55 protein-coding genes and 1 tRNA gene are annotated in these 55,720 nt (G+C 67.3%); 35 read left to right on the top strand and 21 right to left on the bottom strand.

The window, feature by feature from the left end; translation table 11 throughout:
- Positions 1 to 238 (top strand): HNH endonuclease signature motif containing protein (locus ACLQ3C_RS11325; RefSeq protein WP_425705152.1); only part of this gene is annotated, 238 nt, incomplete at its 5' end.
- Positions 239 to 282: 44 nt separating this feature from the next.
- Here ACLQ3C_RS11325 and ACLQ3C_RS11320 read toward each other — a convergent pair.
- Positions 283 to 359 (bottom strand) — tRNA-Leu (locus ACLQ3C_RS11320).
- Positions 360 to 535: 176 nt separating this feature from the next.
- Here ACLQ3C_RS11320 and ACLQ3C_RS11315 point away from each other — a divergent pair.
- From ACLQ3C_RS11315 to ACLQ3C_RS11305, 3 genes are all read left to right on the top strand, one after another.
- Positions 536 to 2,893: an MMPL family transporter gene (locus ACLQ3C_RS11315; protein ID WP_425705151.1), complete on the top strand. Its 2,358-nt coding sequence runs from the start codon at positions 536 to 538 to the stop codon at positions 2,891 to 2,893.
- Positions 2,847 to 3,527, top strand: a complete 681-nt coding sequence (locus ACLQ3C_RS11310) for a TetR/AcrR family transcriptional regulator (RefSeq protein ID WP_425705150.1) — start codon at positions 2,847 to 2,849, stop codon at positions 3,525 to 3,527. Before ACLQ3C_RS11315 ends, ACLQ3C_RS11310 begins: the two co-directional genes overlap by 47 nt.
- Before the next feature lie 159 nt (positions 3,528 to 3,686).
- On the top strand, positions 3,687 to 4,550 hold the full coding sequence (locus tag ACLQ3C_RS11305; protein WP_425705149.1) for a Bax inhibitor-1/YccA family protein: 864 nt from the start codon (positions 3,687 to 3,689) through the stop codon (positions 4,548 to 4,550).
- Positions 4,551 to 4,627: 77 nt separating this feature from the next.
- Here ACLQ3C_RS11305 and ACLQ3C_RS11300 read toward each other — a convergent pair whose 3' ends face one another.
- Both ACLQ3C_RS11300 and ACLQ3C_RS11295 read right to left on the bottom strand, forming a co-directional pair.
- Positions 4,628 to 5,851 (bottom strand): acetyl-CoA C-acetyltransferase, encoded by a 1,224-nt coding sequence (locus ACLQ3C_RS11300; RefSeq protein ID WP_425705148.1) that lies wholly within the window; start codon positions 5,849 to 5,851, stop codon positions 4,628 to 4,630.
- Between the two features lie 10 nt (positions 5,852 to 5,861).
- Complete coding sequence (locus tag ACLQ3C_RS11295; RefSeq protein ID WP_425705147.1) at positions 5,862 to 6,497, bottom strand: TetR/AcrR family transcriptional regulator; 636 nt, start codon at positions 6,495 to 6,497, stop codon at positions 5,862 to 5,864.
- Positions 6,498 to 6,583: 86 nt separating this feature from the next.
- Here ACLQ3C_RS11295 and ACLQ3C_RS11290 point away from each other — a divergent pair, with 86 nt between their 5' ends.
- Positions 6,584 to 7,969, top strand: a complete 1,386-nt coding sequence (locus tag ACLQ3C_RS11290) for an MDR family MFS transporter (RefSeq protein ID WP_425705146.1) — start codon at positions 6,584 to 6,586, stop codon at positions 7,967 to 7,969.
- A 31-nt stretch (positions 7,970 to 8,000) separates the two neighbouring features.
- On the opposite strand, the gene ACLQ3C_RS11285 is transcribed toward ACLQ3C_RS11290, so the two are convergent.
- Positions 8,001 to 8,939, bottom strand: a complete 939-nt coding sequence (locus ACLQ3C_RS11285; protein ID WP_425705145.1) for an SGNH/GDSL hydrolase family protein — start codon at positions 8,937 to 8,939, stop codon at positions 8,001 to 8,003.
- 129 nt (positions 8,940 to 9,068) lie between these two features.
- On the opposite strand from ACLQ3C_RS11285, the gene ACLQ3C_RS11280 reads away from it, so the two are divergent.
- From ACLQ3C_RS11280 to ilvA, 3 genes are read left to right on the top strand one after another with little or no spacing between them, the layout of a single operon-like run.
- Entirely contained in the window at positions 9,069 to 10,469 is a 1,401-nt protein-coding gene (locus tag ACLQ3C_RS11280) for a cystathionine beta-synthase (RefSeq protein ID WP_425705144.1), read from the top strand.
- 37 nt (positions 10,470 to 10,506) lie between these two features.
- On the top strand, positions 10,507 to 11,661 hold the full coding sequence (locus tag ACLQ3C_RS11275; RefSeq protein ID WP_425705143.1) for a cystathionine gamma-synthase: 1,155 nt from the start codon (positions 10,507 to 10,509) through the stop codon (positions 11,659 to 11,661).
- Positions 11,662 to 11,714: 53 nt separating this feature from the next.
- On the top strand, positions 11,715 to 12,914 hold the full coding sequence (ilvA, locus tag ACLQ3C_RS11270; RefSeq protein WP_425705142.1) for a threonine ammonia-lyase: 1,200 nt from the start codon (positions 11,715 to 11,717) through the stop codon (positions 12,912 to 12,914).
- Between the two features lie 29 nt (positions 12,915 to 12,943).
- Here ilvA and ACLQ3C_RS11265 read toward each other — a convergent pair whose 3' ends face one another.
- Positions 12,944 to 13,459 carry an SRPBCC family protein gene (locus ACLQ3C_RS11265; RefSeq protein ID WP_425705141.1) on the bottom strand — a complete coding sequence of 172 codons (516 nt, stop codon included), beginning with the start codon at positions 13,457 to 13,459 and terminating at the stop codon, positions 12,944 to 12,946.
- Positions 13,460 to 13,539: 80 nt separating this feature from the next.
- Between ACLQ3C_RS11265 and ACLQ3C_RS11260 the strand changes: the two genes are divergently transcribed.
- Positions 13,540 to 16,854, top strand: a complete 3,315-nt coding sequence (locus tag ACLQ3C_RS11260) for a BTAD domain-containing putative transcriptional regulator (RefSeq protein ID WP_425705140.1) — start codon at positions 13,540 to 13,542, stop codon at positions 16,852 to 16,854.
- Here the strand turns inward: ACLQ3C_RS11260 and ACLQ3C_RS11255 are convergent.
- The 3 genes from ACLQ3C_RS11255 to ACLQ3C_RS11245 all read right to left on the bottom strand — a co-directional run bounded on the left by ACLQ3C_RS11255 (position 16,836) and on the right by ACLQ3C_RS11245 (position 19,134).
- Positions 16,836 to 17,669, bottom strand: coding sequence for an ABC transporter permease (locus tag ACLQ3C_RS11255; protein ID WP_425705139.1), 834 nt, complete (start codon positions 17,667 to 17,669; stop codon positions 16,836 to 16,838). The genes ACLQ3C_RS11260 and ACLQ3C_RS11255 overlap by 19 nt on opposite strands.
- Positions 17,666 to 18,712 (bottom strand): ATP-binding cassette domain-containing protein, encoded by a 1,047-nt coding sequence (locus ACLQ3C_RS11250; RefSeq protein ID WP_425705138.1) that lies wholly within the window; start codon positions 18,710 to 18,712, stop codon positions 17,666 to 17,668. Before ACLQ3C_RS11250 ends, ACLQ3C_RS11255 begins: the two co-directional genes overlap by 4 nt.
- Positions 18,713 to 18,825: 113 nt before the next feature.
- Complete coding sequence (locus tag ACLQ3C_RS11245) at positions 18,826 to 19,134, bottom strand: hypothetical protein (protein ID WP_425705165.1); 309 nt, start codon at positions 19,132 to 19,134, stop codon at positions 18,826 to 18,828.
- A gap of 372 nt (positions 19,135 to 19,506) precedes the next feature.
- Here ACLQ3C_RS11245 and ACLQ3C_RS11240 point away from each other — a divergent pair, with 372 nt between their 5' ends.
- From ACLQ3C_RS11240 to ACLQ3C_RS11230, 3 genes are all read left to right on the top strand, one after another.
- Positions 19,507 to 20,292: a hypothetical protein gene (locus ACLQ3C_RS11240; RefSeq protein ID WP_425705137.1), complete on the top strand. Its 786-nt coding sequence runs from the start codon at positions 19,507 to 19,509 to the stop codon at positions 20,290 to 20,292.
- A gap of 121 nt (positions 20,293 to 20,413) precedes the next feature.
- Positions 20,414 to 21,184 carry a DUF4352 domain-containing protein gene (locus ACLQ3C_RS11235; RefSeq protein ID WP_425705136.1) on the top strand — a complete coding sequence of 257 codons (771 nt, stop codon included), beginning with the start codon at positions 20,414 to 20,416 and terminating at the stop codon, positions 21,182 to 21,184.
- Between the two features lie 89 nt (positions 21,185 to 21,273).
- Positions 21,274 to 22,188 carry a hypothetical protein gene (locus ACLQ3C_RS11230; protein WP_425705135.1) on the top strand — a complete coding sequence of 305 codons (915 nt, stop codon included), beginning with the start codon at positions 21,274 to 21,276 and terminating at the stop codon, positions 22,186 to 22,188.
- Between the two features lie 52 nt (positions 22,189 to 22,240).
- Here ACLQ3C_RS11230 and ACLQ3C_RS11225 read toward each other — a convergent pair whose 3' ends face one another.
- The 4 genes from ACLQ3C_RS11225 to ACLQ3C_RS11210 all read right to left on the bottom strand — a co-directional run bounded on the left by ACLQ3C_RS11225 (position 22,241) and on the right by ACLQ3C_RS11210 (position 25,106).
- Positions 22,241 to 23,065 (bottom strand): SGNH/GDSL hydrolase family protein, encoded by an 825-nt coding sequence (locus tag ACLQ3C_RS11225; RefSeq protein ID WP_425705164.1) that lies wholly within the window; start codon positions 23,063 to 23,065, stop codon positions 22,241 to 22,243.
- 175 nt (positions 23,066 to 23,240) lie between these two features.
- Positions 23,241 to 23,732, bottom strand: a complete 492-nt coding sequence (gene greA / locus ACLQ3C_RS11220) for a transcription elongation factor GreA (protein WP_425705134.1) — start codon at positions 23,730 to 23,732, stop codon at positions 23,241 to 23,243.
- Positions 23,733 to 23,868: 136 nt separating this feature from the next.
- Entirely contained in the window at positions 23,869 to 24,621 is a 753-nt protein-coding gene (locus ACLQ3C_RS11215; RefSeq protein ID WP_425705133.1) for a queuosine precursor transporter, read from the bottom strand.
- Positions 24,618 to 25,106: a DUF4307 domain-containing protein gene (locus ACLQ3C_RS11210; protein WP_425705132.1), complete on the bottom strand. Its 489-nt coding sequence runs from the start codon at positions 25,104 to 25,106 to the stop codon at positions 24,618 to 24,620. Before ACLQ3C_RS11210 ends, ACLQ3C_RS11215 begins: the two co-directional genes overlap by 4 nt.
- A gap of 141 nt (positions 25,107 to 25,247) precedes the next feature.
- Between ACLQ3C_RS11210 and mca the strand changes: the two genes are divergently transcribed.
- The 6 genes from mca to ACLQ3C_RS11180 all read left to right on the top strand — a co-directional run bounded on the left by mca (position 25,248) and on the right by ACLQ3C_RS11180 (position 32,530).
- The gene (mca, locus tag ACLQ3C_RS11205; RefSeq protein WP_425705163.1) at positions 25,248 to 26,114 is read left to right on the top strand and encodes a mycothiol conjugate amidase Mca; all 867 of its coding nucleotides are present in this window, start codon (positions 25,248 to 25,250) and stop codon (positions 26,112 to 26,114) included.
- The gene (locus ACLQ3C_RS11200; RefSeq protein ID WP_425705131.1) at positions 26,111 to 26,416 is read left to right on the top strand and encodes a hypothetical protein; all 306 of its coding nucleotides are present in this window, start codon (positions 26,111 to 26,113) and stop codon (positions 26,414 to 26,416) included. The genes mca and ACLQ3C_RS11200 overlap by 4 nt, the downstream gene beginning before the upstream one ends.
- A 61-nt stretch (positions 26,417 to 26,477) precedes the next feature.
- Positions 26,478 to 28,742, top strand: coding sequence for a 2OG-Fe(II) oxygenase (locus ACLQ3C_RS11195; RefSeq protein WP_425705130.1), 2,265 nt, complete (start codon positions 26,478 to 26,480; stop codon positions 28,740 to 28,742).
- A 52-nt stretch (positions 28,743 to 28,794) separates the two neighbouring features.
- Positions 28,795 to 29,556, top strand: a complete 762-nt coding sequence (locus ACLQ3C_RS11190; RefSeq protein WP_425705129.1) for a helix-turn-helix transcriptional regulator — start codon at positions 28,795 to 28,797, stop codon at positions 29,554 to 29,556.
- A complete protein-coding gene (locus ACLQ3C_RS11185; protein WP_425705128.1) occupies positions 29,553 to 30,386 on the top strand; it encodes a hypothetical protein in 834 nt (277 codons plus the stop codon). Before ACLQ3C_RS11190 ends, ACLQ3C_RS11185 begins: the two co-directional genes overlap by 4 nt.
- Positions 30,387 to 30,532: 146 nt before the next feature.
- Entirely contained in the window at positions 30,533 to 32,530 is a 1,998-nt protein-coding gene (locus ACLQ3C_RS11180) for a thioredoxin domain-containing protein (protein ID WP_425705127.1), read from the top strand.
- A gap of 5 nt (positions 32,531 to 32,535) precedes the next feature.
- Here the strand turns inward: ACLQ3C_RS11180 and ACLQ3C_RS11175 are convergent, their stop codons facing one another.
- Complete coding sequence (locus ACLQ3C_RS11175) at positions 32,536 to 33,138, bottom strand: TetR/AcrR family transcriptional regulator (RefSeq protein WP_425705126.1); 603 nt, start codon at positions 33,136 to 33,138, stop codon at positions 32,536 to 32,538.
- A gap of 80 nt (positions 33,139 to 33,218) precedes the next feature.
- On the opposite strand from ACLQ3C_RS11175, the gene ACLQ3C_RS11170 reads away from it, so the two are divergent.
- Positions 33,219 to 33,617: a DUF4345 domain-containing protein gene (locus ACLQ3C_RS11170; protein WP_425705125.1), complete on the top strand. Its 399-nt coding sequence runs from the start codon at positions 33,219 to 33,221 to the stop codon at positions 33,615 to 33,617.
- A 54-nt stretch (positions 33,618 to 33,671) separates the two neighbouring features.
- Here ACLQ3C_RS11170 and ACLQ3C_RS11165 read toward each other — a convergent pair whose 3' ends face one another.
- Positions 33,672 to 34,295: a histidine phosphatase family protein gene (locus ACLQ3C_RS11165; protein WP_425705124.1), complete on the bottom strand. Its 624-nt coding sequence runs from the start codon at positions 34,293 to 34,295 to the stop codon at positions 33,672 to 33,674.
- Positions 34,296 to 34,473: 178 nt separating this feature from the next.
- On the opposite strand from ACLQ3C_RS11165, the gene ACLQ3C_RS11160 reads away from it, so the two are divergent.
- The 4 genes from ACLQ3C_RS11160 to ACLQ3C_RS11145 all read left to right on the top strand — a co-directional run bounded on the left by ACLQ3C_RS11160 (position 34,474) and on the right by ACLQ3C_RS11145 (position 37,830).
- On the top strand, positions 34,474 to 35,508 hold the full coding sequence (locus ACLQ3C_RS11160; RefSeq protein WP_425705123.1) for an alpha/beta hydrolase: 1,035 nt from the start codon (positions 34,474 to 34,476) through the stop codon (positions 35,506 to 35,508).
- A gap of 31 nt (positions 35,509 to 35,539) precedes the next feature.
- Positions 35,540 to 36,016, top strand: a complete 477-nt coding sequence (locus ACLQ3C_RS11155; RefSeq protein WP_425705122.1) for a DUF732 domain-containing protein — start codon at positions 35,540 to 35,542, stop codon at positions 36,014 to 36,016.
- A 267-nt stretch (positions 36,017 to 36,283) separates the two neighbouring features.
- Positions 36,284 to 37,384, top strand: a complete 1,101-nt coding sequence (locus ACLQ3C_RS11150) for a 3-deoxy-7-phosphoheptulonate synthase (RefSeq protein ID WP_425705121.1) — start codon at positions 36,284 to 36,286, stop codon at positions 37,382 to 37,384.
- A gap of 62 nt (positions 37,385 to 37,446) precedes the next feature.
- The gene (locus tag ACLQ3C_RS11145) at positions 37,447 to 37,830 is read left to right on the top strand and encodes a helix-turn-helix domain-containing protein (RefSeq protein WP_425705120.1); all 384 of its coding nucleotides are present in this window, start codon (positions 37,447 to 37,449) and stop codon (positions 37,828 to 37,830) included.
- 19 nt (positions 37,831 to 37,849) lie between these two features.
- Here the strand turns inward: ACLQ3C_RS11145 and ACLQ3C_RS11140 are convergent, their stop codons facing one another.
- The 4 genes from ACLQ3C_RS11140 to ACLQ3C_RS11125 all read right to left on the bottom strand — a co-directional run bounded on the left by ACLQ3C_RS11140 (position 37,850) and on the right by ACLQ3C_RS11125 (position 40,370).
- Positions 37,850 to 38,455 (bottom strand): ClpP family protease, encoded by a 606-nt coding sequence (locus ACLQ3C_RS11140; RefSeq protein WP_425705119.1) that lies wholly within the window; start codon positions 38,453 to 38,455, stop codon positions 37,850 to 37,852.
- Positions 38,452 to 39,066 (bottom strand): ClpP family protease, encoded by a 615-nt coding sequence (locus ACLQ3C_RS11135; protein WP_425705118.1) that lies wholly within the window; start codon positions 39,064 to 39,066, stop codon positions 38,452 to 38,454. Before ACLQ3C_RS11135 ends, ACLQ3C_RS11140 begins: the two co-directional genes overlap by 4 nt.
- A gap of 108 nt (positions 39,067 to 39,174) precedes the next feature.
- On the bottom strand, positions 39,175 to 39,843 hold the full coding sequence (trhA, locus tag ACLQ3C_RS11130; RefSeq protein WP_425705117.1) for a PAQR family membrane homeostasis protein TrhA: 669 nt from the start codon (positions 39,841 to 39,843) through the stop codon (positions 39,175 to 39,177).
- 77 nt (positions 39,844 to 39,920) lie between these two features.
- Positions 39,921 to 40,370, bottom strand: coding sequence for a MarR family winged helix-turn-helix transcriptional regulator (locus ACLQ3C_RS11125; protein WP_425705116.1), 450 nt, complete (start codon positions 40,368 to 40,370; stop codon positions 39,921 to 39,923).
- Between the two features lie 65 nt (positions 40,371 to 40,435).
- Here ACLQ3C_RS11125 and ACLQ3C_RS11120 point away from each other — a divergent pair, with 65 nt between their 5' ends.
- The 3 genes from ACLQ3C_RS11120 (at position 40,436) to ACLQ3C_RS11110 (ending at position 42,851) form a co-directional block, all read left to right on the top strand.
- Entirely contained in the window at positions 40,436 to 41,545 is a 1,110-nt protein-coding gene (locus ACLQ3C_RS11120) for a hypothetical protein (protein WP_425705115.1), read from the top strand.
- Positions 41,546 to 41,587: 42 nt separating this feature from the next.
- Positions 41,588 to 42,391: an isoprenyl transferase gene (locus ACLQ3C_RS11115; protein WP_425705114.1), complete on the top strand. Its 804-nt coding sequence runs from the start codon at positions 41,588 to 41,590 to the stop codon at positions 42,389 to 42,391.
- Between the two features lie 211 nt (positions 42,392 to 42,602).
- Positions 42,603 to 42,851 carry a hypothetical protein gene (locus tag ACLQ3C_RS11110; RefSeq protein WP_425705113.1) on the top strand — a complete coding sequence of 83 codons (249 nt, stop codon included), beginning with the start codon at positions 42,603 to 42,605 and terminating at the stop codon, positions 42,849 to 42,851.
- A 19-nt stretch (positions 42,852 to 42,870) separates the two neighbouring features.
- Here the strand turns inward: ACLQ3C_RS11110 and ACLQ3C_RS11105 are convergent, their stop codons facing one another.
- Positions 42,871 to 43,323: a MarR family winged helix-turn-helix transcriptional regulator gene (locus tag ACLQ3C_RS11105; RefSeq protein WP_425705112.1), complete on the bottom strand. Its 453-nt coding sequence runs from the start codon at positions 43,321 to 43,323 to the stop codon at positions 42,871 to 42,873.
- Between the two features lie 57 nt (positions 43,324 to 43,380).
- Between ACLQ3C_RS11105 and ACLQ3C_RS11100 the strand changes: the two genes are divergently transcribed.
- Positions 43,381 to 43,749 (top strand): cupin domain-containing protein, encoded by a 369-nt coding sequence (locus ACLQ3C_RS11100; protein WP_425705111.1) that lies wholly within the window; start codon positions 43,381 to 43,383, stop codon positions 43,747 to 43,749.
- A 15-nt stretch (positions 43,750 to 43,764) separates the two neighbouring features.
- On the opposite strand, the gene coaA is transcribed toward ACLQ3C_RS11100, so the two are convergent.
- Positions 43,765 to 44,706 (bottom strand): type I pantothenate kinase, encoded by a 942-nt coding sequence (gene coaA / locus ACLQ3C_RS11095; RefSeq protein ID WP_425705110.1) that lies wholly within the window; start codon positions 44,704 to 44,706, stop codon positions 43,765 to 43,767.
- A gap of 172 nt (positions 44,707 to 44,878) precedes the next feature.
- Between coaA and ACLQ3C_RS11090 the strand changes: the two genes are divergently transcribed.
- The 8 genes from ACLQ3C_RS11090 to ACLQ3C_RS11055 all read left to right on the top strand — a co-directional run bounded on the left by ACLQ3C_RS11090 (position 44,879) and on the right by ACLQ3C_RS11055 (position 54,237).
- Entirely contained in the window at positions 44,879 to 46,129 is a 1,251-nt protein-coding gene (locus ACLQ3C_RS11090) for a DUF885 domain-containing protein (protein ID WP_425705109.1), read from the top strand.
- 61 nt (positions 46,130 to 46,190) lie between these two features.
- Positions 46,191 to 47,522: a serine hydroxymethyltransferase gene (gene glyA / locus ACLQ3C_RS11085; RefSeq protein WP_425705108.1), complete on the top strand. Its 1,332-nt coding sequence runs from the start codon at positions 46,191 to 46,193 to the stop codon at positions 47,520 to 47,522.
- A 67-nt stretch (positions 47,523 to 47,589) separates the two neighbouring features.
- Positions 47,590 to 48,462, top strand: a complete 873-nt coding sequence (locus ACLQ3C_RS11080) for an acyl-ACP desaturase (RefSeq protein ID WP_425705107.1) — start codon at positions 47,590 to 47,592, stop codon at positions 48,460 to 48,462.
- A gap of 317 nt (positions 48,463 to 48,779) precedes the next feature.
- Positions 48,780 to 50,087 carry a PhoH family protein gene (locus ACLQ3C_RS11075; RefSeq protein ID WP_425705106.1) on the top strand — a complete coding sequence of 436 codons (1,308 nt, stop codon included), beginning with the start codon at positions 48,780 to 48,782 and terminating at the stop codon, positions 50,085 to 50,087.
- Positions 50,088 to 50,192: 105 nt separating this feature from the next.
- Positions 50,193 to 51,014 carry an SDR family oxidoreductase gene (locus ACLQ3C_RS11070; RefSeq protein ID WP_425705105.1) on the top strand — a complete coding sequence of 274 codons (822 nt, stop codon included), beginning with the start codon at positions 50,193 to 50,195 and terminating at the stop codon, positions 51,012 to 51,014.
- Positions 51,015 to 51,096: 82 nt separating this feature from the next.
- A complete protein-coding gene (locus ACLQ3C_RS11065) occupies positions 51,097 to 52,362 on the top strand; it encodes an acyl-CoA dehydrogenase family protein (RefSeq protein ID WP_425705104.1) in 1,266 nt (421 codons plus the stop codon).
- 37 nt (positions 52,363 to 52,399) lie between these two features.
- On the top strand, positions 52,400 to 53,458 hold the full coding sequence (locus ACLQ3C_RS11060; RefSeq protein ID WP_425705103.1) for a phosphotransferase family protein: 1,059 nt from the start codon (positions 52,400 to 52,402) through the stop codon (positions 53,456 to 53,458).
- A 74-nt stretch (positions 53,459 to 53,532) separates the two neighbouring features.
- Positions 53,533 to 54,237 (top strand): TetR family transcriptional regulator, encoded by a 705-nt coding sequence (locus ACLQ3C_RS11055; protein WP_425705102.1) that lies wholly within the window; start codon positions 53,533 to 53,535, stop codon positions 54,235 to 54,237.
- Positions 54,238 to 54,247: 10 nt separating this feature from the next.
- Here ACLQ3C_RS11055 and ACLQ3C_RS11050 read toward each other — a convergent pair whose 3' ends face one another.
- Entirely contained in the window at positions 54,248 to 55,498 is a 1,251-nt protein-coding gene (locus ACLQ3C_RS11050) for an MCE family protein (protein ID WP_425705101.1), read from the bottom strand.
- Positions 55,499 to 55,720 lie beyond the last annotated feature (222 nt).

The raw sequence follows: 55,720 nt of genomic DNA, 5'->3' as shown, positions 1-55,720 counted from the left end.
TCGGTTCCCGTACTGCGGCATGCCTGCGGAGGCGTGTGAACTCGACCATGTGGTGGCGTTCGATCATGCCGATCCGCGGGCCGGGGGTTGGACGCTGCCCGCGGATCTGATCCCGTTGTGCCGTCCCGATCATCAACGCAAACATTTGGGAATCTGGCGGCCGACGCTGCACACCGACCGCACGGTCACCTGGCGGCATCGCGACACCGGGCAGACCATCGTCACCCACCCACGCTGAGTTCGGAATGAACCAAGTGGTCCTGGTGCGAAACTGCGGAAGCCTGGTGCCCCCAGTCGGACTCGAACCGACACTGTGCGGATTTTAAGTCCGCTGCCTCTGCCAATTGGGCTATAGGGGCGCGACCCACAGCATGCCACGAGTGCGTTGTGTCGGCGTCGGCGGATGGACGGCTGAGTCCCTTGTGCCCGCGGCCGACCCACATTCGCGTCGTCAAACGATGGACAAAAGGTTGACGCGCTGACTTACTACCGATAACTTAACGGGGGTAACCTTCCTTCCACGGCTGGAGTGGCCATGCTGGATCGTCTGACCCGACTTGTGACCGGTTTCCCGAAAAGCGTTCTGGCCGTGGCCTTCATCCTCCTCGTGGGTGGCGGTCTCTACGGCGCGTCGGCGGCGAGTCACTTACTCGCCGGCGGCTACGAGGATCCGAATTCCGAATCCGCCAAAGCCGCCGCGGTCATCGACGACACCTTCGGTCGCGGCGGTCCACAGATCGTCCTCAAACTCGACGGTGCGCCGGGCACGGACATGGCGACCGATCCGGCGGCTGTCGCCACCGGACGGCAGATCATTTCCGAACTATCCGCCAATAGCCACGTGCAGCAACAGATCATGTCGGTCTGGACCAATCCTGACTTGGCGCCCGCATTGTTGAGCAAGGACAAGTCGTCGGCGCTCATCGTTGCGACCATCGCCGGTGGTGAGAACGACGCACCGCGCTACGCCGACGAGATCGCCCAGCACTACAGCGGCACTCGCGACGGCATCACCATCCGCGCCGGCGGTCAGGCGATGGTCTTCCATGACGTCAACGAACAGACCACACGTGACCTCGCCGTCGCCGAGGCCATCGCGATCCCGATCAGCTTCCTGGTCCTGATCATCGTGTTCGGGGGAGTGGTGGCGGCGCTGCTGCCGATCCTCGTCGGTGTGGTCGCGATCGTGGTGACCTTCGCGATGCTGCGCGTCATCGGATCACTGACCGATGTCTCGATCTTCGCGCTGAACCTCACCACCGCAATGGGTTTGGCGCTGGCCATCGACTACACGCTGCTGCTGGTCACCCGATATCGCGAAGAGCTGGCCGCCGGCCGCGACACCCGCTCGGCGATCGGGGTGATGATGCACACCGCCGGACGCACCGTCGCATTCTCCGCCATCACCGTCGCATTGTCGTTGTGCGCCTTGGCGATCTTCCCGATGTATTTCCTGCGATCGTTTGCGTATGCCGGCCTCGGCGTCGTGGTCGTGGCGGTGGTCGCCGCCCTCGTGCTCACCCCCGCGATCCTGGTATTGCTCGGCGCCCGGATCGACGCCCTCGACGTCCGCCGCGCCGCCCGCCGACTGTTCCGGCGCCCGCCACCGACCTCCGTGCCGATCGAACGGTCCGCGTGGTACCGATTCGTCAGTTGGGTACTGCGGCACGCCGTTCCGGTGGGTGCAGCAGTGATCTTGATACTGCTCGTGCTCGGTGCACCGTTCGCGTCGATCACCTTCGGCTTCCCCGACGACCGCGTCTTACCCAAAGACGCCTCGGTGCATCAGGTGACACAGGAGACCCGTACCGAGTTCACCGAAAACCTTTCCGGCGCAACGACTGTCGTCGTGACCGGGGGTGACGCACAGGCCAGGACCGAATACGCACAGGCACTGTCCCGCGCCGACGGTGTGAGCTCGGTGTCGGGAGCCGCGGGCACCTTTGTCGAGGGACGGCAGGTGGCGCCGCCGCAGCCGGCCGACCTCCACATCGGCACGGGTGGCGATCAGGCCACCGCATTGTTGTCGGTGACCGGCAGTGCCGAGCCCCTGACCGACGCCGGCGCCGCCGAGCTCACCGCGCTACGTGCGGTCGCGGTACCGGCGGGCATGACCGCACAATTCGCGGGGCTACAAGCCACCAACACCGACACCGTCGACTCCATCTACGGGCATCTGCCGTGGGTACTCGGCGTGATCGCGATCGCGACCTTCATCCTGCTCTTCTTGTTCACCGGTAGTGTCGTGCTCCCGCTCAAGGCGCTGGTCCTCAACGTGCTGTCGTTGTCGGCGACGTTCGGCGCGATGGTGTGGTTCTTCCAGGACGGGCACCTCGGCGGGCTCGGCACCACCGCGACCGGATACCTGGTGGCGACGATGCCGGTACTGATGTTCTGCATTTCCTTCGGCTTGTCGATGGATTACGAGGTGTTCCTGCTCGGGCGTATCCGGGAGGAATGGCTCGCCTCGGACCGGACGCGCAAGGCCAACGACCACGCTGTGGCCGTCGGCCTCGCACGCACCGGTCGGGTGGTCACCGCGGCTGCGCTGTTGATGAGCATCGTGTTCGCCGGAATTGCCGCGTCGGAGGTGTCGTTCATGCGGATGTTCGGCGTGGGCCTGACATTGGCGGTATTGATGGATGCGACGATCATCAGGATGTTGTTGGTGCCGGCGTTCATGCGGATCGCCGGGCGGGCCAACTGGTGGGCCCCGCGGCCGTTGCGGGCTCTGCACGATCGCATCGGATTGTCCGAGGGCGGCCCCGACCGACCACCCACCACCGACCCGCGACCGTCCGACCAGCCCACCCCCGATCAGCCCGCACCCCCTGAACAGGAGTCCCGTGAGTATCCAGAGGCGGCGAACCCGATCTCCCCGCGGGTCGGGTGAGCTGCTGGCCGACGAGATCATCGACGCCGCCACCGACCTGCTCCTCGACGAGAAGGAGGCCGCGGCGGTGTCGATCAGGGCGGTGGCGACCCGGGTCGGGGTGACCCCACCGTCGATCTACCTGCACTTCGCCGACAAAGATGCCCTCTTGGACGCGGTGTGCGCACGTTATTTCGGGCAACTCGACGAGCAGATGGCACGGGCGGAGGCGGGCCTCGACGATCCACTCGAGCGAGCGTTGTCCCTGGGGATGTCCTACATCCGGTTCGCCCTCGACACCCCCGTGCTCTACCGCCAGGCCTTCGCCCGGATCACCGCGGACAACCTTTCGAAAGTCGACGAGATACTCGCCGCATCGGCATTCGTGCACTTCTCGCGTACTGTCGGCGAACTCGCCGAGGCGGGTATGTTCCCGGCGTCGCAGGTGGCCGACATCGTCCTCGAATGGTGGTCCGCCGCGCACGGCATCGCGTCGTTGATGATCTCGAAACCCAGCTTGAACTGGGGTGACGATCTGGCCCGCGCCGAGACGATGCTGCGGTCGGTGTGCCTGGGGCGGGTGGTGATGGGCGTTGCCGAGTGCCGCGAACCCGACGCACTCCGCGGGTTCCTGGCCCGGCTGCGCGCTAGCTGACGCCGCAGCGGTGCCCGGGGGCCCGCACCGGCCCCCGACAGTGATGGTCAAGAGAAGGTAAAGTCGGAACTCCGTGGGGCGATCACCCGTTGTTCCCCCGAGACGAGATGTCCACTCACGTCCAGATACGTCCACTCACGTTCAGATAGGGAGCGCCAGGTGCGAGATAGCAGCAATCCGGTGATGCGCGGCGTCGTCCGCGACAATCAGAAGGCCGGTGGCTATGCGGGCTTCGGCACCGGTGCGGCCGGTGCCGGTCAGGCAGCCATGTACGGCGGCCAGTACGGTCAGCAGGTCCCGCCGTACACCCAGCAGCCCGCGCCGGCGGCGACGCGGCAGCTGACCATCGACGACGTCGTCACCAAGACGGCCATCACTCTCGGTGTGCTGACGGTGTCGGCGATCGTGTCGTATTTTCTCTCCTCGGCCAATCCCGCGATCGCCGGTCTGCTCTGCGGCGTCGGCGCCATCGTCGGCCTGGTCCTGGTGCTCGTCGCATCGTTCGGACGCAAGCAGGACAACCCGGCCATCGTGCTGGCCTACGCGGTGTTCGAGGGCTTGTTCGTCGGCTCCCTCTCCTACGTCTTCGCCAACTGGGTGGTCAGTGGGACCAGTGCAGGCGCCCTGATCGGGCAGGCCGTCCTCGGCACCTTCGGTGTGTTCTTCGGCATGCTTCTGGTCTACAAGGTGGGTGCCATCCGGGTGACCCCCCGATTCACCCGCATGCTGTTCGCCGGACTCATCGGCGTCATCGTCCTGATGGTCGGCAACCTGATCATGGGCCTGTTCACCGGTGGCGCCGGCATCCTGCGCGACGGCGGCCCGATCGCCATCATCTTCTCGCTGGTGTGTATCGCACTGGCCGCATTCAGCTTCCTCGTCGACTTCGACGCCGCCGACCGCCTCATCCGTGCCGGCGCCCCCGAACGGGCAGCCTGGGGTGTGGCCCTCGGTCTGACCGTCACCCTGGTCTGGCTCTACGTCGAGATCCTGCGTCTGCTGAGCTACTTCCAGTCGCGTTAGCGGCGGACCACAGAACCGACAACGAACAACCCCGCCCCGGAATCTTCCGGGGCGGGGTTGTTCGTCTGTCGTGGCTATCAGCTCAGGCGCTCGAGCACCATCGCCATGCCCTGACCGCCGCCGACGCACATCGACTCGATGCCGAAGGTCTTGTCGTGGGTCCGCAGGTTGTTGAGCAGTGTGGTGGTGATGCGGGCGCCGGTCATGCCGAACGGGTGGCCCAGCGCGATCGCGCCGCCGGAGACATTGAGCTTGTCGTGGTCGATGCCCAGCGTGGCGGCCGAACCGAGCACCTGCACCGCGAAAGCCTCGTTGATCTCGACGAGATCGATGTCGGACAACGACATCCCCGACACCTTGAGCACCTTGCGGATCGCCTCGATCGGACCGAGCCCCATGATCTCCGGTGACAATCCGGTGGCGGCGGTGGCCACGACGCGGGCCAGCGGCGTCAGACCGAGCTCCTTGGCCTTGGTGTCGCTCATGATCACCAGGGCGGCCGCACCGTCATTGAGTGGGCAAGCGTTGCCTGCGGTGATGACACCGTCGGGTCGGAACACCGGCTTGAGCTGGCTGACCTTCTCGTAGGTGGTGCCCGCCCGGGGCCCGTCATCGGTGCTGACGACGGTGCCATCGGGCAGGGTCACCGGATCGATCTCGCGCGCGAAGAAGCCGGACTTGATGGCCTCCTCGGCACGGTTCTGGCTGCGCACGCCCCAGCGGTCCTGGTCTTCGCGGGAGATCCCGGTGAAGGAGGCGACGTTCTCGGCGGTCTGGCCCATCGCGATGTACACATCGGGCAGGAGGCCGTCCTCGCGTGGGTCGTGCCACTTCGGGGCGCCACCCGCCGCGGCCTTGTCGGTGCGGGTGAGCGCGTCGTCGAAGCTCGGGTTCTTGGAGTTCGGGGCGCCGTCGGCACCGCCGGAGATCCCGAAGCTCGAGACGCTCTCCACGCCGCCGGAGATGAAGACATCACCCTCGCCGGAACGGATGGCGTGCAATGCCATCCGGGTCGTCTGCAGCGACGACGAACAGTAGCGGTTCACGGTCACGCCGGGGATGTGATCGTAGCCGAGCTCGACGGCGAGCACGCGGCCGATGTTGTAGCCGCCCTGCCCGGCGGGCTGGCCGATTCCCCAGTGGATGTCCTCGATGTCCTTCGGGTCGAGTTCGGGGACCTTGGCCAGCGCGGCGGCGATCATCTGACGGGACAACTCGTCCGGGCGAATGTCTTTGAGAGACCCCTTCGCGGCACGGCCGATAGGGGAGCGGGCATGGGCAACGATCACGGCTTCAGGCATGTGGCCCACGTTACTTCACGCCCTCCGCGGCCGGTGGCGAGCCCGGCGGCGTCGTGGGACGCACCAGCGGCAAGAAGACCTCGTCGACGATCTGCTCGAGCGTCTCGTCGGGCACCGGTGCGAGTGTCATCAATACCTCGTGCCGGTAGAGCGAGAACGGCAGCCCCGCCACCCGCGGTGTGAGCCGATCGGGATCTGCCTCGCCGCGCTGCACGGCGCGATCCAGGATCTTCTCCATGGCGGTCGTCCGCTCGCCGATCAGGATGGCGCGCAGATCGCCGGGGGTGGCGCCGGTTTCGGCGTAGTACTCGCCGAGGGTGGCGCTGAACATGACGACGATGTCGGAGCGATTGCGGTTGGCGTCGCGCAATGCGGCGAGCACGTCGCCCCGCAGCGTGCCGGTGTCGGGGTAGATGGGTGCGGCCACCTGGCCGCGGCGCGCGATCAGCGCGCGCACCAGCTCGGCCCGATTGGACCAGCGGCGATAGAGCACCGGCCGGCTGGTGCCGGCGCGTTCGGCGACCGCCTCGAACGTCAGCCCGCCGTATCCGCGCTCGCGGAGCTGCTCCCACGCGGCGTCGAGGATCGCCGCTTCGAGTTCGGCGCCGCGTCGTCGGGTCGGCTTGTCCGGGTCATCAAGATCCACTTGCGTATCTTAACCGAGCGGCATAGTGTGTGGATAGAAGATACGAGAATGTATCTTATTGACTTCTGAACGAATCGAGGAGTGCGATGTCCACCGAGACTGCGCGTGTCCCATCCCCGTCGGAGCAAGGGATCCCGCCCCAGGCGCGCCGCGTCGCCTGGGCCGTCATCGCCGGCCTGGTGGCCCCGGTCCTCGACATGACGATCGTGACCATCGCGCTCGCCGGGTTGAGTCGTGATCTGCACGCGCCGCTGAGCACCGTGCAATGGGTGAGTACCGGGTATCTGCTCGCGCTCGCCGTCGCGGTGCCCCTCGCGGGCTGGACCGCCACCCGATTCGGCTCCCGGGCCGCGTGGACGGCCGGCCTCGGCCTCTTCTTCGCGGGCTCGGTGGCGTGTGCGGCATCGTGGAACATCGGCTCGCTCATCGCGTTTCGGGTGCTGCAGGGACTCGGTGCCGGCCTGATCATGCCGCTGATGACCTCGATCCTGGTGGCGGCCTCCGGTGGGGTGGCACTCGGGCGCATGGTGGCGATGGTGAGTCTGCCGACGGCGCTCGGACCCATTCTCGGACCCGTCGTCGGCGGCGTCATCCTGAACTGGCTCAACTGGCGCTGGCTGTTCCTGGTGAACGTGCCGCTGTGCATCCTCGCGCTGATCCTCGCCCGGCGCATTCCCTCCGACAAGACGGCGGGCACGCGACTGGACGTGCCAGGGCTACTCCTGCTGGCACCGGGTCTCATCGCGCTCCTGCTGGGATTGTCCAACGCGCACAATGGAATCGGCCGGGCCGACGTCGTCGTTCCGGTGGTCATCGGCGCGGTGCTGTTGGCCGGGTTCACCTGGCACGCGCTGCGCACATCCGGCCGGCCCCTGGTCAACGTGCGTGAACTGCGGCGGCGATCGGTCACCGCGTCGTCGGTGGGCCTGTGCTTCTTCGGTATCGCGTCGGCCGGCGTGATGCTGTTGATGCCGTTGTACTTTCAGCAGGTGCGCGGCGACTCGGTGCTGCAGGCGGCGCTGCTGCTGATCCCGCAGGGAGTCGGGGCGCTGGCCACACGCAGCCTCGCCGGCCGCCTGACCGACACCATCGGGGCCCGATGGGTGGCCGTCACCGGCTTCGCGGTGGTGGCCCTCGCGACGGTGCCCTTCGCATTCGCCGGGGCGCATACGAACACCATCTGGTTGATGGTGGTGCTGCTGGTTCGCGGATTCGGCCTGGGCACGTTGCTCTCGCCGGTCATGGCCGCCGGATTCATGGGCCTGCCGGGAGCCGCCCGACACGATGTGAGCATGCTGACCAGGGCATTTCAGCAGGTGGGCGGGTCGTTCGGGACGGCGTTGCTGGCCGTGGTGCTCACCGCCGGGATGGGCGCGGGCACCGGATTCAGCGACGCGTTCTGGTGGGCGAGCGCGCTGGCGGCGGCCGGTGCGGTGGCCGCACTTCTCCTACCGGACGCCCGCGCAGAGTGAACGATCGCCGGGTCGCGTGCCCGGCCGGGGCTCATCGCACGTCGCGCGCGACCCGCAGGATCTTGTCGGTGAGTTTGCTGTTGTCCACCGACGGCGACACCTCGGGCGGTTGCGGCAGCGGCTCGGGACCCCACTGGCCCAGGGCGGCAAGGACTTCGGGCAGGAGGATGTCGGCGGCGAGTTCGTAACCGTCGGCCGACGGGTGATACCTGTCGAAGGAGAGCATCCGATCTGGGGCGTCCCGGAAATCCTCGGAGAGCAGATCGGCCATCGGCACCGCGCGGCCGCCGGCCGAGAGCACCGCGGCCTTCTGGCGCGCGGCCAGCCGCATTCCCCACACCCGCAGGACGCTGCGCAACGGCTGCGGGATCGCGGTGATCACCCCGAAGTCCGGGCAGGTCCCGACGATCACTTCGGTGTCGATGGTCCGCAACCGGGTGACCGCGGCGCCGAGCCGACTGGCCGAGGTGCGAATGCCGTTGCGTGCGGTGACGTCGTTCGCGCCGACGAGGATCACCGCGACGTCGGGGTGATCGCCGGCGATCAGCATGGCATCGATCTGGGCGCCCAACCCCTTCGACGTGGCGCCCACGATCGCCTTGTTGCTGTATCGGACCACCTGGCCGGTGTCGAGTGCCACGCGCCGGGCCAGGCGTGCGCCCGGTGTCTGCACGCCGGTGTCGGCGCCGAGTCCGGCCGCGGTGGAGTCACCGAAAACCGCAAGATGCAATCCGATCTCGGCGCGGTTGTCGCGGGTGACGCGGTGCGGCCCGCTGCCGTCGCGACGGTAGATGCCGTCACCATCGGGGGCGTCGTCGGTGCGATGCGGGATGACGGTGCGGACCTTTTGGGCCTGCCAGACGAGCAGGTTGTAGCCGCCCCACGTGAGTCCCGCGGCGGTGGTGGCCGCGGCGGCGGTGGTTCCGAGATCTCGAAGCAGGCGGTGGTCGGTGGAGTGCGGACCGGTCACGACTGCCAGCGTAGCGATCAACCCGGGAGCCACCGGTGGATCCGCATGTCGGCGAGCCGGAGGGCGCGCGGCGATGGCCGAACCGACGTCGGATGGAACTCTCGGGCGTCGTTCTGGGACCATGAGGTCATGCGCATCGCCAATCACGTCGTCGACCTGGTGGGCAACACACCCCTGGTCAAACTCAATTCGGTGGTCACGCCCGGTTCGGGCATCGTCGCGGCCAAGGTGGAGTACCTCAATCCCGGGGGCAGCAGCAAGGACCGCATCGCCCTGCGGATGATCGAGGCGGCCGAGAAATCCGGTGAACTCAAGCCCGGCGGCACGATCGTCGAACCCACTTCCGGCAACACCGGCGTCGGGCTGGCCCTGGTCGCGCAGCAGCGCGGCTACCACTGCGTGTTCGTGTGCCCCGACAAGGTCGGCGAGGACAAGCGCAATGTGCTGCGCGCCTACGGGGCCGAGGTCGTCGTCTGCCCCACGGCCGTGGCCCCGGAGCATCCCGACAGCTACTACAACGTCTCCGACCGGCTGGTCCGGGAGATCGACGGCGCCTGGAAACCCAACCAGTACGCCAACCCGGCCGGACCGCAGAGTCACTACGAGACGACCGGCCCGGAGATCTGGGCCGACACCGACGGCACGGTCACCCACTTCGTGGCCGGCGTCGGGACCGGCGGGACCATCACCGGCACCGGGCGCTACCTCAAGGAGGTCTCGGGCGGTTCGGTCAAGGTGGTCGGCGTCGATCCCGAGGGGTCGGTCTACTCCGGCGGCACCGGCCGGCCCTACCTGGTCGAGGGCGTCGGCGAGGACTTCTGGCCGGCGGCCTACGACCCGAGCGTGCCCGACGAGATCATCGCGGTCTCCGACGCCGATTCGTTCGACATGACCCGGCGCCTGGCCCGCGAAGAGGGTCTGCTCGTCGGCGGATCGTGCGGGATGGCCGTCGTCGCCGCACTGGAGGTCGCGCGGCGCGAGGGCCCCGACGCCGTCGTCGTCGTCCTGCTGCCCGACGGCGGACGCGGCTATATGGCCAAGATCTTCAACGACGAGTGGATGAGCAGCTACGGCTTCCTGCGCACCCCGCTCGACGCGAAGGCCACCGAACCCCTCGTCGGCGACGTGCTGCGCGGCAAGACCGGGGCAATGCCCGATCTGGTGCACACCCACCCGTCGGAGACGCTGCGCGATGCCATCGAGATCCTGCGCGAATACGGTGTATCGCAGATGCCGGTCGTCGGTGCCGAACCCCCGGTGATGGCCGGTGAGGTGGCCGGTGCGGTCACCGAGCGGGATCTGCTGAGTGCGGTGTTCGAGGGACGCGCCAGTCTGGCCGATCCGGTCTCGGCGCACATGGGAGAACCATTCCCGCTCATCGGGGCCGGCGAACCGGTCTCGGCGGCGACCAAGGCGCTCTCGGACACCGACGCGCTGATGGTCGTCGAGGACGGCAAACCGACCGGCGTCATCACCCGCCACGATCTACTGGCCTTCGTCAGCACCCATCCGACCATCACCGCCGGCTGACCCGGCACCCGACGTCCACTCAGCGAGGAGTTCTCACGTGAGCCTGCACCGCCGCCGCCGCGGCTTCGCCACCGAAGCCATCCACGCCGGTTACGATCCCGACGCCCGCACCGGGGCCGTCAACGTACCGATCTACGCCAGTTCGACTTTCGCCCAGGACGGGGTCGGCGGCCTGCGTGACGGATTCGAGTACGCCCGCACCGGAAATCCGACGCGCCGAGTGCTCGAGGCGAACCTCGCAGCCATCGAAAGTGGCACCTACGGACGAGGATTCGCCTCCGGCATGGCGGCCACCGACGCGTTGTTGCGCGCCACGCTGCGTCCCGGCGATCACCTGGTGATCCCCAATGACGCATATGGCGGCACCTTCCGGCTGATCGACAAGGTCTTCACGCAGTGGGGCATCACCTACTCGGTGGCCCCGGTGACCGACGCCGACGCCGTCCGCGCGGCGATCACGCCGCAGACCAAGCTGGTCTGGGTGGAGACCCCCACCAACCCGCTGCTCAACGTCGGTGACATCGAGCAACTCGCCCAGATCGCCCACGAGGCGAACGCAAAACTGGTGGTGGACAACACCTTTGCCACGCCGTACCTGCAGCAGTCGTTGGTGCTCGGCGCCGACGTGGCGCTGCATTCGACCACCAAATACCTGGGCGGCCACTCCGACGTCGTCGGCGGGGCGTTGGTGACCAACGATGCCGAACTCGACGACGCGTTCGCCTTCTTGCAGAACGGGGCCGGTGCGGTGCCCGGACCGTTCGACGCCTACCTGACCATTCGCGGCATCAAGACCCTCGCCGTGCGGATGGAAAAGCACTGCGACAACGCCGAAGCCGTCGTCGACTACCTCTCGAACCACGACCACATCGAACGCGTGCTGTACCCGGGACTGACAACCCATCCGGGCAACGAGATCGCCGGCAAGCAGATGAAGCGCTTCGGCGGGATGGTGTCGGTGCTGGTCTCCGGCGGCATCGAGGAGGCCAAGAAGTTCTGTGCGCGCACCGAGGTGTTCACCCTCGCCGAATCCCTCGGCGGCATCGAATCCCTCATCGAACATCCCGGTGCCATGACGCACGCGTCGACGGCCGGCTCGCTGCTGGAGGTCCCGGCCAATCTGGTGCGTCTGTCGGTGGGCATCGAGGACATCGACGACATCCTCGGCGACCTGGAGCAGGCCCTGCAGTAGCCGGCCGGCTTCGGCTGCGGTGACCGCGCAGGGCGGGTAATTTGGCGTGCACCATGTTGATCACCGAGGCCGAGATCGCCCACGCCGTCGCGGCATTGGCCCCGGTCATGCGCCGCACACCCATGGTTGCCTCGCGGGTCCTGAGCGAACGCGCCGACGCCGATGTCTGGCTCAAGTGTGAAAACCTGCAGCGCACAGGGTCTTTCAAACCACGCGGCGCCTACTACCGGATCAGTCGGCTCTCCGCCGAGGAGCGTGAGCGGGGCGTCGTCGCCGCGAGCGCCGGCAATCATGCGCAGGGCGTCGCGTGGTCGGCGAGCAGCCTGGGTATCTCGGCGCGCGTGTACATGCCGGTCGGGGCGGCGCTGCCCAAGATCGCGGCCACCCGCGCCTACGGCGCCGAGGTCGAACTCGTCGGAGCCACCATCGACGAATCCCTGCTCGCCGCATCCGAATTCGCCGACCGGACCGGTGCGGTCCTGATCCATCCGTTCGATCATCGCGACATCGTGACCGGGCAGGCGACGGTCGGTGTCGAGATCTGCGAGCAGATGCCCGACGTGTCGACGATCGTGGTGCCGCTCGGTGGTGGGGGACTGATCGCCGGGATCGCGGCAGCGGTCAAGCCGGTGCGCCCGGACGTTCGGATCATCGGCGTGCAGGCCGCGCAGGCGGCGGCGTGGCCGCAATCGCTCGCACGCGGTGCGCCGGTGGCGGCGACGCGGATGAACACCATGGCCGACGGCATCGCGGTGGCGCGACCCGGTGACGTGCCGTTCGCGCATGTCACCGAACTCGTCGACGAGGTGGTGACGGTGCCCGAGAACGCGTTGGCGAGAGCTCTACTGCTCATACTCGAGCGGGCCAAGCTCCTCGTCGAACCGGCCGGCGCGGCCGGGGTGGCCGCCGTCGTCGAGGGCGTCTGCGGCGAGTTGTCGGGGCAGGTGTGCGTGGTGGCGTCGGGCGGCAACATCGATCCGCTCGTCCTCAGTCACGTCACTACGACGGGCCTGCGCGCAGCAGGCCGCTTTCTGACCGTCACCGCCACCGTGCCCGATCGTCCCGGTGGTCTCATCTCGCTGTTGGACATGCTGCGCGAGCAGGGCGCCAGCGTGGTCGACGTCGTGCATTCGCGTGTGGCGCAAGGGCTTGCGCTCGGCGAGGTGCAGGTGACGGTGAGCGCCGAGACCCGCGGGCCCGATCATCAGGCCGTGGTGCGGGCGGCCCTGGTCCGGGCGGGTTTTCTGCGCTGAACGCGCTGTCTGCCGACCGGCATCGTCGGTCAGGTCTGTGGGCTCAGGTGCGCGAAGTGCCGCAGGGTGTCGGACTCGATCGTCTTGAAGACCGGCACCGACGCCGGATTGGAGAACGCGTTGAGGGCGCGCGACGGACCGAGTTCGAGCGCGAACGTCCACACCAGGCGTGCACCGACCGCCGCCGGGGTGACCTCGGTGTACTCGCCGAACCGCCGCATCCCCGGAACGTTGACCGACGCGACGCGGAAGGCGTTGCGGTACGTGGCGTTCGCCGGCTCCTCGGTCCAGTCGAAGAAATACTCCGAGAGCGTCACGAACCCCGGCGCCAGCCTCGCGCGGCGGGTGGTGCCGACCCCGTACGGGGCCGCGGAGGTGAACTCGACCGACTTGATGGCCTTGCACCAGTCGAGGGTGTGTTGCCGGGTCAACTCCGCCCACGCGCGCTGTGGCGACACGGGGATGTTCACCTCGATCCGGTAGGAGATCGGTGCCGAGTCGAAGAAGTCGAGGTCAAAGGGTTCGAGATCATACGTGCGTGCCATCGCTCGACAGTAGCGAGTGCTGCGTCGCCGGGACATGGCTGTAGGAAATCTCCGGCCATCGGTTCCACTACGCTGGCGGGGTGGCGAACGAAGGGGACGTGATCATCGGGCTGCTCGGTCCGGTTTCGATCATCGCTGCGTCGCACCCTGATTCGGATTCGGAGATCCCGTCGGTCAGACCGGTCCCGGGAATCCGCGCCAAACGGCTACTGGCCTCGCTGGCGCTCGCCGACGGGCGGACGCGCTCGGCCGACCGGCTCATCGCCGATGTGTGGGGTGACGAGCCGCCGCGGTCGCCGGCCGCGGCGCTGCACACCCAGATCTCGAGGCTGCGTCAACTCCTCGGTTCCGAGCACCTTCAGGGTTCGGGCAGCGGCTATCGGCTGGTGGGCTGCCGAACCGATCTGGACGTGGTGGACGAGCTGGCCGGCGCCGACGATGACCCGACTCTGCGCCGGGCCGCGCGATGGTGGCGGGGCGCACCGGGAGACGATCTCGGGATCGACGCCCCCGGCGGCCTCGTCGACCGGCTGGGTGCCCGCGCGCAAGAGCTCTCCGATCGCCTCGATAGGTCGCGGTTCGCTGCGGCGAGGCGGTCGGGTGACTCGGCCACCGCACGCATGATTGCCGAAAGACGTTGTCATACCGATCCTCTCGATGAGACCGCGCACCTCGACCTGATGCAGGTGCTGGCCGATCAGGGGCGTGGTGCCGATGCGATCGCTGTCTACGGCGCGCTGCGTCGACGACTCTCGGCCGAACTCGGCGTCGACCCCGGTGCTCCGATCACCACCCTGTACAACGAGTTGCTGGCCGGCTCCGGCGGCGCGGCGGTGCCCGGGCCCACCGATGCCGCACGCCCGACCCGGTTGGGGCGTGGCGCCGGCCTGCTCTCCGACACCACCGAACTCATCGGCAGACAAGATGACGTCGACGCGATCGTGGCCGCGTTCGACGAGAGTCGCGTGGTCACGATCCAGGGTCCCGGCGGCGTCGGCAAGACGCGGGTGGCCAATCGCGTGGGTCATCTACTCGTCGAGGCCGGGGCGTCGGTGTTCTATGTGCCGCTGGCGCCGATCCGCGCAGACGACGACGTCGTGCCCGCCATCGCGGCGGCGCTCGGCGTCGGCGAGGCCGACCTCAGCGGCAATCGTCCGCGGCTGAATGTCGGGGATCTGCAAGCCCGGCTCCTCGACGCGATCCGGGGCCGCGATGTGTTGTTGATCCTCGACAACTGTGAGCAGGTCATCGAGCGTTGCGCCCAGGTCGTGGCCGACCTGTTGGCGGCCGACGACACCATCCGGGTGGTGGTCACCAGCCGCGCACCCCTGATGCTGGCCGCCGAGCGCATTCATCTGCTGCCGACCCTCGACGCGCACGCCGCGGGATCGGCGGTGAAATTGTTCACCGCCCGCGCCCGCGCAGTACGACCAGATGCGGTGCTGGAGCCCGAACACGTCGCAGAGCTGTGCCGGCATCTCGACGGTCTGCCGCTCGCGATCGAGCTTGCGGCCGCACGGATCCGGACCATGACCGTCGAGGAGATCCGCGCGCGGCTCGTCGAGCGATTCGCGTTGCTGCGCGGCGCCGATCGCGGTGCGCCCGACCGGCATCGCACCCTGTATGCGGTCATCGACTGGAGTTGGGAACTCCTCGACGACGACGCGCGTGTCGCACTGACGCGGCTGTGCCGATTCCCCGGCGGGTTCGACGCCGATGCCGCGCAGACGGTGTTGGGCTACCGCGGGTTCCGGCTCCACGACACCCTCGCCGCACTGGCCAACCAGTCGTTGCTCACCGTCGTCGAGAGTGACGGGCGGGTGCGGTACCGGATGCTGGAGACCGTGCGCGAATTCGGTGAGGACAAGCTCGCGGCCTCGCCGGCACAGTCCGTGCAGGTGCAACAGAGTATGTGGCGTTGGGCCCGCGACTTCTCCGGCGCGGTGACCGCACGCTACGACGAGGGGGTCGACGACGTCCTCGTGGCCACGGTCGCCGCGGACGCGGAAAATCTTGCCTGGGTGCTGCGCGGCTGCCTCGATGAGGTGGCCGGTGAGGTTCATCGCCATGGCTCCGAGGAACTCTCGGATGCACTGCTCACGGTGATCCGTGTCTATCCGGTACTCGCCGCCTACTGGATGTCGCGCGGGTTACATGCCGAGGTGATGTCCTGGGGCACAAGGATTCTGACGATAATTCCGACCCCGCCACGGAATGTGTCCGACGCCGGCCTGCGCCGCGACTGGCAGGCGACCCTGATGACCTCGAGCGTGCATCAAGTGATGATGCGCCGCGACGTGCGGTTGCTCGCCACCGCCCGCTTTCACCTGCGCGTGCTGTACCGACCGGAGGCGACGTATGACGAGCCGATGGACCTGTTGTCGGCGTGTGCGCTGAGCCGGACCCCCCTCGGGGCGGTGCGCCACATCGTCCGTGGGATCGGCGCGAGCGCGGACCGGGTGGTGACGACGGCCCTCGCGGCCCGGATGAACCTGCGGGAGAATCTCGGCGATCTCGAGGGCGCGCTGCGCGACGGAATGGAATTGCAGGACCGGGCGATGACGAGTGGTGACTCGTGGATGTCGTCGATGGTCGAGGTCAGTCTCGGCGGCATCCTGGGGCAGCAGACGTACTGGCGTGAGGCCGTCGTGCACTACCGCAAGGGTATCGACGAACTCGTCCGGCTCGGCGCCTACGACGACGAGATCCAGACGCGTACGTATCTCGTGGTGGCGCTGGTCGCGCTCGGTGACCTGGCCGCGGCGGCCGTCGAATTGGCCGGTCTGTCCGACGGATGGACGCCCGAACAACCTGACCCACAAGGTGATCCGGAACTCGGCGCCGCGATGATGCTTGCCCACGCGGAATTCGAATTCGCGCGGGGCAACAGCGAAGTCGCGGGCGGCCTCTATCACCGGGCGGGCGTGCTGCTGGCGACCGAACATCCGCTGGGCGCGCAGGATCCCGGGATGCTGATGATGGTCAGTGTCGTCGTGATCGGATTGATGCGGGTGGGCCGAGTCGATCGGGCACGCAGCTACCTTCCGATTCTCGGCGAGGGGGTGGCCGCGACGTTGTCGGCGTTCGGGTGGCGTGACTCGCCGCAGGCCGGCGCGATGGCCCTGGCCGCCGGGTACACCCTGTGCGCCGACCCGGCGACTCGTGGTGACGGAGCCCGACTGATGATGGCGGGACTGCGGCTTCGCGCCCGGCTGGACTACCCGGGGTTCGTCTACGCACGCGACCACATGCAAGAACTGACGGGCTTCTCGGATGCGGAGTGGGCGGCCGAGTCCGCTGTGGTCGCCGATATGTCTCGACACCAGGCGGCCACGCAGGTGCGGACCATCCTGGCGTCGAGACATCCGGAAAACGATCAGGCGTTGCGCATGTAGGCGCGTACTGCCAACGGCGCGAACACCGCGGTGATGACAGCTGCCCCGATCAGTGACCAGACCACGTGGATGCCGACGTGGCCGTTGGCGGTGAGCTCACGGACCGCGGTCACGAGGTGGCTGATGGGATTGACATTGACGAAGCCCTGCAACCAGCCCGGCATCGTGTCGACCGGTACGAAGGCGTTGGACATGAAGGTCAGCGGGAACAGGATGAGCATCGAGATACCCTGTACGGCAGAGGCTTTGCTCATCAGGCAGCCCATGAGGGCGAAGATCCAGGAGATCGCGAAGCTGCACAGGATGACCAGCAACGCCGCGCCGATCGCGCCGAGCACATCGGGCCGCCAGCCCATGATGACGCCCATGACGATGGTCAGGGTCGTCGCGATCAGGTAGCGGATCATGTCGGCGAGCAGAGCACCGGCGAGGGGGCTGATACGCGCGATCGGCAGGGCACGGAATCGGTCGAAGACGCCCTTGTCCATGTCCTCGCGGAGCTGGGTGCCGGTGACGATCGACGTGGTGATCACGGTCTGGACCATGATGCCGGGGATGATGACCGGCAGATAGGACGAGATGTTGCCGCTGATGGCACCGCCGAAGATGTAGGTGAACATCAGCGTGAAGATGATCGGCTGCAGCGTCACGTCGAACAGCTGCTCCGGATTGTGCCGGATCTTGAGAACTCCGCGATATGCCATGGTGAACGACTGTCGTGCCGTTTCGGCAAGGCTGACAGAGGTTTTCACCTTGTCGCGGACATCGCGGGTGGTGATGGGCGCCGGACTGGTGCGGTCGAGGGTGGTGGTCATGGCTGGGTCTCCTCGGTGGTGGATCCGGTGCTGGGCTCGTCGGTGTTCTCGTCGGCCTCGGCAGGTTTGCCGGTCAGCGTCATGAAAACCTCGTCGAGGCTGGGCTTTTGGACGTTGATCTCGTCGACGGTGATGCCCTGCTCACGCATGGCGATGAGGATGTCGGGCACGAGGTCGGGTCGGTGCAGCGACGCCGAGATCCGGCCGGCCTCCGCCGACAGCGACGCGGGTTCACCGAGAAACCGCTCGACGATCGCGGCGACCGCCGGCGCGTCACCGCGATCGGCCGGGGTGAGTTGCAAGGTGGCCGCGCCGATGGAGTTCTTGAGTCCGTCAGCGGTGTCGTCGGCGATCACGCGGCCGTGATCGATGACGGCGATGCGGTCGGCAAGCTGATCGGCCTCGTCGAGGTACTGCGTGGTGAGCAGGACCGTCGATCCGCGCCGCACCAGGTTGCGGATGGTGTCCCACATCTGCGCGCGGGTCCGCGGATCGAGGCCGGTGGTCGGCTCGTCGAGGAACAACAGGGGCGGGGTGTCGATGAGGCTCGCCGCGAGATCGAGGCGACGGCGCATCCCGCCGGAGAAGTTCTTCAGCGGGCGGTCGGCGGCATCGTTGAGGGAGAACTCCTCGAGAAGTTCGTCGGCGCGGGTCCGGGCGGCCTTGCGGGAGAATCCGAGGAGCCGGGCGAACACGACGAGGTTCTGGGTGGCGGTGAGGTCCTCGTCGACCGAGGCGTACTGCCCGGTGACGCCGACCAGTGAACGCACGGCGACCGCGTCGGCGACGACGTCGTAGCCGAACACCTTCGCGGTACCCGCGTCCGGGCGTAGCAGGGTGGCCAGCATGCTGACCGTCGTCGTCTTCCCGGCCCCGTTGGGTCCGAGTACGCCGTACACCGAACCGGTGGGAACGGCCAGATCCACGCCGTCGACGGCGCGATTGCGTCCGAATGTCTTGACCAGTCCGTGGGCCTCGATGGCGAGCTCGGTTCCGGGAACCGATCCGCCCCGGGCCGGACTGGTGGTGAGTGCTGTGGTCATGGTGATCACCATGACCGGTGGCGCTGTCGCCGCTCTTACATCGGCTTACACGGCATCGGTGGTGTCTGTCGTCCATCCCGTGGGCGGGCAGTGGAGACGGGCGTCGGGGGTGGTCAGGCGGCGGTCACCGAAGGAAATGCCTCGGCCGGCAGATCGGAGCGGTAACGCACAACCGATCCGACCGGGCCCAGCCGGGATTCGACGGTGCGGATGGCAGCGGCGAGCTGCTCGGGGTCATCGACGTCGGCGACGAGCGCGACCGTATGCCCGTTGTTGCCGAGCATGTAGGGCACGACGTCGGAGTAGGCGCTGCTGACGACGGCCAGGGGCGCACCGGCGTCGAAGAGGACCGCGGCGTGGGCACCCACCGCCCGATCCTCGGTGAGGACGATCAGCGGCACCGCGGGTGCCGGTTTGTGCATGTGCATCGGACTCTCCGTTCACGGTTGTGGTGAGGTCGATGAGACCACCATGAACCCCCAGGTTGGTGCGGGTCTTCGAGCAGCCTGTGGAAAAGCTGTGATCTCCGGATCCGGCTGTGGATGGATTCCCGGCGGTCACGCCGATCGGCCCTAACCTCCTCGGTCATGGCGAAGCGACAGAAACGGCAGCGAGGGGTCAAACGGGCGCGCTCACAGGCGCGGCGGGCGGATCGGGCGGCCGCAGTCGCCGGCAGGCGGGTCCGCCGCGGTCCGATTCCAGCGGAGCCGTCGGGGCAGGGGATATCGGAGCGGGGGGTATCGGAGCAGGAGCTGTGGGGGCCGCTGAGCGTATTCCGGATTCGACAGTCGCTGATGGACGCATACCTGAATGTGAATGTTCTGGGAATGCTGATGAAGGACAATGCCGAACACCGTCTGGCCGACATTCAGGCGCGGCTCGCGGAGTTGGCGGCCGAAGACCGCGCTCCAGGCGACGACGAGACCATCGATGCTCGTCGCGCGGGCATGGAGCAGGCGATGGCCCTCGGGGAGATCGATGACCTCCTCGACTACTCGTCCAACGCGCTCGAGGCATTGGAGGCAACCACCCCGATCTGGGTACCGGACACCGTCGTGTCGGTGGTGTCGGCGATCGACGTCGGCGCCGGGGATACGAGCGGGCTGGCCGGACTGGGGCCGGAGGGGCTGATCCTGTTCGAGAAGCCGCCGGCCCGGGTGGTGCAGCGGAGTTCCGATGACCGCTCACCATCATCGGAATTCGATCTCGACGGGGTGCTGTGGTGGACGCTCGGTACCGCCGGACGGGAGGTCTGCCCCGAGTGTCTCGGCGCAGGTCTCATCGACGCAAGTGGTGTCGATGAGGACGCAGTTGTCGACGCCGAGACCACGCTGGCGATCGTGGCACTGACACGTGGCGATCTGTTGGACCCGCCGCAGCCGTCGTGGGAATCGTCGATGCTGCACGAGGCGACGGGCTTTGCCGTCCCGGTCGGCCACGAAGATGTCCTGCCCGGAAGCTCGATGGTGCCGTGGATAGAGGTGCTGACGCAGATCGGGCAAGCGTTGTGTGACAAAGAAATCGGTCTCCGGCGGTCCGGCTCCGGCCTGGTTGCAGGCCGGGCACCCGACGTCGCATGAGATAACCGGCATTCATCCGATCGGATGACGGAATCGACGGATTTGTCAGACCTCCTGAGGACAGTGTGTCGCGAGGCGGAGCCCACTTCCCGGGCACCGCACCGGCTCGAAGGAGATCGAGATGTCCACTTCCCAGGATTCGGGTGCGCCCGACGCGAACGCCACCGACCCGCAGGCGACGAGCCCGCTGCCGCCGTCCCCGCCCGGTGTGCCTCCGACCGGAACGGCCCAGTACGGCCAGCCCCAGTACGGCCAGCCCCAGTACGGCCAGCCCCAGTACGGTCAGCCCCAGTACGGGGCTCCAGGGCAGCCGAACCCGTTGCCGCCCAAGAAGAAGCGCAAGTGGCCGTGGATTCTCGGTGCCGTCGTCGTGCTCATCGTGATCATCGCGGTGGCCACCAGCACCGGCGGCTCCGACAGCTCTGCGCCCAGCGGTTCGGCGCCCGATGGCGCGCCGGCAGCTCCGCGCAACAACGGCGGGGGCGAACAGACTGCCGGGCTCAACACCCCGGTGCGTGACGGCAAGTTCGAGTTCGTCGTGACCGGCGTGGAGAAGGGGCTCGCCAGCGTTGGCGACAACCCATATCTGACAGAGCAGGCACAGGGACAGTTCGTGGTCGTCACGATGACCGTCAAGAACATCTCCGACAAGGCATACGGTTTCACGCCGTCGGACCAGAAGTTGCTCGACGGCCAGAAGCGTGAGTTCGAGCCCAGCACGTCGGCGCAGATCGCGCTCGGCGGTTCCGATATCCCGGTGTGGGACAACATCAATCCCGGCAACACGGTGACGGCGAAGGTCGTCTTCGACATGCCCAAGGATGCTGTCCCGGCCGCCATCGAACTGCACGACTCGATGTTCTCCGGCGGTGTGAAGGTCAACCTCGGCTGACGAAGGACGCGTGTGCTCCACAGGGCACCTCTGGTGCCCTGTGGAATTCTTCGTCGGGGCTGGGCCGCAACGGACTTACGCTGCTGCGTATGGGACGACGACATCACCACACACCGAAGCGCGCCGCAACCGAGAAGGATTGGCGCACGGATCTCGAGCGGGAATTCCGTGAGGCGAAAGATCCGCAGGCGCAGACGGTCTCGCCGTGGGGCCCGGGGTGGGCGCCGGTCGTGCACTCCACCCTGGCGGTGACGTATCGGTACCTGATGGCCGAGTGGCCGCGGTACATCGAAGTCATCGAACGTCGTCTCGCAGACAGTGACAAGCGCATGAACGCCATGGAACGCCGGGGCAAGGGCCACACCGATGCGTTCGCGCGTCTGTACGACGACTCGGTCGACGATGCGCTCATGCTGCGTGACGTGCGCGGGCTGCTGCGGACCGCGACGCAGGTCAGTGCGGCACTCGCCGAGGTTCGGCCGACATGGGTGCCGGCAACCGCGACCGCGGTGCTCGCGGAGATCGATGCCGACGTGCGCCATACCGATACCCTCAGCACCGATACCCTCAGCACCGATACCCTCAGCGGACTCGGCCCCAGCGGACTGCTCCTGTTCGAAGAGCCGCAGGCGTATGTCCAGGAGGTACTGGGATCGGGGATGCCGACCATGCCCGAGGTCACCGTCGACGCATTGCTGTGGCGGCCGTGGGGGCCGATGCCCGCCGGATCGGCCGACGGCCGGGCCCGGCGGGTTCCTGAGATGGTGCTCCATGCATTGACCCGCAGCCGTGCACTCCAGCCGCTACGCAGCGAGGGTTGGAAGCGATCGGTCCTCACCGAGGCGACGGTGATCGACATCTTCGACGGGATGAGAGTCGCCGACAATCTGACGCCCGTCGTCGAACTCGCCATCAAGCTCGCACACGCCATGGGCGACAACCGCCTTCGTCCACAAACGATGCCGACGGCGTCGGCGGGCGTCACCGTACTGCAGGCAGCATGAAAGTCGATCGGGCGAAAACCCAAGCACGGGACGAACTACCGTGGTCGGTGGCTCAGCGGCTGAGGCCGAGCGTGCGCGCGGTGATGTCCGCCATCTTCCGTTCGCCCAGCGCATTGGGGTGCACCGGGACCATCTGCTCGGTGGTGAGGATCGGCTCGATCCAGCGTGTGCCGACCGGTTTACAGCTGTCGTGGCCGACCGACGGCGTCGTTGCGTCAACGTAGGTGACGCCCGTCTGCGCGGCGGCGCGGCGAAGCGAATCGTTCAACGTCGACTGGATCTCGTAGGTATAGGGCACATCGCCTGCAGCGACCGGAAAGGCCGGGCACGGTTCGTATTTCGACGGCATGATCCACGGGTAGCTGATCACCGCGACGCGAGCGTTGGGTGCCTTGGCGCGGACGGCCGCCATCGCGTTGACGAGCTTCGGGAACGTCACGGTGCGGAGCTCGCGGACGATGGAATCGCCGTACGTGTCCTTGCACGGCGAGCCACGTCCCAACGCCTCGGCGGCCGCGGTGAGGCATTTCTGCACGGTTCCGGCGAAGACCATGCCGTCGTTGCCCCCGATCATCAAGGTGACGAGGTCTGTGTTCGGGCCGATCGCGTCGAGTTGCGGGCGCAGTCCCTTGTACTGCGCGGCGAAGAAGTCGCCGGTCTGCGCGCCGCCGCAACTGGCATCGGTGAAGCGGTACCCGAACCGGTGGGCGACGAGGTGTGCGTAGTTCGCGCTCGACTGCATGCAATCGGGCAACGTTCCCGGCGCTGTCGGGACCACGCCCGAACCGGCTGAATAGCTGTCACCGAGGTTGACATAGGAGAGCTGATGCGGTGGCGCTGCGGTCGCGGAGCCGGCACCGAGGACGGCGGCGAACATTGCCGCTGCCGTGATGGTGACCCCCAACGCGCGCACGTGGGCGAGCAGTTTCACATCTGTTTTTGTAACAGGTTCACCCGTGGCTCCGGCCGCAATTGGAGTAATTGATCAACTGACGACGAATCGCGGCCGCCCCGAAACGGGGCGGCCGCGATTGCTCGAGTCGGTCTGGCGCTCAGCTGTGGTACGGCTCGGCCTTGACCAGCGTCACCTTGATCGTCGCGCCACTGGGTACGGAGTACTCACTGGTCTCGCCGACCTTCGTGTCGATCAGCGCGGCCCCGAGTGGCGAGCTGGGCGAATACGTCTCCAGGTCGCCCTGTGCGAGCTCTTCGCGTGTTGCGATCAGGAAGGTCTCGGTGTCCTTCTCGTTGCCGTCGTAGTAGACGGTGACGACCGAACCGGGCAGCGCAACACCCGACTGGGTGGGTGCCTCGCCGACCTTCGCGTTGTTGAGGAGCTCCTGCAACTGACGGATACGGGCCTCCTGCTGCCCTTGCTCCTCGCGTGCTGCGTGATATCCGCCGTTTTCCTTGAGGTCTCCCTCTTCACGACGTTCGTTGATCTCCGCAGCAATGACCGGACGATTGGCGATCAGGGAATCCAACTCGCCCTTGAGGCGGTCGTGGGACTCCTGGGTCAGCCAGGTCACCTGGGTGTCGGTCATCGGTTACTCCTTTGTGTTGCCCGCGTCCTTCGCGATGTCTTCACGAGAACATGTGGACTGCTCCAAATACAGCAACACGACCCCTTGCGGAGCCGTGTTTCCGACCAGGATACCAGCGAAGGAGAAGGGATGCACGTCAGGATGATGCCGCGCGCGCTTCTTCCAGTGCTTGCCCATACGAGGGTTCGGCCCGCTTGAGCCACGCACAGACCAGATAGGTGATCGGCATGACGACGACCTCGACCAAGGTCTTCCACACGAACCCGACGATCGTGTAGTTGATGAAGTCGCCCCACGTCGAAATACCCAGCGCAGACGCTGCGATCGAACAGAAGACGAGAGTGTCGGCGAACTCGCCGACAACCGTCGAACCGATGAGGCGCGCCCAGAGCCGGCGTTCACCTGCCCGCTCTTTCATCTTCACCAGGACAAAGGAATTCAGGAATTCACCGGCGAGATATCCGAGCAATCCGGCCAGTAAGAATTGCGGAACGACGCCGGCCACGGTTTTGAAGGATTCCTGGCCGGAATAGAACGGCGCCGCGGGCAGATGAATCGTCGCCCAGAAACACGCGGACGCGATGAGCAGGACGACGAATCCGGCGAGAATGACACGGCGCATCGTCTTGAACCCGTACACCTCGCTGATGACGTCGCCGAGGACGTAGGCCAGCGGGAACAGGTAGAAGGCGCCGTCGGTGACGAGTCCGTTGAGATGGAACGGTCCGGCGTCGAGGTGCAGCCACTGGTCGAACAGGAGCACGCCCTTGGTGCCGGTGATGTTGCTGATCAGCATGATGCCGACGAACAACGCCGTCAGCATCGGCAGATATGGGCTCGAGACGGTCGCGAACACGGCCCGTCGTTGGCGGGTGGCGGTCTCGGTCACCGCGGCCGCCCGGCGGCCGGTGCTCCGGTGAGATAGGCCGGCACGCTGGTCGAGCAGCCGAACACCTCGCCGATGACCGGGGGCTGGGAGGTCTTGACCTCGACGCGGTGACCTTCCTGGACCTCGCCCGGGCCGATCAGGACCTCGCGGCGCCCGGTTTCCGAGCCGTCCTTGGAACGCGCGCGGACGACGCAGGCCACCGGCTCGGACGGATCCGCCCGGTTGACGGTGAACTGCACGGCGACGGTGGACGGGTCGAGGACCTGGTAGCCGGTGGCCTCACCGGATACGTCGGGATCGGCGAACTTCTGGTAGCCGATGAGGGCGAGGACGACCCCGATGACGACCACGAGAACCGACAGTGCGATGAACCACAGGCGCCGACTGGACGCCGAACGAGGGACGGGATAACTCGCCCGCGGGCCGCTGTGGGGGCGATCCTGCAGGTCGGGGCCCGGTGGCGTGCCCCCGTCTGAACTGTTCACGGGTCAATACCTACCATGGCAGGAGTACCGACCCGAAGGCGAGGAACCGTGCGCGAGACCGACACCGCCGAATCAGATCCGTCGACACCGTCGACGCATGGGGTTGCCCCGACTGCGACCCCCGGCGGGGGATTCCGTGTGATGGCGGTGCACGCCCACCCCGACGACGAGTCGAGCAAGGGCGCGGCCACCTCCGCGAAGTACGCGGCCGAGGGCAATGATGTCCTCATCGTGACCCTGACCGGGGGAGAACGCGGCGACATCCTGAACCCGGCGATGGATCGTCCGGGCATCAAGGAACGTATGAGCGAGGTCCGCAAGGAGGAGATGGCCAAGGCCGCCGCCGCCCTCGGCGTCGAGCAGCGGTGGCTGGGCTTCGTCGACTCCGGGCTGCCCGAGGGCGACCCGCTGCCCCCGCTGCCGGAGGGGTCGTTCGCGACGCTTCCGCTCGAAGTGTCGACGGAGGCGCTGGTCAAGGTGGTGCGCGAGTTCCGGCCCCACGTGATGATCACCTATGACGAACACGGCGGATACCCACATCCCGATCACATCATGTGCCACCAGGTGTCGGTCGCCGCGTTCGAGACGGCCGGCGATCCCGACGCCTACCCGGGCACCGGCGAACCGTGGACGGTGTCGAAGTTGTACTACACACACGGTTTCATCCGCGATCGGATGGTGCTCTTCTCCGACGAATTCGAGCGGCACGGCCAGGAGAGCCCGTTCAAGGAGTGGCTGAGCAAGTGGGACGGGAGTCGCGGCGACCTGATGGCACGGGTGACCACTCAGGTCGAGTGCGGCAAGTACTTCCCACAACGCGACGATGCGCTGCGGGCACACGCCACCCAGATCGACCCGAACGGTGTGTTCTTCGCGGTGCCGCTCGAATGGCAGCAACGGCTCTGGCCCACCGAGGAATTCGAGTTGGCGCAGACCCGGGTCACGACCTCGATCCCGGAGAGCGATCTGCTCGCGGGCGTCGAGGCGAGCAGTGAGGTACCTCGATGACATCACCACTGAACACCGCGATCCTGGCGGCCGCGCAAGAGCCGCAGGGCCCCGAGTTCGGCAAGGCCTCACCACTGGGGTTGCTGATCATCGTCCTGTTGCTCATCGGAACCGCGCTGCTCATCTGGTCGATGAACCGGCAACTGCGGAAGCTGCCGAAGAACTTCGACGCCAACCATCCCGAGGCCGACCAGGAGTTCGACGAGGGCACCGATTCGGTGAGCCCGCCCGGCGACCAGCCGGCGGGTGAGGTGAACGTCGCCGACGACACCGGCGTGGTGAAGAAGTCCGCCGACACCTGATAACGGCGCCGACGGATCATCGTGACCGAACTGCGCCGATGGCGTTGGTAGGTTGTCGGTTGTGGTCAGGTCTGCGCGGGAGAAGGTAGCCCTGTTGTTGCAGGGCCATGAGTCGGCGGGGTCGTTCAGCGCCGAGATGTCGGCGCCGGCCGCAGGCGTGACCTTGTCGGTCGAAGCGGTCGGTCCGGTGAAGCTTCCGATCGGCGCGCAGCAGGAGAGGAAGCTGGTGTCGGTCGCGCGCCCGGCGATGTTCGGGCTCGGTGAGCAGACCCTGACCGACACGTCGGTGCGAGACACCTGGGAGTTGACCGCCGACCAGGTGAGTCTGGGCGGCGCGTTCGACCAAGTCCTCGACGACGTGCTGGCCGAGGCGCACGAGGAGCTCGGTCTGCCGCGGGGCGCACGTCTGCGCGCGGAGCCGCATTCGCTGCTGGTCTACGGGCCGGACCAGTTCTTCGCGCCGCATCAGGACTCGGAGAAGGACGACGAGATGGTGGCGACGCTTGTGGTGTCGCTGCCCTCGGTCCACACCGGTGGGGAACTCGTGGTCAGCCACGGCGGGGAGACCCGCGCGTACCGCCACGCCGACCGGAGCACGATCGGCTTCGTCACCTTCTACGCCGACTGCGTCCACGAGGTGCGCCCGGTCCGTTCCGGGCGGCGAGTGACGATGACATTCAACCTGCTCGTCACCCGCGACGTCGAGGAGGACGAGATCGACCCCGACGAGGAGTTGGCGTCCTTGATCGGCGAACACTTCACCACACCGGTGATCCGACACTGGTCCGGCGAGCCGCCTCGGGCGCCGAACCGACTCACCGTGCTGCTCGATCACCAGTACAGCGAACGTGGGCTGGCCGCCGGCCGACTCAAGGGCCGCGATGTCGAGTGGGTGAACCGACTGCGGGCGGCCGCCGACCGTGTCGGCTGTGCGAACGCACTCGCGCTGGCGGAGATCCGGGAGACGCGGAACGCCTACGACGATGGCACGTCGTGGCGCTACCGGTACGACGATGATGAAGGAGAAGAAAGCGAGGCGTACGACGACGGTGAGCCGTCGTACGACGTCGGTGAGCTGCTCGACGACCAGATCACTCTGGGCTGGTGGAAACGTGCCGGCGTGGGCCGCGGGGAGTCGATTGGCCTGCACCCCGACGAGAGTGAGGTCTGCGCGGTCACCCCGACGGCGTCGTTGATCCCGTACGAATCCGAGTACGAGGGTTACATGGGCAACTACGGCAACACCCTCGACCGTTGGTATCGCCGAGCCGCGATCGTGCTCTGGCCGACGGCACGGGACTTCATCGCCCGCGCCGAGGCCGACCTGCCCAACGCGATCGCCGAGCTCGATGCCCGGTTGAGCGAGGGGGGCGACCTCGATCGCGCCCGGGCCGACGCCCGGGAGCTGGTCGACTTCATCGGAGCCGGTAACTCGGACCTGCTCACCGGCCTCCTGTCGGTTGCCGATGCTCTCGATGACGCCGAACTTGCCCAGCTTCTGCTCACGCAGCTCACGGGCGATGCACTGACCGCAGATCACGCCACCGCGCTCGCGGGCGTCGCCGCGCGATACGGAGATGTGTGGGCGCAGACATTGATCGAGTCCTGGTTCACGGTCGATGGCTACTGGCACGGACGCTGGGTACACGGACGTCGCGAATGGGTGAACGAGACCCTGCCCCGCCTGGCATCGGAGCTGCGGCGGGCCGGCTCGGTCAGCGTCGTCAGTTATGTCTGCCGACAGAATTGGGCGATCCTGTCGGAGTCGTTCGGTGCGGAACTGACGGCGGGGCCGCGATCTCGGGCCGAAGGCATGGCGTCGCTGGTGAACCCGGCGGAAGCGCTCTTGAGAGCGGCCGACGCGGAGATGGTCGAGGAGTTCGTCGGCGCCCTCAGGGACTACGACGACGGCGTGCTCGATCTGGAGGTTCCGCTGCTGCGCCGACTCGGTGCCGATGCGCCATCGTCTTTGGTCGATGACGCCGTGTGTCGACTGGAGACTCAGCTCGGCGCTCCGCCTCGACCCGCAGACGACTGGTCGATCGTGTGGTCGGGGTGCGGGTGCGACCGGTGCGAGACGTTGCAGGGCTTCCTCGGCGACCGCAATGCAACCGAACTCGATTGGCGGCTGCGAACCGACGGACGCCAGCACGTCCAGCATCGGATCGAGGCCGCCGAGCTCCCGGTCGCCCATCGCACGATTCGAAAGGGCAGCCCCTACACCTTGCGGCTGGCCAAGCGGCCGGACCTGCACAAGCGCGAAGCCTCGGAACGTCACCGAGCGGCGGCAGACCTGGCCTGGCTGGTCGGAGGAGTATCGAAGTAGGTCGACGGTGGCCTCCCGTTGCATATTTGCAACTCTGATCTAGACTGCTCATGTGGACCTCGCTGAGCGCATCTCGACCCTGCGGCGCGTCAACGACCTGAGTGCCCGCCAGCTTGCGGCGCTGGTCGATGTCGCGCCGACGACCGTCACGCGGATCGAGTCCGGCGCGGTCAGCCCATCGTTCGATCTGGCTCAGGACATCATGGCGGTGTTGGGGGAGCCGATTGGATTCACGAGTTCGGCTGATGTCTCTGCGATTGCCGCCGCGCGGTTGGCACTCGATCCGATGCTCGATCTCACGGTGGCGCCCGGCGTCGAGGTGTGGCGTCGACGATGGGCTCGGATCGGGCTCGTCGACGAGAAGGGGTTTGCGATCAGCGGTAAGGAGGCCGACCTGATGTTCCGTGCCGGTCGCGCTGCTCGTCTCACGCGGCGTTCGGGTTCCGTGGACTTCAAGACGGGGCCGACCGCGTATGACGTTGCCGACTCTCTCCACAGCGCTGGTTTCGACTACGCCGTGACCGGCGACACTGGCGCGAACCTCTATCGCTCCAGCGCGGGGGAAGCTTGGCCGGTCCTGTACGTCGAGGACGTCGACCGTGCAGCCGAAACGGCTGGGCTCGCACGCAAAGAGTCTGGTTCGTTCGGCACACGCCTCACGCTGATTCCCTTCGACGGGGTCTGCGAACTCGGCAGGGTGTTGGTCGACGGTGTGACAGTGGTTGCACGCGATCAGGTCATCATCGACGCCTACGGCGGTGTCGACCGCATGACTGAGCAGGCTGACATCCTGTTGGGACGTCGAGTGACGTGACGGAGTTCGAGGAGCCTCGCAACGAGACCGAGTGGAGCCGCCGCGCGATCATCAACGTGGTCGGAGTCCTCGCGGTCCACTCCGAATCACTGACACTGGTCGGGGCGCATGCCGTCCTGCTGCGCACGATGAACCTCGACGTGCCGGGAATGCCAACGGGCGACGGTGATCTCGGTGTGACACCACGGTTGGTGGGCGAGGTGCCCAGTATCGAGGCGCTCCTGGCCGGCGAAGGCTACGAACACCGCACCACGGCGAGGCCCGGTCTCTGGGGTCGCGAGCCGTACGACGAGTCCGACGGAACGCGGTCGTTCCGCGAGAAGATCGACCTGCTCGCTCCTCACGGACTATCGGGGACCACCAGCCGGACCAGGCGTGGCGTTCCGGCTCTCCAGCCGGCACACGGCAAGCTCGCGGTCGGCAACGCCCTCGGCCTGGAACTCGCGGCGTTCAACCGGTCGCTGGTGACGATCATCGACTTCGCCGATCCACGACTCTCGGCAGAGGTCCACGTCGCCGAGATTCCTGCGCTCGTCCTCGCCAAGTGTTCCAAGGTGGGCGAACGCCTGCGCGAGCCACACAAGGGCCGGGTGCGCGACAAGGACCTCGGCGACTTGTGGCGGCTCATGGCCGTGGCCGATCCGGACGACGCCGTCCGGATCATCACAGGGTTCCTTGACCACCCCGAGATCGGTGATGACGTCCGCCAGAGCGTCGAGTGGACCGCCGGCGTTTTGCAAGACCCGGCGAGTGTCGAGCGAGTCAAGTCTGCCTTCGACACGTTCGTCGCTCCAGCAGAGATCGACCGAGTTTTCGCGCCGGTGGCGTGAAGCGCTGCCTCCTGTCTGACGCGTTGCACCGCGCCCGGCCGCCGGTCCGGCATACCCTCCTAGGCTGGACGAGAGGGAGCCGCACCGGACGCCCGTGCATCGCTTCAGGAAAGTGGCACGCCTGCCACTCGTGAGGAGTCACAGTCATGGCCAATCGTCTCGTCTCCGCGACGAGTCCCTACCTGCGGCAGCACGCCGACAATCCCGTGCAGTGGTGCGAATGGAGCGATGACGCGCTCGCGCAAGCGCGGCGCCGCGACGTTCCCGTGCTGCTGTCTGTCGGCTACGCCGCCTGCCACTGGTGCCATGTGATGGCGCACGAATCGTTCGAGGACGAGGCGACGGCGGCGCAGATGAACGACGGCTTCGTCTGCGTGAAGGTCGACCGCGAAGAACGCCCCGACATCGATGCGATCTACATGAACGCCACCGTGGCGATGACGGGGCAGGGCGGCTGGCCGATGACCTGCTTTCTCACCCCCGACGGCGAGCCGTTCTATTGCGGCACCTACTTTCCCGGTACCCCGCGCAACGGGATGCCATCGTTCCGGCAGTTGCTCACCGCGATCACCGAGGCGTGGACACAGCGGCGCGACGAGGTGACCGCGGTCGGGGTGCAGGTGCGAGAGCATTTGCACGCCAACGCGTCTGCGCTTCCGGCAGGTTCGCTGCCCGTCGACGACCGGCTCCTGGCGCATGCGGTGGCCGCCGTACTCGGCGACGAGGACCGCGAATCCGGTGGCTTCGGGGGCGCGCCCAAGTTCCCGCCGTCGGCGCTGCTGGAAGGACTCCTCCGGCACAGCGAACGCACCGGCAGCCCTGAGGCACTCGACGCCGTCCGGCGCACCTGCGAGGTGATGGCCCGCGGCGGAATCTACGATCAGCTGGGCGGTGGATTCGCTCGCTACGCGGTCGACGACGACTGGGTGGTACCGCATTTCGAGAAGATGCTCTACGACAACGCGCAGCTACTGCGGGTGTACGCGCATCTGGCCCGCATCACCGACGACCCGCTGGCGATCCGGATCACCGGCGAAATCGTCGAGTTCTTGCGCCGCGATCTTCGGGTGGGCGGTGGATTCGCCTCGGCCCTCGACGCCGATGCCGCCGGCGTCGAAGGATCGACATACGTGTGGACCCCGGCGCAGCTCGTCGAGGTACTGGGCGAATCCGACGGCCGTTGGGCCGCCGGACTTTTCGGTGTCACCGGGTCGGGGACCTTCGAGCACGGCACCTCGACGCTGCAGCTACGCGTCGATCCTGACGACGACGCCCGATTCGCCGACGTACGGCATCGGCTGCTCGCTGCGCGCGCCGAGCGTCCCCAGCCCGCCCGGGACGACAAGGTGGTCACCGGGTGGAACGCGATGGCCGTCACCGCCCTCGTTGAGGCGGGTCTGGCGTTGAGCCGCCCGGAATGGGTCGATCTCGCCGGCGAGATCGCCGCGACGCTGCTGCGTGAACATGTCCGCGACGGCCGGCTGCGCCGGGCATCGCTCGGCGGCGTGGCCGGTGAACCCGCCGCGGCGCTCGACGATCACGCCGCACTGGTGACCGCACTGCTGTCGCTGCATCAGGCGACCGGCGACATTGCGGTGCGCGAGCAGGCCGTGGACCTGCTCGACCGCACGATAGCGACGTTCGCGGACCCGGACGAACCGGGTAGCTGGTACGACGCCGCCGGTGACGACCTGATCGCGCGGCCACGCGACCCAATCGACGGGGCGACTCCGGCAGGTGCCTCGCTGCTGGCCGAGGCGCTGCTGAGTGCATCGCTACTCGCGCTGCCCGAGCGCGCCGCCCGCTACGCCGATCTGCTCGACGCCACCCTCGGTCGTGGTGCGGTGTTGCCTGCCAAGGTGCCCCGGTCGGCGGGGCACTGGCTGACCGTTGCGCAGGCCCGAGTGGCCGGACCCCTGCAGGTCGCGGTGTCGCAAACTGCCGACAGCGCAGGGGGACTCGCATCTGCCGCCCGCCGGGCCGCACCTGGTGGGGCGGTTGTGGTTGCCGGTCAACGGGATTCGCTGCCGCTGCTGCACGACCGAGGCGTCGTCGGTGGTGCCGACGCCGCGTACATCTGCCGGGGGACCGTCTGCGATCTACCGGTCACCGAGGTCACCGAGCTGCAGGCCGCGTTGCGCTGAGCCGCTCAGTGCCGGCGCGTGACGAGGAGGTCGACGTGCGCGCCGACCGTGGAGTCGAGTGCGGCCATGCAGAGTTCGTGGTTCTCCTCGGGCGTGATCTTTTGATCCAGCAGGGCGGCGAGCGTGCCGGCGCGGACGAAGGCAATCCACCCGGTGAACCCCACGTCGGCCAGATCGCGTGCATGACCGGTACATCCGGCGTCGTCGAGGAACGAATTCCACAGCGAGGCCAGGACGCGATCGATCGGCCCACGCACCGCGGGATCGGCAGACACCGAACTACGGTTGGCGGTCAGGACGAGCGGAAGGTTCTCGGCGTAGAAGTCGAGATAGGCGGTGAGCGCGGTCTCGATCCGGTCTCGAACGGTGGCGGTTGCCGTGGTCGATGCCTTCGTCCGCAATCGGGTGTGTGCCCGCTCCCACACTGCGCCGAAGAAATGGGCCTTGGTGGGGAAGTGGTTATAAAGGAGCCGACGCGTGACGCCGGCCGTGGCTGCCATGTCCTGCATCGAGAGCTCCTCGAAGTCCCCGGTACCGAAAAGGCGTTCCCCGACGTCGAGCAATGACTCGCGGCGTTCCTCCGGTGACATCCGTCGGCGGCTCGGCATCGCTTCATCCTAGGCCTTGCCCCGGCTCGGTCCGAAGCCTATCGTCGTCTTATTACACACGAGTGAAATAGAGGTGATGAATGCTCAGGGCTTTCCGTGTATGGCTGGTGATATTCGGGTCGGTCGTCCTCGGTATTGCCTTGGCGCACTTGTTCTTCGGGCAGACGACGTACATCGGCGGCGGCACTGTCGACGCGACGATGGAGTCCGATCTGCGGTTCTTCAACATTCTCTTCGCGGCGTACGGTCTCGGATTCGTCTGGGCGGCACAGGATGTCCCCGGCCGGGCACGAGTCGTCGACCTGCTCGGTCTGCTGTTCTTCCTCGGCGGACTGGCCCGTCTGCTCGCGTGGGTGACGGTCGGGACGCCGAGCTGGTTCTACCTGATCATGACGCCGGTCGAATTGATCGTCCCCGTGGTCAACCACTTCCTGTTGCGTGCGGTCACGAAGCCGGCGGTCGGCGGCGTAACTGTCTGAACGACAACGCTTCTCCGGGGCGGAGGCTGGTGGCGTCGGCGGGTGTGGACGACCTCAGATCGAGGTGGGCGACGCCCATTCGCCGACGGGCCCGCGCAGTTCGGACAACCGGCGGTCGCCGCCGGCCTCGGCGAGCAACGCCGAACCTGCGGGGCGCAGATCGATGTCGGCGCCCTGGGTGATGGGCCACCGCAGGAAACGGCACACGAACGAGCGTGAGAAGTGGCCGTGGGATACCACCACGACGTCGGAGATCACGAGCCGGGACTCGACCCGGTCGACGGCGGCGTCGACCCGCCGGGTCATCTGCTCGACCGATTCGCCGCCGGGCGCCCCGTGGGTCCAGATCGCCCATCCGGGTTCGTGATCGGCCTGGATCTGGAGACGGGTGAGGCCCTCGTAGTCGCCGTAGTCCCACTCCGCGAACAACTCGTCGGTCTCGTCGACGTGCAATCCGGCCAATTCGGCGGTTCGCTGGGCTCGGCGTCGGGGTGAGGCGAACACATACGGGTTGTGCAGGCCGATCCGTTCGGCGATTCCATGCAACGCCGAGGCATCGGCCTCGCCCTTGGGGGTCAGGTCGATATCGGTGCGGCCGGTGTGCTGATCCGACAGCGACCATTCGGTTTGTCCGTGGCGGATCAACAGGACGCGGTGGCGGGGCCGGTCAGAGGACACGTCGATGAGCTTAACCCGAGTGCGTGCTCCCACCCAGGTGTGTCGTGATTCACATTGCGTTACAGCGAGGTTCGCCCGATTTGCCGCTGTATGGGCAGTAACGGGCGGTGCGCTAATGTCGATAACCTCGGTCGTGAGCATGACCTCGGTGTGTGAAGAAGTGAATGGGAGCGGTGTGATGTCGAGAGTGGCGGACAGAAGTGGGTCGTGGCGGCGGCCACGGCATCGATCGTTGACCCTCCGGCTTCTGGTTCTCGTGGTCAGCCTGGCCAGTGCTGGTGCGCTGCTCGTCGTCGGGGAGGGATTCGCGCAGGCGGCAGTGCCCGCGCAGACCTGGTGGATCGACTCGTGCGGGATGCCGACGCAAAGCCCGGGCGGCCCCGCCCATACGGTCAAGGTGCGCGCCTGGACCCGCCCCGGCAACCGCAAGACGGTCGTGCTGCTCGACGGCCTGCGCGCCACCGACGACGCCAGCGGCTGGGAGCACGGCACCCATGTGGCCGACCTCGCCAACCGCGGGGTGAACGTGATCGAGCCGGTCGGCGGCTATGAGAGCTTCTACACCGACTGGAACGCACCGGACAATTTCAGCCGGCAGACCTACACCCAGAAGTGGGGATGCGTGGTCAGCCGGAGTCTGGTCCGGGCAATGGATGCGCGTGGGCTGCGTGGGCCGTCGGGGCACTACGCGATCATGGGTGTGTCGATGAGTGGTAGCTCCGCCCTGATCACCGCCGCCAACAACCGCCGTGATTTCGACGCCGCGGGTTCACTGTCAGGGCTGCTCAACATCACCGCACCGGGCATGCGCTCGGCGATCCGCGCGGCAATGGTGTTCCCGGCGATCGACGGCGGCACGCCTGCGATGAACGTCGACGCGATGTGGGGACCGCCGTGGAGTCCCCGCTGGTTCGACAACGACCCGTTCGTGCAGATCGGCAAGATGCGGGGCCTGCGGCTGTTCCTGTCCACCGGCAGCGGCATTCCCGGCTACACCGCCACCCCGCAGGCCGTGTTGGCGAATCCGGCGTTGCTGATCCAGGGCGTGCCGCTGGAGACGTTGTCCTCGGCGCTGACCCACACCTTCGACATCCAGGCCATGATCAACGGGGTTCCGGTCATGACCGACTACCCCGTGTCGGGAATGCATGACTGGCCGTACTGGCAGGATGCCGTCTACAACGCCTTGAACCGGGGCTTCTTCCGTGCCTGAGGCCCGCCGAGGCCGGGCGGCGAGCGGTCCCATGCGGGCCGTTCTCGCCGCCGGGTGCGTCCTGGGCGCAGTCCTACTCGGCGGATGCGGCAGCTCCGACAACGCAGCTGATTCGGCCGCGTCGGGTTCGGTCACCACCTCGAGCGAGTCCGCGACGTCCTCCGTCCCGGCGAGCACCACCACGTCGTCGCATGCTCCGGCGCCGTCGGCGTCCCCGTCGGCCCCGCCGAGTCGGATCGAGCTGCCGAGCCAGGGCACCGCCGAGACGGTGGCGCCGCCGGCGTCGGGGGCCCGCAGTGCCTTCCTGGCGACGCTGCGTGACAAAGGGGTCAACCTCGACCCGGACACCGCTGTCTCGCTGGGTGACTCGGTCTGTCATGTACGCAAGACCGGTGGCGAGGATGCGGCGCGCCAGTTCGCCGCCCCGGTCATGAAGCAGTCCACCGGAACACAGCCCACCGATGCGCAGGTGGCGGCTTTCGTCGATGCGTCGAGAGGTCTCTGCTGAGGTCGGTCCGTGGACGATTTTGGGGCGATGTGACGCGTCGTGGTAGCCTCGCTTCCGTGATCAGCACCGTGCGCGCCTATTGGCGTTTCTTTATCGAGGCTCCGGGTGAGCCTGCGATGAAGCGCTGATTGCGTCGCACGTACATCCCGGAGCCCCGAGCAGTGACCTCATGGTCGCTGCTTTCGTCATTTCCATGGGCCTCCGGTGTGGCAACGGCGGGTGGGACATGAAGGCGACACGGCACCCAACCCGCGAAAGGCACCAGAAGTGACCACCCTCGGAGATCTGCCCCGTTCGATGCCGGCATCGGCAACTCTTGCCGCCGAATCGACCTCGGATCGGCGTATCAGGGCGTTCCGGCCCATCCCGTCGCCCGACACCATTCGCACCGAACTCCCGCTGACGGCGCGCCGCGCGCTCACGGTGCAGCGGGACCGCGACGAGATCGCCGCGATCCTCGCCGGCGCCGACGACCGGCTGCTCGTCGTCATCGGGCCGTGTTCGGTGCACGATCCGGTCGCCGCCCTCGACTACGCGCGTCGCCTGGCCCCGCTGGCGCAGCAGTACGCACCGAGTCTCAAGATCGTGATGCGGGTGTACTTCGAGAAGCCGCGCACCACCGTCGGATGGAAGGGCCTGATCAACGATCCCGGCATGAACGGCACCTTCGACGTGGAACGTGGTCTGCGAACCGCACGATCGCTGCTCCTCGACATCATCGACCTGGGTCTGCCGGTCGGCTGCGAATTCCTCGAACCCACCAGCCCGCAGTACATCGCCGACGCGGTCGCCTGGGGGGCGATCGGCGCCCGCACGACGGAGTCGCAGGTCCACCGTCAGCTGGCGTCGGGACTGTCCATGCCGATCGGCTTCAAGAATGGCACCGACGGCAACGTCCAGGTGGCGATCGACGGGGTCAAAGCTGCTGCGGCGCAACATGTCTTCTTCGGCGTGGACGATTTCGGCCACGGTGCGCTGGTGGAGTCGGCAGGCAATGCCGACTGCCACATCATTCTGCGCGGCGGCACCGTCGGCCCCAACTTCGACGACGCCTCGGTCGTCGACGCGGTGGCGGCGCTGGACAAGGCGGGACTGGCGGCCCGGGTCATGATCGATGCCAGTCACGCCAACTCCGGCAAAGACCACGTCCGGCAGGCGCAGGTTGCGTATGAGATCGCGGCGTCGATTCGCGCGCAGCGCGCAGCCGGCGACCCGGCCCGCGTGAGCGGGGTGATGCTCGAGAGCTTCCTGGAAGCCGGTGCACAATCTCCCGACGCCGACCCGCTCGTCTACGGCAAGTCGGTCACCGACAAGTGCATGGACTGGGAGGCCAGCGCCGCCGTGCTCGCCGAGCTGGCGCGCGACTGAGTCCGTTCTGCTGACAGCAGAAGCGGGCCGGGCGCTCGCCGCCGCGGAACTACGATCGCCGCATGGACGATCGGACATCGCTCGACGACACCCGTGACGCCGTGGAGCCACTGCTGCGGGAGGTGACGGGCCGGGTGTTGCGGCGTCACCGCCACGAGCGGGGCGAGCGGCTCGTGGAAACCGCCCGCCGCGCCGGCGTGTCCAGTCAGTACCTGTCGGAGCTCGAACGCGGCCGCAAAGACGCCTCGAGTGAATTGCTGGCGGCGGTGGCCGGGGCACTGGGATTGACGCTGCTCGACCTCACCCGTGAGGTGACCGCCGACCTGACCCGTGCCGCGGTACCGGCCCTGCGCTCGGTTCCCGGTGCGATCCCGATGCGGTCCGTCGGCACGTCGAACCAGCCTGTGCCGCAGAGGTGTCGGGGGCCGGTGGCGCTGGCGGCCTGAACCTCGCCGATGCGCCCGCTCAGCGATCTCCGGCCGGGATGCGCTCGTCGATGATGTGATCGGCGATGCCGTATTCGACGATCTCGCCCGCCCGCAGGACCCGGTCGCGGTCGGTGTCGCGGCGCAGGGTGGCGACGTCCTGGCCGGTGTGTCGGCTCATCGCCTGTTCGATCTCCTCGCGAGTGCGCAGGATCTCCTCGGCGGCGAGGATGAGATCGGGAATCGTGCCGCGGCCCTGACCCGATGGTTGGTGGAGCAGTACACGGGCGTGGGGGAGCACCGCGCGGCGGCCCGGCTCGCCTGCGGCCAGCAGGAGTGCCGTCGACGACAGTGCTTGTCCCACACAGGTTGTCGCAATCGGAGCGTGGCAGTACTGCATCGTGTCGTAGAGCGCGAAGGTCGCCATCACCGACCCGCCGGGCGAATTGATGTAGAGATCGATCGGCGCCTGCGGGTTGTCGGAGTCCAGGTGCAGGATCTGGGCGATCAACGCGTTGGCGACGCCGTCGTCGATCTCGGTGCCGAGGTAGACGATTCGGTCGTCGAGCAGGCGGCTGTAGACGTCCATGACCCGCTCGCCCTGCGGGGACCGGCTGATGACATTGGGAATCGTGTAGGTGCTCACCGCGATACCCCGAAACCGGCCGCGGCGCTCGCCGTGGGCGCCAATTGGGCGACCGAGTCGACGATGTGGTCGATGAAGCCGTACTCGCGCGCCTCGGCGGCGGTGAACACATGGTCGCGCAGGGAGTCGTCGAAGACGCGCTCCCGCGACTGTCCGGTCCGCTCGGCGATGATGCCCAGGACGGTGTCGCGTACGTGGCGCAGATCGTCGGCCTGCAACTCGATGTCGGGCGCGTAGCCGCCGATCCCGGCCGATCCCTGATGCATCAGCACCTTGGCGTGGGGCAGGATGAACCGCTTGCCGCGGGTGCCGCAGCAGAGTAGGAATTGCCCTGCGCTGTATGCCATTCCGAGGTTCACGGTCACCACGTCGTTGGGGATGATCGCCATGGTGTCCATGATCGCGAGCATCGCCGGTACCGACCCGCCCGGCGAGTTGATCCACAGGCCGATGTCGGTCATCGGGTCATGTGCGGAGAGCATCACCAACTGCGCACACAGCTGGCTGCCGATCTCGTCGTCGAGCGCCGAGTCGAGCATCAGGATCCGTTGATTCAGTAGCCCTTCGGCGGTGTGCTTACGCAAGGGCAGAGGTCTCTTGTCATCGCTCATGCGGTTCAGCATGCGGCGCGATGACGGCTCCGGACAGCCGATGCTGCCCTCGGCAGGAGGACACCGCGCAGAGCAGAATCGCCGGGGCAGTCGTGTCGTGGTCGGTGGTCAGGCGGTCAGAACCAGCCAGACCGCGACGTAGTGGGCCAGCGCGGCGATCGCGGTGCACACATGGAACACCTCGTGATGGCCGAACACCGTGGGCCATGGGTTCGGCCAGCGCACCGCATAGAGCACCCCGCCGATGGTGTAGAAGATCCCGCCGAGGACCAGCAGCACGATCACCAGCACGCCGGCGTCGGAGATCAGGGTCGGGGCCACCGCGATGATGACCCAGCCGAGCAGTACATAAAGGGCGACGCCGAGCCATCGTGGGGCGCCCGGCCACGCGAGTTTCAGTGCGACGCCGGCCAGTGCGCCGGCCCAGACGATTCCGAGCACCCACCAGCGGACCGGGTCGGGTAGGGCCACCACGCAGAACGGCGTGTAGCTACCGGCGATGAACACGAAGATCATCGAATGGTCGGCGCGCTTCATGCGGATCTGTGCGCGCGGGGTGCGCCAGGCGATGCGGTGGTAGCTCGCGGAGACCGCGAAGAGGCCGATCACGGTCAGTGCGTAGGTCGCGCACGCGAGCGCCGCCGAGGTACCGCGTAGGCACGCGGCACCGACGACGACGGCGATGCCGCAGGCCACGGCCACATACGCCGAGTAGTGGTGGATGACGCCGCGCAGTCGGGGCGGCTCGTCCGCCGGGGTCGTCAGCAGCGCGGTCATGCAACCTACGCTACCGTAACCTGGTGTCCGCATGGCGGTGTTCTCCGACGCAGTGCCGCATGCCGGTGAGGTGTCGCTCAGATCGGGTCCAGGGGCGCCGAACTGTTGTAGCGGTGCAGGAACTCGGCGAATCGCTGTATGTCCTGCGGCGGCCAATCGGCCAATCGTGCGGCGATCTCGGCGCCGCTGCGTCGGCGTATGTGCCCGAGAATCACCCGGGCGTTCTCGGTCAATTCGAGGGCCTGGGTTCGCGGGCTCGAGGCGTCGTGGTGGCGGCGGAGCAGGTCGCGTCGCCGTAACTCGCCCAATTGCCGGCTCGCAGTGGATTTGTCGATGCTCGCTGCGCGGGCAAGGGCGCCTGCGCTGATTCCGGGATGGTCGTCGACGAGGGTCAGCAACGAGTACTCGACGAAGGTCAGCCCATCCTCCCCATAGATCTGACGGGCGCCGTTGCGCAATCGGCGCGAGAGTGTCACCAATTCCTGGGCAACCTGTTCGGCGGTCGAGGCTTGCTCGGAAGCATCCATGGTTGTACTCTACAACTTAATGGGGTTGCATAATGCAACTTCGACTTGGTGAGAGAGGTACACCCATGTCATCGGCCCCCAATCCGGCGTTGCCGCTCAAGACGATCGCCGCGCACGTCGCCGTCCCGTTCGTCATCGGGATCGTGATGGCGCTGTGCTATCTCGGCGGCTTCCACAAGCCGGATCCGCACGAGCTTCGGGTGAACGTGGTCGGCGACACGGTCGCCACCGCGGTGACCGCACAGGAACTTCAGCGGGATCTCGGTGATCACGTCGACATTCGCACCGTCACGAGCGTCGACGAGGCCCGGTCGGCGATCGAACACCGAGAGATCGCGGCGGCCTTCGTGCCCGATGCCACGAACCCTCAACTACTGGTGTCGACGGCGGCCGGGGACCCGACCGCGGTGATGCTCGAGCGGATCTTCACCCAGATCACCGTCGCCCATCAGCAACCCCTGCACGTCGTGGATGTGGTTGCCGCCGACCCCTCCCGCGATCCATCCGGACAGAGCCTCTTCTTCTTCCTCGTGGCACTGACCGTCGGCTCCTACGGCACCGGGATCGCCATCGCGGTGGCCGCCGGCGGGCGCTCGTTGCGCGTCCGAGCGGGCCTGGCTGTCGGAGCCGCGGTGCTCGCCGCCGGCGTCCTCACCTTGATCGCGGTGTTCGGCTTCGACGCGCTGCCCGGCGCGCAGTGGCAGATCTTCGGCTTGTCGATTCCCTACGCGCTGGCCACGATGTTGTTCGCCATCGGGCTCCACCCACTGATCGGCCGATTCACGACCCTGGCGATGGTCACGATATTCGTCGGACTCAACTTCACCAGTTCCGGCGGTGTCTTCGCCCCCGAGTTGCAACCACGCTTCTTCGCCGCCCTGCACGACTTCTGGATCGGCGCCGGGTTCAACGAGGCCGCGCGTGACCTCGCATACTTCCCGCAGGTCTCCCTCGCCGGCCCGGTCGGCAAGGTCATCGGCTGGCTGATCGCCGCCGCCGCCCTGGTGGTGGTGGCCGGCATCGTCGAGCGTCGTCGGCAGGCCCCGGCCGCCGTCCCGGCGAGCACCGGAGCCGGGCGGCACGAGCGTTCCGGACAGCAGCCATCGACCGAGCGGATACCGGCGGAGCTGACGCCGACGCAGGAAGAGGAGCTCGCCGAGGAAGTCGTGGCCTGACCTCATCCGGTTGCCGCCGGACGACGGTTAGGCTGGTGTCCGATGAAACTGCTTCCCGATCGCCTGCGCGGCGCGATGCTCAGCGTGTACGAGCGCCGGCTGATCCAGCTGATGGACACCACGCGGCTGCCGCACCATGTCGCGATCATCTGCGACGGCAATCGGCGCTGGGCGCGGGAGGCGGGTTTCGAGGACGTCAGCCACGGACACCGCGTCGGTGCACAACGGATCGCCGACATGCTCGGCTGGTGTTCGGAACTCGACATCACCACCGTGACGATCTACCTCCTCTCCACCGAAAACCTCCAGCGTGATTCCGAAGAACTCGACGCGCTGCTGGAGATCGTGCCCGACATCGTCGACGAGATCTCCGCGCCGATCACCGACGGCGACCCGCACCACGGCAACTGGCGGGTGCGCATCGTGGGCACACTCGAGCAGCTGCCCGAGCCGGTGGCCGAGCGGCTGCGCGCCGCATCCGAGCGCACCCGGGACTGCGACGGGATGAACGTCAATGTCGCGATCGGTTACGGCGGTCGGCAGGAGATCGCCGATGCGGTGGGCGCCCTGCTCGCCGAACAACTCGGCGAAGGCGCGACCCCGCAACAGATGATCGACGCGGTCACCGTCGAGGCGATCGACCGCAACCTCTACACCAAAGGGCAACCCGACCCGGATCTCGTGATCCGTACGTCGGGGGAGCAGCGGTTGTCCGGATTCTTGTTGTGGCAGAGCGCCTATTCGGAGATTTGGTTCACCGACGCGTACTGGCCGGAATTCCGGCGAGTGGATTTCTTGCGCGCACTGCGCGACTACGCGGCGCGGAATCGGCGGTTCGGTAAGTAGCGCGCCGCGGCCGGGCGCTGCCGGCGAGACGGGGCAGCCGGGGCGGCGGCCGCCGGAGTCGAGCGGGTCGTCTGCCTGTCGATCATCAACGCCGCCGACCCGGCGGTGAACTCCCGGTTCGGTTACTACCAGGGCAAGGGCGCCCAGGAACGGGTCTATCGCGAACTGCTCTCGCCCGACGTCCTGACGGTGGTGCGCTCGGCTCAGTGGTATGAACTCGCCGAGCAGCTACTCGGCCGGGCGCGGCGACGTCGAGGTGGCCGGGCCGGCCGTCCTCGATCTGGTCGATCTGGCCAAAGGCATTGCGCGGCAGTCGGGTTCCCCGAAGTGTGTGCTCGGCATCAACGTCGGCGGGTCGGCGCTGCGTACGGACGGACTGTTGCCGCGCGGTGACTTCGTGCAGACCGCGACCACAGTCGAGCAGTGGCCGGCCAGGCGGGCCGAGAAGAAGTCGAGCTGAGCGCCGCCTGAAGTCCCGATCACCATGCCGGCCGGGGCGGGGTGCCCTCGCCCATGCGGTGTAGCGCATCGAGGACGGTTGCCATGGCACCGCGCCCGATCTGTCTCTCGATCTCGCCGGCCACCGCTGCGGCAGTACGCGCGGCCAGTTCGGTGACCCCGCGTCCGCGGTCGGTGAGTTCGACGAGGCGCGCACGGCGATCGGTCGGATGTGGGCGCCGGGAGACGTAACCGTCGGCCTCGAGGGCTTCGATGATCGTCGCGGCCGACTGTTTGGTGATACCCAGGTGCGCGGCGATCTCGTTCACCGATGCGCCGGCGGCGGCGATCCGCGCGAAGATCACCCCGTGTACCGGCCGCAGTCCCGGGTGGCCGTGCGCGGCGATCTGATCGTTGATGCGTTCGGCGACGGCCGCCTGGGCCCGCATCAGTAGGAACGGAAGATCGGCGATGGGGGGAAGCGGGCTTGACATGAGGGCAGTCTAACTGTCTTATAAAGACAGATAATCTGTCCAACTAGGGAGTGGGATATGCCTGTTGTCACGCAGCCGACCGTGCATGGGATGCACGGATCACTATTTGAATCATTCGTCAGCCCGTCGCGCGGCAGCACCGAATTATGCGCCTGGCGAACGGTTGTCGGACCCACTCAGCAGGGTACGGCGCACCGGGTGGACCGCGAGGAGATCTTCTTGGTGCTGGGCGGCGAGCCGGTGCTGTACCTCGACGGCCGTCCCGAGGCCCTTCAGGTCGGTGCGGTCGTCTTCGTTCCGGCCGACAGCGAAGTGCGCCTGGACAATCCGGGTATGCACGAGGCGACGCTGTGGGTCACGGCCGTTGCCGGCCTACAGGCGACGACGGTATCGGGACAGCAGATCAGTCCGCCGTGGGCGCAGTAGTCGCGGGAACCGGATTCACAACTTGCGCAGGCGGACCCGATTGATCGAATGGTCGCTGTCCTTGCGCAGCACGAGAGTGGCGCGCGGGCGGGTCGGCAGGATGTTCTCGCGCAGATTGGGGAGGTTGATCGAGGTCCAGATGTCGCGTGCGGCGATCATCGCCTGCTCATCGGTCAACGACGCGTAGTGGTGAAAGTGTGAATTCGGGTCGGCGAACGACGTCGAGCGCATCTGCAGGAATCGCGAGACGTACCACCGCTCGATGTCGGTGGTCTTGGCGTCGACGTAGATGGAGAAGTCGAACAGGTCTGACACCATGAGGGTCTCGCCGGTCTGTAAGACGTTGAGTCCCTCCAGGATCAAGATGTCGGGCTGACGAATGTAGTGGCGGACATCGGGCACGATGTCGTAGGTCAGATGCGAATAGACGGGCGCGGTGACCTCGCGGGCCCCCGACTTGACCTCGGTCACGAAGCGCAGCAGCGCACGCCGATCGTATGACTCGGGAAAACCCTTGCGGTGCATGATCTCCCGCCGTTGCAGCTCGGCGGTGGGTAACAAGAAGCCGTCGGTGGTGACCAGGTCGACCTTCGGGTGTGATTCCCAGCGGGCGAGCAGGGCGGCCAGCACGCGTGCGGTCGTCGACTTGCCCACGGCCACACTGCCGGCGATCCCGATGACGAAGGGCACCTGTTTGTCGCCGCGCCGGTCGCCGAGGAAGGTCGACGTCGCCGCGAACAGCCGCTGGCGGGCGGCGACCTGCAGATGGATGAGTCGCGACAGCGGCAGGTAGACCTCGGCGACCTCGGTCAGATCGATCTGTTCGCCGAGGCCGACGAGCTGGGCGAGCTCGTCGGAGGTCAGCACCATCGGCATCGATTCACGTAGTTCACGCCACTGTTTGCGGTCCAGTTCCATGTAGAGACTGGGATCGCGATCACTGGAGTGGCGTGACATCAGCGCCGCCCCGGACCCGTGACGGTCGCGACTGAGGTGCTCGTCATGCACCCACCCTATAAGGGGACCCCGGCCGCCCGGTCCCGCGCCCTCGCACTCGCCGCGCTCGCCGCGGCTGTCCGTTGTCTGCTCGCGTCATCGGTTGTCGCCGCGTTCTCGGTAGCCTGCCGGTATGCCTTCTTCGCGTCCGGCGGCGGCGCCGTCTGGAGTTGTCACCGAATATCTGTTGCTGGGACTGGCCTTCGACCGCCTCGAGGAGGGGTTCGTCGACGCCTACACCGGGGATCCGACGCTGCGTGCGGCAGTGCAGAATGCGCCCGCGCCGCATCCGTCCCGGCTGGCCGACACCGCACGCGGTCTGCAGACCGACCTGCCCGGTGACCTCGATCCGGGCCGGGCGGCATTCATCGCCGCGCACCTGCGCGCATTGGAGTGTTCGGCGCGCAAGTTCGCCGGCGAGGAAATCGGCTTCGTCGAGGAGGTCCGTGCCTACTTCGACGTCGACATCGCGCCGGGCGATCCGGCGACATATCGCGATGCGCACGCCGAACTCGCTGTGGCGCTGGATGTCCCGGGCGCCACGGCGGAGTCATTGACGGCGGCGTACACCGCCTACCGGCGCGCCGAGGAGATACCCCCCGAGCGGGTCGACGACTGCGTGCGCGCATTCAGTGGCGCGTTGCGCGAGCGGGTGCGGGCGGTCTATCCGCTGCCCGACTCTGAGATCGTCGATTTCGAGGTCGTCGCCGACAAGCCGTGGTCGGGATTCAACTACTACCTCGGCGGATACCGGTCGCGGGTGGCGATCAACGGTGATCTGACACAACACATGTCGAGTCTGCCGCAGCTGATCGCGCACGAGGCCTATCCCGGACACCACACCGAACACTGCCGCAAGGAGCAGCTGCTCGTCGGTGGCGGCCAACAGGAGCAGACGATCTTCCTGGTCAACACGCCGCAATGCCTGATGGCCGAGGGACTCGCCGACCACGCGCTCGGCGCGATCATCGGACCGGACTGGGGAATATGGGCGGCCGAGATCTACGCCGATCTCGGACTCCGGTTCGACGGGCGACGAGCCCAGCGGGTGGGCCGGGCCACCGCTGGACTGCTCGGCGTGCGTCAGGACGCCGCGCTGATGCTGCACGATCAGCACCGCGACGCCGACACCGCCGCCGAATTCCTGCAACGCTGGCTGCTCGCGCCGCCGGAGCGGGCTCATCAGATGCTGCGATTCCTGACCTCGCCGTTGTGGCGGGCGTACATCTCGACCTACGTCGAGGGCTACCGGCTGCTGCAGCAATGGCTCGATTCGGCCGCCCCCGCAATCGCCGGCGCCCACCGCACGACCCGATTCGGCCGGCTGCTCGACGAGCCGCTGATCCCGGCATCGCTACGCGCGGAACTGGGTGCGACACCCTGACCGATGCGGCGAGGTCCGGGCGGATTATTCGGCTCGCCGCGATGGCCATAGACTTGCGGGCATGACCGAGAACGCCTCGTCCGCCCAATCCGTGAACTCGACGCCGGTGAATTCGATGTCGCTGGCCGAACTCGATCCCGACGTCGCCGCCGCGATGAACGGTGAGCTGAGTCGTCAGCGCGACACCTTGGAGATGATCGCGTCGGAGAACTTCGTTCCGCGCGCGGTGCTGCAGGCGCAGGGCAGTGTGCTGACCAACAAGTACGCCGAGGGTTACCCCGGCCGTCGATATTACGGCGGCTGCGAATACGTCGACGTCGTCGAGGACATCGCCCGCGATCGGGCCAAAGAACTCTTCGGGGCCGACTTCGCGAACGTGCAGCCGCATTCCGGCGCGCAGGCCAATGCCGCGGTGCTGGCCGCACTGATGGAGCCCGGCGAGACATTGCTCGGACTCGACCTCGCCCACGGCGGTCACCTGACCCACGGCATGCGTCTGAACTTTTCCGGAAAGCTCTACGAGAACGCCTTTTACGGCGTCAGCAAAGAGGATTTCCGCGTCGACATGGACGAGGTGCGCAAGATCGCCCTCGACACCCGGCCCAAGGTGATCGTCGCCGGGTGGTCGGCCTACCCGCGCATCCTCGATTTCGACGCCTTCCGCTCCATCGCCGACGAGGTCGGCGCCTACCTGTGGACCGACATGGCCCACTTCGCCGGGCTGGTCGCCGCGGGGCTGCATCCGAGCCCGGTGCCCGCCTCCGACGTGGTGTCCTCGACGGTGCACAAGACGCTCGGCGGGCCCCGCTCGGGCATCATCCTCGCCAAGCAGGAGTGGGCCAAGAAGCTCAACTCGGCGGTGTTCCCCGGCCAGCAGGGCGGTCCGCTCATGCATGTGATCGCAGGCAAGGCCGTGGCGCTCAAGATCGCCGGGACCGAGGAGTTCGCCGAGCGCCAGCGCCGGACCGTGTCGGGTGCCAAGATCCTCGCCGATCGGCTCACCGGGCAGGACGTCACCAAGGCCGGGGTATCGGTGCTGACCGGCGGTACCGACGTCCATCTGATCCTCGTCGACCTGCGCAACAGCCCACTCGACGGCCAGCAGGCCGAGGACCTGCTGCACGACGTCGGGATCACGGTCAATCGCAATGCGGTGCCCTTCGATCCGCGGCCGCCGATGGTGACCTCGGGACTGCGGATCGGTACCCCGGCGTTGGCCACGCGCGGGTTCGGTGACGAACAATTCGCCGAGGTCGCCGACATCATCGCGGGCACGCTGGCCGCCGGGCCGAGCGCGGATGTGTCGGCGTTGCGCGCCCGCGTCTCGCGTCTCGCGTTGGACTTCCCCCTCTACGACGGCCTGGAGTCGTGGGGGCTGATGAGCCGGATCTGACCCTCGGCGCACTCGAAGGGTGCCCGGCCTGCCGTCGATGCGGACCCTTGGCGTACCCTCGGGCGCGATGAACGCACTCACCGAGGACGACCTGATCATTGCGCTCGAGAAGGCGCTTCCGGAGATCTCTGAGGATCACCACGCAGCGGCGACGCCGTGGAATCCGCACGACTGGATTCCGTGGGACGACGGGCGCAACTTCGCGTTCCTCGGTGGCGACGATTGGGACCCCGCCCAGGCGACTCTCTCCGACGAGGCGCGTGCGGGCACGCTCGCGCTGCTTCTCACCAAGGACAACCTGCCGTCCTACCATCGGCTGCTCGCCATACACTTCCCGGCGTTCTCCGAGTGGCGTCAGTTGGTGGGTGTGTGGACCGCCGAGGACAACCGGCATGCCGTCGTGCTGCGGGACTACCTGGTCGTGCGGCGCGCGATCAACCCGGTCGACGCCGAAAACCACCGCCGCGAGCACGTGACCAAGGGATATCGGCAGCGACCGGAGCTGGTGCGGGATCTCGGCCCACTCGACGTCCTGGCCTTGATGGCCGTGCACGAGAACCAGTGCGTGCAGTTCATCAAGCGGCTGTCGGGGGCAGTGACCGACGACGTGTATCAGCAGATCCTCGTCAAGATCAGCGCTGACGACGAATTGCAGGCCCGCACCTTCGTGAACTTCCTCGGCGCCGGCCTCGTCGCCGACCAGGATGCGACCGTCATCGCGGTCGACGAGGCGCTGGCCCGGCTGACCACCGAGCCGATCGGCTTCGACATCGACGACTTCGACGCCGAACGCGCATTGATCGCCGATTACGAGAACGGCCAGACCCACGCCGCGATCGCCGCGAGTATCGCCGACGGCCTCAAACTCGAGAGCCTCCAGGAACTCGGCGCGGACGCTCAGGCCGCACGCCGGCGCATCCTCGCTCTCGCCGGCAGCTGATCCGGCCTTCCCGCGCACGCACTCGGCCGCCGTGGCGGCCGAGTGCGTCACTGCGTCCGACGATACGGGCGTTTACGTGGAATTCACGCCGACACACCTTCGGGGGCGCGCCGCGCCGGGGCATTCCGCGTACGTTGACGGGTGACGGGCCGCGGGGAAGCGGTTCGTCCGGGAGGTTCTCAATCGTGGTGTGCAACAGCAACGCGAGGGGGCCGGCCCCGGTCCCCGTCCATCTCGCCTGAGGCGAGAACGGACCGAGATCATGCCGGTCGACTTGAACTGGTTTGTGCGGGTGCCGCACAACTGTAGGAGCCCACGTGACCACACGCACCTACGTCCTCGACACCTCCGTCCTGCTCTCTGATCCCTGGGCGGTCACCCGTTTCGCCGAACACCACGTGGTTCTGCCACTGGTGGTCATCGGCGAACTCGAGGGCAAACGTCACCACCACGAGCTCGGCTGGTTCGCCCGCGAGGCCTTACGGCTCCTCGACGACCTACGGCTCGATCATGGGCGGCTCGATGTGCCGTTCGGAATCGGTGAATCCGGCGGCACGCTGCAGGTGGAGCTCAACCACACCGACCCGGCGGTCCTGCCGGCCGGATTCCGCACGGACACAAACGATTCGCGCATCCTGGCGTGTGCGCTGAACCTGCGGGCGGAGGGAGCCGACGTCATCCTCGTCTCCAAGGACACCCCACTGCGGGTGAAGGCCGGTGCCGTCGGCCTTGCCGCCGACGAATATCACGCCCAGGACGTCGTCGTCTCCGGCTGGTCGGGGATGACCGAGCTCGATGTCGCGTCCGAGGTCATCGACACTCTGTTCGCCGAGGGGGTCGTCGACCTGGATGCCGCTCGAGAACTCCCGTGCCACACCGGCGTTCGCCTTCTCGGGCCGGGCTCGTCGAGCGCGCTCGGCCGGGTCAACGAATCCAAGACCGTCCAGCTGGTGCGCGGTGACCGCGAGGTGTTCGGTCTGCACGGCCGCTCGGCCGAGCAGCGGGTGGCGCTCGATTTCCTCCTCGACGACACGGTCGGGATCGTGTCGCTCGGCGGCAAGGCCGGTACCGGTAAATCGGCACTTGCCCTGTGCGCCGGTCTGGAAGCCGTGCTCGAACGCCGCACCCAGCGCAAGGTCGTGGTCTTCCGTCCGTTGTACGCAGTCGGTGGCCAGCAACTCGGCTACCTACCCGGCGGTGCCGACGAAAAGATGGGTCCATGGGCGCAAGCCGTCTTCGACACGCTCGAAGGGCTGGCATCGCCGGAGGTGCTCGAGGAGGTCCTCGCCCGGGGCATGCTCGAGGTGCTGCCCCTGACGCATATCCGCGGTCGGTCCCTGCACGACTCGTTCGTCATCGTCGACGAGGCGCAATCGCTGGAGCGCAACGTGCTGCTGACGGTGCTCTCGCGACTCGGCTCGGGCTCGCGTGTGGTGTTGACCCACGACGTCGCCCAGCGCGACAACCTGCGGGTCGGCCGGCATGACGGGGTGGCCGCCGTCATCGAAAAGCTCAAGGGGCACCCGCTTTTCGCGCACATCACGCTCACCCGCAGTGAGCGCTCACCGATCGCCGCACTGGTCACCGAGGTGCTCGAGGAGTTCGCTCCCGGCGCCGTCTACTGACGCAGCCCCGGGTCGGCCGGTGACCGTCGCCGGCCGACCCGGAACCACGACCGGCAGCCCGCACCGCCCTTGAACTTGAAACCGGGTTCAAGTACGGTACGGATCATGGAGATCCAGAACACAGTTGCCGTCGTCACCGGTGCGGGTGGCGGCATCGGGGGAGCCATCGCCCGTGCGCTGTCTGCGGCGGGCGCCCGCGTCGTGCTGACCGACCTCGACGCCGACGCCGTCACCGCGACGGCGAAGACCATCGCCGACCGCGGCGCAGAGGTGGTGGCGCGCTCGGGAAATGCTGCCGACAACGCGCACATCGACGAGGTGATCGCCGCTGCCGCCGAGCATTTCGGCCCGGTCGACATGTACTTCGCCAACGCCGGGATCGGCGGGGCCACCGGCCTCGAGGCCACCGACGACGACTGGGCCACCGTCATCGATGTGAACCTGATGGCCCACGTGCGCGCCGCGCGCCGGCTCGTCCCGGAGTGGGCAGAGCGAGGCCGCGGGTATTTCGTCAGCACCGCCTCGGCGGCGGGTTTGCTGACCCAGCTGGGGTCGGCGACGTATTCGGTCACCAAGCACGCGGCGGTCGGATTCGCCGAGTGGCTCTCGGCGACCTACGGTGACGCCGGAATTCGGGTCAGTTGCCTGTGTCCGATGGGCGTCGACACCAAGTTGCTGCGTCCCGACGCCACCCCGGATACGCCCGGCGGGCGCCTCATGCAGCGGGCGGTGGAGACCGCAGGCGCGGTGCTCACCCCCGACGAGGTGGCGCAGCTGGTGCTGGCCTCCGTCGCCGACGAGCGTTTCCTCATCCTGCCGCACCCCCAAGTGCTCGAGATGTATCGCCACAAAGGCGCCGACTACGACCGGTGGCTGCGCGGGATGCGCCGCTATCAGGCATCGCTGCTCGCGCCGCAGGATGCATGAGCCCGCCCTGGCGGACCGTGCCTTATTCACTCATCACCAGACCCATCAATCAGTCACCACGCTCTCATCGAGGAGAAGTCGCATGACCCTGTTCGAGCCGTCGCCGCGCGCCGAAGACTACCGCCGCAAGCTGCTGGCCTTCATGGACGAACACATCTACCCCAATGAGGCGGTGTATTCGCAGCAGATGCGTGAGTCGGCGAATCCGCATGCGACGCCGCCGATCCTGCTCGAGCTCAAGGCCAAGGCGAAGGCCGAGGGGCTGTGGAATCTGTTCCATCCGTATGCCGATTGGGGCCCGGGTCTGACGAACCTGGAGTACGCCCATCTCGCCGAGATCATGGGCCGGGTCGGCTGGGCGCCCGAGGTGTTCAACTGCAACGCACCCGACACCGGCAACATGGAGGTGCTCACCCTCTTCGGCACCGATGAGCACAAGGAGCGCTATCTCAAGCCGCTGCTCGACGGTGAGATCGCCTCGGCCTTCGCGATGACCGAACCCGCGGTCGCGAGCTCGGATGCGACGAACATCGAGCTGCAGATGGTCCGAGACGGTGACTCCTACGTCCTCACCGGGCGGAAGTGGTTCGCGTCCAACGCGGTCCGTCCGGACTGCAAGGTGCTGATCGTGATGGGCAAGACCGATCCGAGTGCGCCGACGCACCGGCAGCAGTCGATGATGGTCGTTCCCACCGATGCGCCCGGCCTGACGATCCTGCGCAACCTCCCGGTATTCGGGTATGTGGACCGGGAAAGCCACGGCGAGTTGGTCTTCGACAACGTCCGGGTGCCGGCCACCGATGTCCTCAAGGGGGAGGGCGAGGGATTCGCGATCGCGCAGGCGCGGCTGGGGCCGGGGCGCATCCATCACTGCATGCGCGCTATCGGAATGGCCGAACGCGCACTGGAACTCATGTGCCGACGGGCTGGGGCACGGACCACCTTCGGGCGAGCGCTGGCCGACCGCGCCAACATCGCGGACTGGATTGCCGAGGCGCGCATCGATATCGAGATGGTGCGGCTGCTGACGCTCAAGGCGGCGTACATGATGGACACGGTGGGCAACAAGGCCGCCGCCACCGAGATCGCCGCGATCAAGGTCGCCGCGCCGAATGTGGCCCTCAAGATCGTCGACCGCGCCATCCAGGTACACGGCGGTGCCGGTGTGACCGACGACTTCCCGCTGGCGGAGGCCTATGCGCACCTGCGGACGCTTCGGCTGGCCGACGGTCCCGACGAGGTCCACAAGCGTGCCATCGCGCGACGGGAGCTACGCCAGTACCGCACGTCGGCGGCCGTGCCCGAGAAGGTCGACGGGGTATCGGACAACGCATTGTCGGCGCGCTAGGTGATGGTGGCCGTGCCGCTGCGCGAGGGGGTTGACGATGGTGAATGAAGGGAAGATTCACGAGACGGGGCTGGCCGTGATCCCGGAGGTCGACGCCGTAGCGCTCGGCGAGTGGCTCGCGCGCATCGGGGTCCGCCCGCAGGGTTCGATGACCTGCACGAGAGTCGGTCTCGGGCAATCGAATCTGACGTATCTGCTCGCCGACGAGGCGGGCGGGCGCTGGGTGTTGCGCCGGCCGCCGGTGGGCAATCTGCTGGCGTCGGCGCACGACGTGGTGCGCGAGGCGCGCATCCTCTCGGCGCTGGCCGGCACGGACGTACCGGTTCCCGCGGTCCTCGGCGTGTGCACCGACGAGTCGGTGAGCCCGGCGCCGCTGGTGGTGATGGAATACGTCGACGGTGTGGTGCTCGACGGCATGCCGACGGCGCAAGCGTTGACGCCGGCCACGCGTGGGCGCATCGCCGAGTCGATGATCGATACCCTGACACGCATTCACCGGGTGGATCTCGAGGACGTGGGACTGAATGATCTCGCCAGCCACAAGCCCTATGCCGCACGGCAACTCAAGCGGTGGAGTGCGCAGTGGGAAAAATCCAAGACCCGGGAGATACCGGCCCTGGACGAGCTGACGGGGCGGCTGTCGGCCAACATTCCCGAACAGCGCGAGACCCGCCTGGTGCACGGCGACTTCCACATTCGCAACGTGATGGTCGATCCGGAGTCCGGCTCGGTGCGTGCCGCGCTCGACTGGGAGCTGTCGACCCTCGGTGATCCGCTCGCCGACATCGGTAGCACCCTTGCGTATTGGCCGGCGGCAGGGGATATCCCATTGGCGGCGCCGGTGGAACTGCTCGACGGATTTCCCTCGCGCGAGCAGTTGGCCGAGATGTATCTCGAGCGCAGCGGCCGTGATGCGCAGGCACTGCGATTCTGGCATGCGCTCGGCCTGTGGAAGGTCGCGATCATCGCCGAGGGGGTGTTGCGGCGCGCTCAGGACAACCCGGCCAACCGTGCTGCCGCCGGGGTGCCGACCGGCGACATCATCGACCTTCTGGTCGACAAGGCGAGTGCCGTCGCCGATGCGGCCGGACTGTAGTGGAAGGACCGGGATGTCGGCCCCGGAAGGGTCGATGGACCCGGGGTCGATGGAGCCGGTGAGAAGATGACGGTATGACTGCACGTGACACGACGAAGCGACCGGGCGACGACTCGTTGCCGCCGCTCGCGGTGACCGACGGGGAAAAGGCTCCGCCGGTCACCGCGCGCGGCGAACGCACCCGGGCGGCACTGATCACGGCGGCCCGACGGATCTTCGAGCGTGACGGATTCTCCGATGCCCGGCTGACCGACATCACCGCCGAGGCGAAGTGCTCGACCGGGACCTTCTACACCTATTTCGACAGCAAGGAGGAGATCCTCGACGCCGTGCTGGCCCTTGCACATGAGGACATGCTCCACCCTGGACTTCCGCACGTGGAGACCCGCGCGCAGGATGATCCGTATGCGGTCCTCGAGGCGGCCAATCGCGCATACTTCGAGGCGTACAAGCGCAATGCGAAGCTGCGCCTCGTCCTGGAACAGGTGTCGGCCAACATCCCGGAGTTCCGCGAGAAGCGCCGCCGGCGCGGACAGGTGTTCGCGACCCGAAATGCCCGGCACATCAAGGACCTTCAGGACCGCGGTCTCGCCGATCCCGACCTCGACCCACTCGTGGCCGCGACCGCATTGTCTGGCATGGTGTCGCGGATGGCATATCAGGCCTTCGCCCTCGGCGACTACGCCGACCTCGATCAGATGGTGGTCACCGCAACGCGGTTGTGGGCCAACGCCATCCGGCTGCGTGGGCCCGGGGAGCCGGGCGTCTCAGAGTCCTGACGCGCGATGGTCAGGATGTCGGTTGCACGCCCAGGAGTGCTGCGAGCTGGCGTGCCAGCGGAGCGAGGTCGAGGCGATCGGGATCCTTCTTGGGCGTCGAATCCCACGGCTGAGCGGTGTCGGGATTCGCGAGGGCGACGCGGTCGGCGCTCCGTACCCCGCTGGTGGTGCCGAAGGGCGCCGTGCACGAGGCGTCGGTGTTGAACGGGAAGTCGTCGTAGCGGATGTCGAAGCGCGGGTTGCGGCGCCTCACGTCGTCGATGATGCGTTGGGTGCTCTCGTAGCCGCGGGTGCAGGTCGGCGGATTGTTGGTCTCCAGGACGATGCCGAAATGGATCTGTCCGTCGCCCGGTGCGGTGGAGTGGCTGCCCGCCGAGAGTTGTGACAGCATCGCGAAGGTCAATGACGTGGTGTAGGTGGCCGGCGCGATGGTGCGCGTCACCGAGGCGAGGTCGTGGACGACCTTCGCGGCGTCACCGCCGTTGCGCTGCACCAGTTGTGAGATCTGACTGGCCGACGCGGTGCCGGTGGTCAGCAGCCGGCGCAGGTCGGGATCGGCGGCCGACAGCGTCGCAGTGATCAGATCGAGTCCGCGCGACCACGTGAGGATGGCATCGGATTGCTCGGCCTGCGTGGCCAGTACGGTATTCGCGTCCTGAATGAGCCCGACGGTTGCGGGCAGGTTGTCGGCGCCGGCCCTCGACAGCGTCGAGAGTGAATCGACGAGCCGGGTCAGGTTGTCGGACTGTCCGCCCAGTGCCCTGCCCAATTCGGTGATGACGGTGTGCAGGTCGTCGAGCGGTACCGAGTCGGCGAGCCGGATCGTCGAGGCCACCACTTGGTCGAGCGGTGGTGGCACCGACGAGGTGGAGATATCCGCACCGTCATGCAGGTATGTGCCATCACCGCGTGTCGGTTGCAGGTCGACGTATTGCTCGCCGATGGCCGAGCGATTGGCCACCACCGCCGTGGCCGACGCCGGGATCCGGGATGCACTCGAGTCCAGTTGCAGTTCCACGTCCACGCCATCGTGGGTCAGGCGCAGCGGGCCGACCCGGCCGACCGGCACGCCCAGATAGGTGACCTCGGCATTGGTGAAGATCCCGCCGGAGTCGGGGAGGTGCATGGTGACCGTGTAGACGCCGACACCGACGAGACGGTTCACATGGACGAGCCGAAAGCCCGCGACGACGCTGATGACCAGCCCGATGACGACGATGGCCGCGATCTGCAGGCGCGCAATCCGACTCAGCGGAGGCATAGATGAGGACCGACCCTTCCGGCCCGCATCTGCGGAGCCGACGAAACCTTACTCGTGGGTAAAGGTGCGGTACCAGGGGTTTGTGGGCAACGTCGGGAGGCGTTGCGGCTATGACGTACGGCATGGAACGGCCGTGGCTTACTCCACGACACCCGACGGCCACCCAGATCCACGGCGGTGAAGTCGCGCTTCGCCCGCTTCCGCGGTGGTAATCGGATCCAT

It is taken from the genome of Gordonia sp. DT30 (assembly GCF_049844915.1).
Taxonomy (GTDB): Bacteria; Actinomycetota; Actinomycetes; order Mycobacteriales; family Mycobacteriaceae; genus Gordonia.
This window is presented reverse-complemented; position numbering and strand designations above follow the sequence as displayed.

Coding starts and splice junctions, on each gene's coding strand:
- ilvA (WP_425705142.1), top strand. CDS start 11,715: ATGTTGATCACCGAGGCCGAGATCGCCCACGCCGTCGCGGCATTGGCC.
- greA (WP_425705134.1), bottom strand. CDS start 23,732: ATGACCGACACCCAGGTGACCTGGCTGACCCAGGAGTCCCACGACCGC.
- mca (WP_425705163.1), top strand. CDS start 25,248: ATGGCGGTGCACGCCCACCCCGACGACGAGTCGAGCAAGGGCGCGGCC.
- ACLQ3C_RS11080 (WP_425705107.1), top strand. CDS start 47,590: ATGAACGCACTCACCGAGGACGACCTGATCATTGCGCTCGAGAAGGCG.
- ACLQ3C_RS11145 (WP_425705120.1), top strand. CDS start 37,447: ATGGACGATCGGACATCGCTCGACGACACCCGTGACGCCGTGGAGCCA.
- ACLQ3C_RS11135 (WP_425705118.1), bottom strand. CDS start 39,066: ATGAGCGATGACAAGAGACCTCTGCCCTTGCGTAAGCACACCGCCGAA.
- ACLQ3C_RS11110 (WP_425705113.1), top strand. CDS start 42,603: ATGAACTCGCCGAGCAGCTACTCGGCCGGGCGCGGCGACGTCGAGGTG.
- ACLQ3C_RS11100 (WP_425705111.1), top strand. CDS start 43,381: ATGCCTGTTGTCACGCAGCCGACCGTGCATGGGATGCACGGATCACTA.
- ACLQ3C_RS11180 (WP_425705127.1), top strand. CDS start 30,533: ATGGCCAATCGTCTCGTCTCCGCGACGAGTCCCTACCTGCGGCAGCAC.
- ACLQ3C_RS11230 (WP_425705135.1), top strand. CDS start 21,274: ATGGGACGACGACATCACCACACACCGAAGCGCGCCGCAACCGAGAAG.
- ACLQ3C_RS11050 (WP_425705101.1), bottom strand. CDS start 55,498: ATGCCTCCGCTGAGTCGGATTGCGCGCCTGCAGATCGCGGCCATCGTC.
- ACLQ3C_RS11245 (WP_425705165.1), bottom strand. CDS start 19,134: ATGCACAAACCGGCACCCGCGGTGCCGCTGATCGTCCTCACCGAGGAT.
- ACLQ3C_RS11240 (WP_425705137.1), top strand. CDS start 19,507: ATGGACGCATACCTGAATGTGAATGTTCTGGGAATGCTGATGAAGGAC.
- ACLQ3C_RS11280 (WP_425705144.1), top strand. CDS start 9,069: ATGCGCATCGCCAATCACGTCGTCGACCTGGTGGGCAACACACCCCTG.
- coaA (WP_425705110.1), bottom strand. CDS start 44,706: ATGTCACGCCACTCCAGTGATCGCGATCCCAGTCTCTACATGGAACTG.
- ACLQ3C_RS11090 (WP_425705109.1), top strand. CDS start 44,879: ATGCCTTCTTCGCGTCCGGCGGCGGCGCCGTCTGGAGTTGTCACCGAA.
- ACLQ3C_RS11235 (WP_425705136.1), top strand. CDS start 20,414: ATGTCCACTTCCCAGGATTCGGGTGCGCCCGACGCGAACGCCACCGAC.
- glyA (WP_425705108.1), top strand. CDS start 46,191: ATGACCGAGAACGCCTCGTCCGCCCAATCCGTGAACTCGACGCCGGTG.
- ACLQ3C_RS11175 (WP_425705126.1), bottom strand. CDS start 33,138: ATGCCGAGCCGCCGACGGATGTCACCGGAGGAACGCCGCGAGTCATTG.
- ACLQ3C_RS11290 (WP_425705146.1), top strand. CDS start 6,584: ATGTCCACCGAGACTGCGCGTGTCCCATCCCCGTCGGAGCAAGGGATC.
- ACLQ3C_RS11115 (WP_425705114.1), top strand. CDS start 41,588: ATGAAACTGCTTCCCGATCGCCTGCGCGGCGCGATGCTCAGCGTGTAC.
- ACLQ3C_RS11070 (WP_425705105.1), top strand. CDS start 50,193: ATGGAGATCCAGAACACAGTTGCCGTCGTCACCGGTGCGGGTGGCGGC.
- ACLQ3C_RS11250 (WP_425705138.1), bottom strand. CDS start 18,712: ATGACCACAGCACTCACCACCAGTCCGGCCCGGGGCGGATCGGTTCCC.
- trhA (WP_425705117.1), bottom strand. CDS start 39,843: ATGACCGCGCTGCTGACGACCCCGGCGGACGAGCCGCCCCGACTGCGC.
- ACLQ3C_RS11155 (WP_425705122.1), top strand. CDS start 35,540: ATGCGGGCCGTTCTCGCCGCCGGGTGCGTCCTGGGCGCAGTCCTACTC.
- ACLQ3C_RS11055 (WP_425705102.1), top strand. CDS start 53,533: ATGACTGCACGTGACACGACGAAGCGACCGGGCGACGACTCGTTGCCG.
- ACLQ3C_RS11160 (WP_425705123.1), top strand. CDS start 34,474: ATGTCGAGAGTGGCGGACAGAAGTGGGTCGTGGCGGCGGCCACGGCAT.
- ACLQ3C_RS11065 (WP_425705104.1), top strand. CDS start 51,097: ATGACCCTGTTCGAGCCGTCGCCGCGCGCCGAAGACTACCGCCGCAAG.
- ACLQ3C_RS11105 (WP_425705112.1), bottom strand. CDS start 43,323: ATGTCAAGCCCGCTTCCCCCCATCGCCGATCTTCCGTTCCTACTGATG.
- ACLQ3C_RS11315 (WP_425705151.1), top strand. CDS start 536: ATGCTGGATCGTCTGACCCGACTTGTGACCGGTTTCCCGAAAAGCGTT.
- ACLQ3C_RS11225 (WP_425705164.1), bottom strand. CDS start 23,065: ATGTTCGCCGCCGTCCTCGGTGCCGGCTCCGCGACCGCAGCGCCACCG.
- ACLQ3C_RS11125 (WP_425705116.1), bottom strand. CDS start 40,370: ATGGATGCTTCCGAGCAAGCCTCGACCGCCGAACAGGTTGCCCAGGAA.
- ACLQ3C_RS11170 (WP_425705125.1), top strand. CDS start 33,219: ATGCTCAGGGCTTTCCGTGTATGGCTGGTGATATTCGGGTCGGTCGTC.
- ACLQ3C_RS11265 (WP_425705141.1), bottom strand. CDS start 13,459: ATGGCACGCACGTATGATCTCGAACCCTTTGACCTCGACTTCTTCGAC.
- ACLQ3C_RS11060 (WP_425705103.1), top strand. CDS start 52,400: ATGGTGAATGAAGGGAAGATTCACGAGACGGGGCTGGCCGTGATCCCG.
- ACLQ3C_RS11300 (WP_425705148.1), bottom strand. CDS start 5,851: ATGCCTGAAGCCGTGATCGTTGCCCATGCCCGCTCCCCTATCGGCCGT.
- ACLQ3C_RS11200 (WP_425705131.1), top strand. CDS start 26,111: ATGACATCACCACTGAACACCGCGATCCTGGCGGCCGCGCAAGAGCCG.
- ACLQ3C_RS11120 (WP_425705115.1), top strand. CDS start 40,436: ATGTCATCGGCCCCCAATCCGGCGTTGCCGCTCAAGACGATCGCCGCG.
- ACLQ3C_RS11255 (WP_425705139.1), bottom strand. CDS start 17,669: ATGACCACCACCCTCGACCGCACCAGTCCGGCGCCCATCACCACCCGC.